The sequence below is a fragment of the Streptomyces roseochromogenus subsp. oscitans DS 12.976 genome, from assembly GCF_000497445.1.
Lineage (GTDB): Bacteria > Actinomycetota > Actinomycetes > Streptomycetales > Streptomycetaceae > Streptomyces > Streptomyces oscitans.
In genome coordinates this window covers 1,679,589-1,724,255 of the sequence record NZ_CM002285.1, presented here as the reverse complement: position 1 = coordinate 1,724,255, position 44,667 = coordinate 1,679,589, and the positions used below count along the sequence as shown (strand labels likewise).

The following is a 44,667-nucleotide window of genomic DNA, read 5'->3' as shown; positions in this document are numbered from 1 at the left end:
AGGGGTCACTGGACGAGCAGACGCTGCACGGGAAGGCGCCGGTGGGGGTGGCTTCCGCGGCTCGCTCCGCGGGAAGGACCGTGGTGGCGGTGTGCGGACGGCTCGCTCTGTCGCCGGAGGCGTTGCGGGGGGCGGGGATCTCACAGGCGTACCCGTTGACCTCGGTCGAGCCGGACGTGGCCAGGTGCATCGCGGATGCGGGGCCGATTCTGGAGCGGGTCGCCGTGCGCATCGCTGAGGACCACCTGGGCTGAGGTCCCTGGGGGCTCCGCCCCCAGACCCCCGGCCTGCCCACCACACCCACCCGACTCGGTCGGCTGAGTGGTGGGGCGACAAGACCACGTCCGCCCGGGACAGTGGCTCTCCAGCCGACCGAGACGGGTGGGCGGGTGGGAAACGGGGGTCTGGGGGCGGAGCCCCCCAGGTCGCCCGCACAAGCGAAGGGCCCCGGACCAGCGAACGGTCCGGGGCCCTCGGCATACGCGCCGCTACGGCAACTGCGCCGCCCGCGCCTCGCGCCGATTGTCGCGGAAGTTGTTCACCCGCCGAGCCGTGGCGAACAACGGAATCACCGCGCCCATGACCAGCTGCAGCGCACAGCCGGTCTGGAGCAGCAGCTGACCGCTCGGGGCGTCGAAGGCCCAGGCGGCCAGCAGGCCCATGGACAGCACGATCCAGGAGAGCATCGCGCCGGCGAGGCGGCCCCGCGGCTTCGGGTACTCCACCCGGCTCACCATCAGCCACGCCGTGCCCAGGATCGCCAGCAGGGTCGCCACGAAGGGCAGCTCCAGGAGGACGATGGAGACCACCGTGAGCGCGCCGAACGGCGAGGGCATGCCCTGGAACATGCCGTCCTTCATCGTCACGCACGAGAAGCGGGCCAGGCGTAGCACGACCGCCAGGAGCACCACGATCGCCCCCAGCGCCGCCATTCTCTGGTGCGCGTCGTCCGCGACCATGCCGTAGACCAGCACGAAGTACGCGGGCGCGAGACCGAAGCTGATCAGGTCGGAGAGGTTGTCCAGCTCCGCGCCCATGGGCGAGGAGCGCAGCTTCCGCGCGACCAGTCCGTCGAACAGGTCGAAGACGGCAGCGCAGAGCATCAGGATGACGGCCGTGGCGGCGCTGTGCCGCGCCATGCCCGCGGATTCGTCATTGCCTGTCAGGTGCGGGATCAGGATGCCGGTGGTGGTGAAGTACACCGCCATGAAGCCGCACGTCGCGTTGCCCAGAGTGAGGGTGTCCGCTATCGACAGACGGAGCGAGAGGGGCATCTCCTCCTCGTCGTCCACCTCGTCGGCCTCGGGCACCCAGCCCGCCTGGGTCTCCGGATCAATCACGGTCAATGCGAGTCACCCCAGCCACGGTCTTCTGTCCGACCTCGACCGCGACCTCCACGCCCTCGGGCAGGTAGAGATCGACACGCGAGCCGAAGCGGATCAGACCGATTCGGTCGCCCTGCTCGACCTTCGTGCCCCGAGGGATGTAGGGCACGATGCGGCGGGCCACCGCGCCGGCGATCTGGATCATCTCGATGTCGCCGAGTTCGGTGTCGAAATGCCAGACTACGCGCTCGTTGTTCTCGCTCTCCTTGTTGAAAGCCGGAACAAAGCCGCCGGGGATGTGCTCGACGGACGTCACCGTGCCCGCGAGGGGCGCGCGGTTGACGTGGACGTTCAGCGGGCTCATGAAGATCGCGACGCGGGTGCGTCCGTCCTTCCACGGCATGATGCTCTGCACCACGCCGTCGGCGGGTGAGATCACCCGGCCGGAGCCGATCTCGCGCTCGGGGTCGCGGAAGAACCACAGCATGCCCGCCGCGAGCGCGGTGGCGGGCACGGCCACGGCCTTCGCCGCGCCGGAGCGGCGGGCGCGGGCCAGGCTGAGGGCTGCGGTGGCGACGGTCGGGAGAAGCCACGGCGATGCTCCGCGCGCGAGGCGTACGCCGGCTCGGCTGTCGCGAGGTGCAGAGGTTTGGCTGTGGGGCATGGATGACCTTCGTAGCGGATGATGCCGCGCAAGACGGGGGACGGCGGCTTTCCGTGGGATCGTACCGGTCGCGGGCTGCAACTGGGCAAGCCAGGCAGCCGAGTCGGCGGCCGAAGGCCGTCTACGGGGTGTGATCTTCTTCTCGAAGAAAACACCCCGTATCCGGACATTCAGCCCTGGAATCGATACTCTTCGAGCAGCCTGCGCCCGATGATCATTTTCTGGATCTCGGCGGTACCTTCACCGATGAGCAGCATCGGGGCCTCGCGGTAGAGACGCTCGATCTCGTACTCCTTGGAGAAGCCGTAGCCGCCGTGGATGCGGAAGGAGTCCTCCACGACCTCCTTGCAGTACTCGGAGGCGAGGTACTTCGCCATCCCTGCCTCAAGGTCGTTTCGCTCCCCGGAGTCCTTTTTGCGAGCCGCGTTGACCATCATCGCATGCGCGGCCTCGACCTTGGTCGCCATCTCCGCCAGCTTGAACTGAATGGCCTGGTGCTGGGCGATCGGCTTGCCGAAGGTGTGCCGCTGCTGGGCGTACTGCACACCCAGTTCGAAGGCGCGCTGAGCGACGCCGCAGCCACGCGCCGCCACGTTGACGCGACCGACCTCGACACCGTCCATCATTTGGTAAAAACCTCGGCCGGTGACGCCGCCGAGCACCCGATCGGCGGGAAGCCGCAGACCGTCCATGATCAGCTCGGTCGTGTCGACGCCCTTGTAGCCCATCTTCTCGATCTTGCCGGGGATCGTGAGGCCGGGGCGGACCTCGCCGAAGCCGGGCTCCTTCTCGATCAGGAAGGTGGTCATCGACTTGTGGGGCGCCGTGCCCTCGGGGAGGCCCTCGTCACTGCGGACGAGCACGGCCACCAGGGACGACGTCCCGCCGTTCGTCAGCCACATCTTCTGGCCGTTCAGGACGTACTCGTCGCCGTCCCTGACCGCCTTCGAGGTGATCGCGGACACGTCGGAGCCCAGGCCCGGCTCCGACATCGAGAAGGCGCCCCGGATGTCGCCGGCCGCCATCCTGGGCAGGAAGTGGTCCTTCTGCTCCTGTGTGCCGTGCTGCTTGAGCATGTACGCGACGATGAAGTGGGTGTTGATGATGCCGGACACCGACATCCAGCCACGGGCGATCTCCTCCACGCACAGCGCGTAGGTGAGCAGCGACTCGCCCAGGCCCCCGTACTCCTCCGGGATCATCAGGCCGAAGAGCCCGAGCTCCTTCAGGCCGTCCACGATCTGCTGCGGGTACTCGTCGCGGTGTTCCAGCTCGGTCGCGACCGGAATGATCTCCTTGTCGACAAAGTCCCGGACGGTGGAGAGGATCTCCTGCTGGACGTCGGTGAGACCGGCGGTCTGGGCGAGGCGCGCCATTACTTCTCCGTGTTCTTGTCCGCAGGTGCGGTCAGCTCCGGGCGGCCCGGCTGCTCGCCGCCGCGCTCCTTGATGTACGTCTCGGTGGGCACCATGACCTTGCGGCGGAAGACGCACACCAGGGTGCCGTCCTGCTTGTAGCCCTTGGTCTCGACGTAGACGATGCCGCGGTCGTTCTTCGACTTCGACGGCCACTTGTCGAGCACGGTCGTCTCGCCGTAGATCGTGTCGCCGTGGAAGGTCGGCGCCACGTGCTTGAGCGACTCGATCTCCAGGTTGGCGATCGCCTTGCCGGAGATGTCCGGCACGCTCATGCCGAGCAGCAGGGAGTAGATGTAGTTCCCGACGACGACGTTCTTGCCGAAGTCCGTCGTCTTCTCCGCATAGTTGGTGTCCATGTGGAGCGGGTGGTGGTTCATGGTGAGGAGACAGAACAGGTGGTCGTCGTACTCCGTGACCGTCTTGCCCGGCCAGTGCTTGTACGTCGCGCCGACCTCGAACTCCTCGTAGGTGCGTCCGAACTGCATGACCGTCAGGCCTCCGGGATCTCGAACTTGCTGGTGCGCTGCATGCCGGCGGCGCGGCCCTTGCCGGAGATGACCAGGGCCATCTTGCGGCTGGCCTCGTCGATCATCTCGTCGCCGAGCATCGCGGAGCCCTTCTTGCCGCCCGCCTCGGACGTGTAGTAGTCGTACGCGTCCAGGATCAGCTCGGCGTGGTCGTAGTCCTCCTGGGACGGCGAGAAGATCTCGTTGGACGCCTCGACCTGGCCCGGGTGCAGCACCCACTTGCCGTCGAAGCCGAGGGCCGCGGCGCGCTGCGCGACCTCGCGGTAGCCCTCGATGTTGCGGATCTGCAGGTAGGGGCCGTCGATCGCCTGGAGGTTGTTGGCGCGGGCGGCCATCAGGATCTTCATCAGGATGTAGTGGTAGGCGTCCGCCGGGTAGCCGGGCGGCTGCTCGCCCACGACCAGCGACTTCATGTTGATGGAGGCCATGAAGTCGGCCGGGCCGAAGATGATCGTCTCGACGCGCGGGGAGGCTTGCGCGATCGCGTTGACGTTGTTCAGGCCCTGGGCGTTCTCGATCTGCGCCTCGATGCCGATCTTGCCGACCTCGAAGCCCATGGTCTTCTCGATCTGCGTCAGCAGCAGGTCCAGGGCGACGACCTGCTCGGCCGTCTGCACCTTCGGCAGCATGATGCAGTCCAGGTTCTGGCCCGCGCCCTCGACGACCGTGACGACATCGCGGTACGTCCACTCGGTCGTCCAGTCGTTGACGCGCACGACGCGCGTCTTGCCCGTCCAGTCACCCTCGTTGAGGAACTTGACGATGGTGTGCCGCGCCTCCGGCTTGGCGAGCGGCGCGCACGCGTCCTCCAGGTCCAGGAAGACCTGGTCGGCGGGGAGGCCCTGCGCCTTCTCCAGGAAGCGCGGGTTGCTGCCCGGTACGGCCAGGCAGGAGCGCCGCGGGCGAAGGCGGTTGACAGGGGTGGTCATGCGGGGACCTCCAGGGGGTCGAGCTTGTTCGCTTTCCGGATCTCGTCGACGATCGCGCCGATGATTCCGGTGATGTCGAAGTCCTTCGGGGTGAAGACGGCGGCCACTCCTGCGGACCTGAGCTGCTCGGCATCACCATTCGGGATGATGCCACCGGCGATCACCGGTATATCTGTGGCACCGGCCACACGCAGCCGCTGGAGCACGTCCGGCACCAGTTGGGCGTGCGAGCCGGACAGGATGGACAGGCCCACCGCGTGCACGTCCTCGGCGAGGGCCGCGTCCACGATCTGCTCGGGGGTGAGCCGGATGCCCTGGTAGACCACCTCGAAGCCGGCGTCACGGGCGCGTACGGCGATCTGCTCGGCGCCGTTGGAGTGCCCGTCCAGGCCCGGCTTGCCGACCAGGAAGCGCAGCTTGCCGACGCCGAGGTCGCGGGCGGTGGCGTCCACCTTGGCGCGGACCCCGGCGAGCGCGGAGCCCGGCTCGGCGGCGACCGCCACCGGCGCCGAGGACACCCCGGTGGGCGCCCGGTACTCGCCGAACACCTCGCGCAGAGCGGCCGCCCACTCCCCGGTGGTGACCCCGGCACGGGCGCACTCCAGCGTGGCCTCCATCAGGTTCTCGGTGCCCTTGGCGGCCTCCTTCAGCCGCTCCAGCGCCTTGCAGGGGCGCGGGTGGTTGAAGGGCGGCTGGTAGCGCGTGTCGCGCCAGTGCTGCAGCGAGGCGATGACTCGGGCCTCGACCGCCGGGTCGACCGTCATGATCGCGGTGTCCAGGTCGGCCGTGAGCGGGTTCGGCTCGGTGCCCTCGAAGGCGTTGACGCCGACGATCTTCTCCTGCCCGGACTCGATCCGGGCCCGGCGCTCGGCGTGCGAGGCGACCAGCTGCGACTTCAGGTAGCCGGACTCCACCGCGGCCATCGCGCCGCCCATCTCCTGGATGCGGTCGATCTCCGCGAGGGCGTCGGTGACCAGCTGGTCCACCTTCGCCTCGATCACCTTCGAGCCCTCGAAGATGTCCTCGTACTCCAGCAGGTCGCTCTCGTAGGCGAGCACCTGCTGGATGCGCAGTGACCACTGCTGGTCCCACGGACGGGGCAGGCCGAGGGCCTCGTTCCAGGCCGGCAGCTGTACGGCACGCGCGCGTGCGTCCTTCGACAGGGTCACGGCCAGCATCTCCAGCACGATCCGCTGGACGTTGTTCTCCGGCTGCGCCTCGGTCAGACCCAGCGAGTTGACCTGGACGCCGTAGCGGAAGCGGCGCTGCTTGGCGTTCTCGATGCCGTACCGCTCGCGCGTGACCTTGTCCCAGATGCGGCCGAACGCCCGCATCTTGCACATCTCCTCGATGAAGCGGACGCCCGCGTTCACGAAGAAGGAGATGCGGGCCACCACGTCGCCCATGCGCTCCTGCGGCACCTGGCCGGAGTCGCGCACGGCGTCCAGTACGGCGATCGCGGTGGACATCGCGTACGCGATCTCCTGCACCGGTGTGGCCCCGGCCTCCTGCAGGTGGTAGCTGCAGATGTTGATCGGGTTCCACTTCGGTATGCGGGAGACCGTGTACGCGATCATGTCTGTCGTCAGGCGGAGCGAGGGCCCCGGCGGGAAGACGTGGGTCCCGCGGGAGAGGTACTCCTTGACGATGTCGTTCTGGGTCGTGCCCTGGAGCTTGGTGATGTCCGCGCCCTGCTCCTCGGCGACGACCTGGTAGAGCGCCAGCAGCCACATGGCGGTGGCGTTGATCGTCATCGAGGTGTTCATCTGCTCCAGGGGGATGTCCTGGAACAGCCGACGCATGTCACCGAGGTGCGCGACGGGCACACCGACCCGGCCGACCTCGCCGCGGGCGAGGATGTGGTCGGGGTCGTAGCCGGTCTGTGTCGGCAGGTCGAACGCCACCGACAGACCCGTCTGGCCCTTGGCGAGGTTGCGCCGGTACAGCTCGTTGGACGCCTCGGCCGTCGAGTGGCCCGCGTACGTCCGCATGAGCCACGGACGGTCCTTCTGACGCTCTGTCATCTATGGCTCTCAGACGTTGCGGAAACGGTTGATGGCGTCGAGGTGCTCGGCCCGCATCTCCTCGTCGCGCACACCGAGGCCTTCCTCGGGCGCGAGACACAGCACGCCGACCTTGCCCTGGTGCAGATTGCGGTGGACGTCGTACGCAGCCTGGCCGGTGTCCTCGAGGGAGTAGACCTTCGACAGGGTCGGGTGGATCTTGCCCTTGGAGATGAGGCGGTTGGCCTCCCAGGCCTCGCGGTAGTTGGCGAAGTGCGAGCCGATGATCCGCTTCAGCGACATCCACAGGTAGCGGTTGTCGTACTCGTGGTGGTAGCCCGAGGTGGAGGCGCAGGTGACGATCGTGCCGCCCTTGCGGGTGACGTAGACCGAGGCGCCGAAGGTCTCGCGGCCGGGGTGCTCGAAGACGATGTCGACGTCCTCGCCGCCGGTCAGCTCACGGATGCGCTTGCCGAAGCGCTTCCACTCCCTGGGGTCCTGGGTGTGCTCGTCCTTCCAGAACTTGTAGCCCTCGGCGTTGCGGTCGATGATCAGCTCGGCGCCCATCCTCCGCGCGATCTCGGCCTTCTGGGGCGAGGAGACGACACAGATCGGGGTGGCGCCGCCGGCGAGGGCGAACTGGGTGGCGTACGAGCCGAGTCCGCCGCTCGCGCCCCAGATCAGGACGTTGTCGCCCTGCTTCATCTGGGCACCGTTGCGGGAGACCAGCTGGCGGTAGGCGGTGGAGTTGACCAGGCCGGGGGCCGCGGCCTCCTCCCACGACAGGTGGGCCGGCTTGGGCATCAGCTGATTGGACTTGACGAGCGCGACCTCGGCAAGGCCGCCGAAGTTGGTCTCGAAGCCCCAGATCCGCTGCTCGGGGTCGAGCATCGTGTCGTTGTGTCCGTCGGAGGACTCCAGCTCGACGGACAGACAGTGGGCGACGACCTCGTCACCGGGCTTCCAGGCGTTGACGCCCGGACCGGTGCGCAGGACGACGCCCGCGAGGTCGGAGCCGATGATGTGGTACGGCAGGTCATGTCGCTTGGTCAGCTCGCTGACCTTGCCGTAGCGCTCCAGGAAGCCGAACGTCGGCAGCGGCTCGAAGATCGAGGTCCACACCGAGTTGTAGTTGACCGAGGAGGCCATGACGGCCACCAGGGCCTCGCCCGGGCCGAGTTCGGGCACGGGCACCTCGTCGAGGTGGATCGACTTGCGCGGATCCTTGTCGCGGGTCTCCAGGCCCGCGAACATCTCCGTCTCGTCCTTGTGCACGGTGATCGCGCGGTACGACTCGGGGAGCGGCAGGGCGGCGAAGTCGGCGGACGTGGCGTCCTTCGACTGGATCGCGTCCAGGATGTCCTTCACGGTCACGGTGTTGCCTCCGGCGGTGAGCGCCCCTGAGGGAGGGGGCGCTGAGGGTTCGTCGGTGCTGCGATGAGTGCTGCTGAGGGTGTTGAGGTGTGCCGTCGGTTCGGCTCGGTGGTACTTCGGCAGCGCTTTGTGGCGCGGGAGGTTGCCTGTGACGCAGGCGTCCGGGCGCGCGGGCCGTGGGCCCTTGGGGACAGCCGGCGAGCGATCGGTCTCTGCTCGCCGGCCGCCCGGACATCTTCAACGTATGACACCGCGTGTCAGGCGGCAAGGCACTGAGTGCCAGAAGTTGGGCTCAGGTGAAATCTTTACGTAACAAATGAGCGATGATCGATCGAACGGGCCCTGAAAAGTGCGCGAAAAGGGGCCCTGACATGCCAAAACGGCCACCCGCCGCGGGTGGCCGTTGTCACAGGGAGGAGCGAGCCTCAGCGCTCCTTCAGCGCCTCCTCGATGGTCCGCATGACCTCGTCCAGCGGAGCGTCGGTGCGGGCGACCGTGACGAGCACCTCGCCGTGCGTGGACACCGTCGCCGGGGCGGTGCCGGCGGCCGGCCTGCCCGGCGCCGGACCGCGCCCGGCCCCGATCCCGGTGCCGAACGTCTTCCGCACGATCGCGAAGGCATGGTCCAGCTGCGCCTCGACATCGCCCTGGCCGCCCGCCCGCAGCCAGCGCCTGAGGACGTGGTTGTGGGCGGTGACGACGGCGGAGGCGGCCACCTCGGCCAGCAACGGGTCGTCGTTGGCGTCGTCGGCGTGCGCGTGCTCGTCGAAGTGGCCGAGGAGGTAGCGGGTGAAGAGGCGTTCGTAGCGGGCCACCGAGGCGATCTCGGCCTCCCGCAGGGTGGGCACCTCGCGGGTCAGCTTGTAGCGGGCGACCGAGATCTCCGGCGCGGCCGCGTACATCTTCATGACTTCCTTGATGCCGCGGCACACGGTGTCGAGCGGGTGCTCGTGCGCGGGGGCGGCGTTGAGGACCGCCTCGGCGCGGATCAGCGTGTCGTCGTGGTCGGGGAAGATCGCCTCTTCCTTGGAGCGGAAGTGGCGGAAGAAGGTGCGACGGGCGACCCCGGCGGCTGCCGCGATCTCGTCGACGGTGGTCGCCTCGTACCCCTTGGTCGCGAACAGCTCCATGGCTGCGGCCGCCAGTTCTCGGCGCATCTTGAGCCGCTGGGCGGCGGCGCGACTGCCTGCGGCACTTTCCGGCGCGTCGGGCGTAGCTGGTGTACGTGAGGACTTGGCGGGCTGGGACATGACCTGAACGTACTGCATGTGCGCAGCTCGATGCGCAGGTGTGCCGTTTCCCCCGCCCGCTGAGGGCGGGGGAGAGCCCGGCCGGCCGGGCGGGGCGAGGCCGCCCGGATCGAGCAGCCCGCCCCAGTCCGTGTCCGTGTGGGACCAGTCGCCGACGCCGTCAGCGGCGGGCATACTCGCGGAAGCCGCGGCCGGTCTTGCGGCCGAGGCAGCCCGCGGCCACCAGGTGCTCCAGCAGCGGGGCCGGGGCCAGACCGGGGTCGCGGAACTCGCGGTGCAGGACCTTCTCGATCGCCAGCGAGACGTCCAGGCCGACCACGTCCAGCAGCTCGAACGGGCCCATCGGATAGCCGCCGCCGAGCTTCATCGCGGCGTCGATGTCGTCCAGGGACGCGTAGTGCTCCTCGACCATCTTGATCGCGTTGTTCAGGTACGGGAACAGCAGCGCGTTCACGATGAAGCCGGCCCGGTCGCCGCAGTCCACCGCGTGCTTCTTGATCTTCGCGCAGACCTCGCGGACCGTCGCATGGACGTCGTCGGCCGTCAGCACGGTCCGCACGACCTCGACCAGCTTCATCGCTGGCGCCGGGTTGAAGAAGTGCATGCCGATGACGTCCTGCGGGCGCGAGGTGGCGCGGGCGCAGGCGACGACGGGCAGCGAGGAGGTGGTGGTGGCGAGGACCGCGCCGGGCTTGCAGACCTTGTCCAGCGTGGCGAACAGCTGCCGCTTGATCTCCAGGTCCTCGGCGATCGCCTCGACGGCCAGGTCGACCTCGGCGAAGGCGTCGTACGACCCGGCCGGGGCGATCCGGTCCAGGATCTGCGCGGCGGCCTCGGCGGTCAGCCGGCCCTTGTCGACAGAGCGCGAAAGCGACTTGCCGATACGGGCCTTGGCGGTCCGCGCCTTCTCCTCGCTCCGCGCGGCCAGCACGACGTCGTAGCCCGCCTTGGCGAACACCTCGGCGATGCCCGAGGCCATGGTGCCGGAGCCGGCGACGCCCACCGAGCGGACGCTGCGGCTGGTGGCCTTGGAGTCTGCCTCCGCCGGGGTCAGCGCGTCCGGCACGACCGTGGCGCTGCCCGGCGCCGCGTAGCTGTAGAAACCGCGCCCGGACTTGCGGCCGGTCAGGCCCGCCTCGCTGAGCTGCTTCAGGATCGGCGCCGGGGCGTGCAGCCGGTCGCGGGACTCGGCGTACATGGCCTCCAGGACCGTACGCGCGGTGTCGATGCCGATCAGGTCCAGCAGCGCGAGGGGGCCCATCGGCAGACCGCAGCCGAGCCGCATCGCCGCGTCGATGTCCTCGCGGGAGGCGTACCGCGCCTCGTACATCGCGGCGGCCTGGTTGAGATAGCCGAACAGCAGGCCGTCGGCGACGAAACCGGGGCGGTCGCCGATCGCGACCGGCTCCTTGCCCAGCTCGATCGCGAGGTCCGTGACAGCGGCGACGGCCTGCGGCGCGGTCAGCACCGAGGAGACCACCTCGACCAGCTTCATCGCCGGCGCCGGATTGAAGAAGTGCAGGCCGAGCACCCGCTCGGGGCGGGCCGAGTCGGCCGCTAGGCGGGTGACGGACAGGGCGTTGGTGCCGGTCGCGAGGATCGTCTCCGGGCGGACGATGCCGTCCAGCTCGCGGAAGATCTGCTGCTTGATCTCGTACGACTCCGGGGCCACCTCGATGACCAGGTCGGCGTCGGCCGCCGCGGCGAGGTCGGTGGCGGTGCGCACCCGGGCCAGTGCCCCGGCGCGCTCCTGCTCGGTGAGCCGGCCGCGCTCCACGCAGCGGGCGGTGGAGGCCTCCAGGGCGGAGAGGGACTTCGCGGCCTGGGCCTCGCTGATGTCGATGCCGATCACCTCGCGACCGGCCTTCGCGAGGACCTCGGTGATGCCGGTGCCCATGGTGCCGAGGCCGACGACGGCGATCGTCTTGAACGGGGACAGCGGGGTGCCGGACTGGGGGGACAGGGGAGTGGCCATCGCGGGACTCCAGGAATGAGGGTGACGACGAGGAACGCGCCGGGTGCGCCGAGGGGGCGCACCGCGGTGCGGAAGAGGAGTGCGGGTGTTGCCGGGCTGCTGGCGCACACGCCCGGTGCTGCCGGGTGCCACGGGCGATGCACACGCCCACGAGCGGCAAACGGCGGGGAATCCGACCGGCCCTGTCCCGGAGCCGGGTCGTACTGCGGTACACGTACACGTACCGAACCGACATCTCCCCACTGCCCCAAGGGCGTGGGAGCTGCCCCCGGCGACGGCCGCGTCACCAAACCGTCGCCAGTGGAAGTGCGAGTGGGTAACTCGCTCGTCTGAGCTTAACCGGCGAGTAACGAGCGCGCCAGCCCTGAGTCGCAGCCGACTTTGTGATGTAGCTCCCCCGGCCCCGGCAACACGCCTACGCTGGACTTCGTGGACGAAGAGTTGCGATCGCTCACGGAGCGCTTACGGCAGGAGTCGCGCGGCACGGCGGCGTTCGACCGGCTGCTGGCGACCGAGGACCACGACGAACTCGCGGAGGTGCTCAGCGCGCCCGGACAGCCGCTGTGGGCCAGGGAGCTGGCCGCGTTCCGGCTCGGTGTCGCCGGCGACCGGCGCGCCTTCGAGTCCCTGGTGCTCCTCCTCAACCACCGCGACCCCCCGCGCTGCGCCTCCGCTGCCCACGCCCTCGCCCGGCTCGGCGATCCGCGTACGGCGCGGGCTGCGGCGGCGCTGGCGACGAACGAGCTGCGGGTGGCCTACGCCCTGCACCCGGTACGGCTCCTGGTCGAACTCCGCGCTCCCGAGTCCGTGCCCGCGCTCATCACTACGCTGGAGCGCCGGTTGCGTCCCCGCGACCCCTACCGCCGCGTCGCCCTGGCGTGCGTCGAAGGGCTGGGTGCCCTCGCCGACCCCCGGGCCCGCCGCGTCCTGAAGGAGGCTCTCGCCCATCCGGAACTGGCGAGGGCTGCGATGCACGCGCTGGCGAGCATCCCGGAGGCGGAACAGGCCAGGTGACGGCCGGTCAGCCGCACGGCACGCTCTCACGGCGTGGGGGAGGGGGGCTCGTCGGGCGCGGCCGGGAGACGCTGTCAGAGTGCGCCGCCGTGATCGGGATATGAGCGAGCAGGACCCCGCCGGGCCGAAGGATCCAGGTGGGGCGGAGGATCCCGGCTCCGCCGAGGAGAAGCTCTTCCGCCGCCTGAGCGAAGAGCTGGACTGGTCCGCCGGGCCGGAGCGCGAGGTGCCGCTGGGGCTCGTCGCACGGCGGTGGTCGTTTCTGCTCGGCTTCGACCTCGTCGTGGTGGCGCCCGGCTCGCTCGTCGCCGTGACGGTGGGACGCCGGGTCGCGGTCGGCACCTGGGTCGCGTTCACCCTCCTCTACGTCTTCTGGCTCCGCCGGCGGATGCCGCGCTCGCCGGGGCACAAGGCGGCCGGCATCCTCGCCGGGGTCGGCTACGCGATCCTGATCCTCGGCGCGGGCGACGCCGCTCCCCGGATCTACCTCGACACCTGGGGCAAGGAGGGGACGGCAACCGTCGTCGGCCAGAACACCAGACGAACGCGCGACGGAGGCAAGGACTACACCTGTACGGTCACCCTGACCAACGGCGACTCACGGGAGTTGCAGGCATCGAGCGACACCTGCGAGTGCCTGGAGCCGCTCGTCGAGGACCAGGTGCCGGTGGTCTACGAGCCGGGACATGTGGTCCTGCCGGTGGCCGGGACGAAGGGGCAACTGGGGACGGCGAAGGGCGTACTGCCGTGCGGCATCGGGCTGTTGCTGGTGGTCACCGGCGCCGCCCACGCCGTCGGGCGCACGGCGGCGGTCCGGCGCGAGCGTCTTCGCTGGACACCGACTCCTTCACTGGACTCCGACTGCTTCGCCAGGCGCGAGCGCCTCGCCGGAGAGGGAACCCGAGGGTCACCGTACGCGCCTTGTTCGCCTTATTCGCCCACCACCGCCAGCGCCTCGATCTCCATCAGGAACTCCGGGGCCACCAGCGCCGTCACCTGGACCGCGGAGGACGCAGGGAGGCGGTCGTCGGGTATGTGGGCGGCGCGGGCCGCGCGGATGGCTGGGAGGTGGGCCGTGTCGGTGACGAAGTAGGTCAGCTTCACCACGTGTTCGAAGCCGGCGCCGGCCGCGGCCAGGCAGCGCTTCAGGTTCTCGAAGACCTGGCGGGCCTGGGCCGCGGGGTCGCCCGCCCCGACCAGTTCGCCGTCCTCGTCCAGGGCGAGCTGGCCGGAGACGGCGACGAAACGGCCGGTCGCCGAGACGACATGGCTGTACTGGGCGGCGGGGGCGACGCCGTCGGGGGCGGAGATCCGGGTCGGTTCACTCACGGCTCCGCGGGCTCCATGCTGATCGCTCATGGCTCCATGGTGGACCACCCCACTGACAACGCCCCCGACAGGCCGGGCGGTTGCTCAGCGGCGGTAGCCCAGCAGGTCGTGCAGGGTCGAGCCGCGGGAGGCGGTCGACGCGGCCTTCATGGCCCGCGGCTTCGGGTCCGGCGACTTCTTGCAGACCGCGTCGGCGACGCCCGCGCCATGCGGAACCGTACCGTCGTTCAGATACGCGGCCAGATAGGTGTCCAGGCAGGTGTTGTCGCTCAGCGTGATGCCGTGGTTGCCGCCGCCGTCCTCGACCACCAGGCTGGAGCGGGCGAGCAGCCGGTGGACCGTGACGCCGCCGGGGTACGGCGTGGCCGCGTCGTTCGTCGCCTGGAAGAGCAGCGCCGGCGGCAGCTGGGTGTTGGCGATGCTCACCGGCTCGCTCTTCGAGGTCGGCCAGAACGCGCACGGCGCGTTGTACCAGGCGTTGTTCCAGGCCATGAAGGGCGCCTTGCGGTACACCGCCCAGGTGTCCGTACGCCACCGCTTCCAGCTGGTGGGCCAGGAGGTGTCCCGGCACTGCACCGCCGCGTACACGCTGTAGCCGTTGTCGCCCGAGGCGTCCACGGCACCGAACTTCTCGTACGCCGCCATCAGCGGCTTGGTGTTCTTCTCGCGCACGTACGCCGCGAGCGCCTGGGCGAGATCGGGCCAGTAGCCGTCGTAGTAGCCGCCGGGGATGAAGGTGTCCTCCAACTCGGTGGCGCCCACCGCGCCGTCGGCCGGCTTCTTCGCCAGGGCCGCCCGCATCGCGTACCACGCGGCCTCGATCTTCGCGGGGTCCTTGCCGAGGTGGTACGTGGAGTCGTTGCGCGCGATCCACGCCATCAGGGCGCGGTGGCGGTTGTTGAAGGCGTAGTCCTGGCCCAGGTTGTCCTTGTACCAGACGCCGGTCGGGTCGACGATCGAGTCCAGCACCAGACGGCGGACCCGCTGCGGGTAGAGCTTCGCGTAGACCGCGCCGAGATAGGTGCCGTAGGAGTAGCCGAAGTAGCTGATGCGCGGCGCGCCGAGCGCCTGGCGGATGGCGTCCATGTCGCGTACGGCGCTGACGGTGTCCATGTACGGCAGCACGTCGGCGTACTTGCGGCCACAGGCGGTGGCGAAGGAGGCCGCGCGCGCGAGGTTGGTCTGCTCCAGCACGGCCGAGGCGGGCACGGAGTCCGGGCGCACCGTCTTGAAGTGGCCGGGCGCGCAGTCCAGGGCCGGGCTGCTCCGGCCGACTCCGCGCGGGTCGAAGCCGATGACGTCGTACTGCGCGGCGACGGGCTTCGGCAGGGCCGAGGCGACGTATCCGGCGAGCGTCAGGCCGCTGCCGCCGGGCCCACCTGGGTTGACGAGGAGGGGGCCCTGGGAGGTCTGCGCGGTGTGCGGGACGCGGGTGAGGGCGAGGGTGATCTGCCGGCCCGACGGGTGGGCGTGGTCCAGTGGCACCTTCAGGGACGCGCATTGGAGCGTCGGATAGGTGATGGAGCCACAGGCCTTCCAGACGAGCGGGGCGGCGGGAGCGGCCGGGGCCGCCTGGGCGGGCGGGGCCGTGACCGAGCCCGCCAGCACTGCGGCGGATGCGCACAGCACGGCTGCGCGTGTTCTCATTCGTCCTCCCGGGACGGAGGTTTCGGCGGACCGTGAAGGTCATGTCTTTCGCCGCATCGTCCCGGAATCGGCGTACTGAAGAACGTCTTATAGGCATAGTTGACCCGATTGGTCCGCCCGAAGCCCTCGAACGCCCCTCTCCCGAGGGAACGCCCCTGCCTTGAAGGAACGCTTCTTCAGTTGGGGGAACGCCGCTCGGCCGCGGGTGGGCGGCGCTCTCATATGAGGGTGAGCTGGGTCGGTTCGGCGACGGCGGGAGGTTCGGCCGGGCTGATCCGGCGGGCCAGGCCCGCGCGCGTGGGCCCGATGCCGTACTCCTCGGCCAGCTCGTGCACCTGACGGGTGATCCGGCGCTGGTACCACTTGGGCGCGTAGGCACCCTCCGCGTACAGCCGCTCGTAGCGCCGCACCAGGTGCGGATGGTGCCGGCCGAGCCAGGCCGTGAACCACTCCCGCGCGCCGGGCCGCAGATGCAGGGTGAGCGGGGTCACCGAGGTGGCCCCGGCCGCCGCGATCGCCCGTACCGTGGCCCGCAGTTGGGCCGGATGGTCGCTCAGGAACGGGATGACCGGCGCCATCAGCACCCCGCAGCCGAGGCCGTGCTCGCCGAGGGTGCGTACGACGTCCAGGCGGCGCTCGGGCGCGGGCGTGCCCGGCTCCACCGTGCGCCACAGCTCGGCGTCGAGGAAGCCGACGGAGACCGAGATGCCCACGTCCGTCACCTGGGCCGCCCGGACCAGCAGATCCAGGTCGCGCAGGATCAGGGTGCCCTTGGTGAGGATCGAGAACGGGTTGGCGTGCTCGGTGAGGGCGGCGATGATGCCCGGCATCAGCTGGTAGCGGCCCTCCGCGCGCTGATAGCAGTCGACGTTCGTGCCCATCGCCACGTGCTCGCCCTGCCAGCGGCGGGAGGCCAGCTGACGGCGCAGCACCTCGGGCGCGTTCACCTTGACCACGATCTGGGTGTCGAAGCCGAGGCCGGTGTCGAGGTCCAGATAGCTGTGCGTCTTCCGGGCGAAGCAGTACACGCACGCGTGCGTGCAGCCACGGTACGGATTCACGGTCCACTCGAACGGCATGCGCGAGGCGCCTGGCACCCGGTTGAGCACCGAGCGCGCCCGGACCTCGTGGAAGGTGATCCCGCGGAACTCGGGCGTGTCGAAGGTGCGCGTGGTCACGGAGTCCGCGCCGAACAGCGCCGCGTCGGCGGCCCGGCCGTGTTCGCCCTCGCCCGTGAGGTTCTCCCAGCGCATGACGCCTCCTCGGTAGCAGTGCGGCACACAATAGAACATCTGTTCCCATGATCGTGTGGGCCCTGGTGAGGACCCTTGACGGCGACCCCGGATTTGGTGGCCGGGCACCGGGGTGGTTGGCTTTCCCCAACCCCGAGAAACACGGTCCTGGAGGAACGCAATGGCGCAGGTCGAGGCCACTACGGAGCGGGTCGTCGCGGCGGACGCGGAGAAGGTGTTCGACGCCCTCGCCGACTACCGCGGCACACGGCAGAAGCTGCTGCCCGAGCACTTCAGCGAGTACGAGGTCCGCGAGGGCGGCGACGGCGAGGGAACCCTCGTGCACTGGAAGCTCCAGGCCACCAGCAAGCGGGTGCGCGACTGCCTGCTGGAGGTCAGCGAGCCCACCGACGGCGAGCTGGTCGAGAAGGACCGCAACTCCTCCATGGTCACCACCTGGCGCGTCACCCCCGCCGGCGAGGGGAGGTCCCGGGTCGTGGTCACCACCACCTGGCAGGGCGCCGGCGGCATCGGCGGCTTCTTCGAGAGGACCTTCGCGCCCAAGGGCCTCGGCCGGATCTACGACGCCGTGCTCGCCAACCTCGCCGCCCAGGTCGAGAAGTAGGCCCAAGCGCCCACCGGTGAAGGGGTGTTGCGCCCCTTCACCGGTTCGAGTGGATCTCCCCTTTCCGCCCCAACCCCGCCGTAACTCGCGGCAGTTGTTCGCAGTTGACGCCTTGTGCGCGACATGTGACAGGTGTGATGAGGGGAGCGGTACGTGGGCGGGTCGACTCTGGTGACACACGAGCCGGTCACCACACCGGCGGGGGAAGAGGACGCCCCCCGCGAGGACACCGCCGCGGCACCGCCCCCGTCCGCACCGGCCGCCCGACTCGGCGCGCGGCGCGTGCGGTGGGTGTTCTTCGGGCTGATGCTCGCCCTGCTGCTCGCGGCACTCGACCAGATGATCGTCGCGACCGCGCTGCCGAAGATCGTCGGCGAACTGCATGGCCTGGACCGGATGTCCTGGGCGATCACCGCCTATCTGCTCACCTCCACCATCGGTCTGCCCCTGTACGGCAAGCTCGGCGACCTCTTCGGCCGCAAGGGCGTCTTCCAGTTCGCCATCGCCGTCTTCGTCGTCGGCTCCGCGCTCGCCGGCCGGGCCCAGTCCATGGACCAGCTGATCGCCTTCCGCGCGCTCCAGGGCGTAGGCGCGGGCGGCCTCATGATCGGGGTGCAGGCGATCATCGCCGACGTCGTACCGCCCCGTGAACGCGGCCGCTACATGGGCCTGATCGGCGCCGCCTTCGGTCTCGCCTCCGTCGCCGGACCCCTGCTCGGCGGCTATTTCACCGACCACCTCTCCTGGCGCTGGTGCTTCTACATCAACGTCCCCTTCGGCCTGGTCACCCTCGCCGTCGTCACCCTCGTCCTGAAACTCCCCAAGCCCGCTGCCCGCGGCCGCCTCGACCTCCTCGGCGCGCTGCTGCTCGCCGCCGCCTCCACCTGTCTGGTGCTGCTGACCAGCTGGGGCGGCACCGAGTACGCCTGGGGCTCGCGGCAGATCAACGGCCTCGGCGCCGGCGCGTTCGCCGCCGTCGTCCTCTTCCTCGTCGCCGAGCGCTTCGCCGCCGAACCCCTCATCCCGCTCCGGCTGTTCCGCGACTCCGTCTTCAACGTCAGCGCACTGGTGGGCCTCGTGATCGGCGTCGCCCTGTTCGGCGCCGCCAGCTATCTGCCGACCTTCCTGCAGATGGTCGACGGGGCCAGCGCCACCGAGTCGGGGCTGCTGATGCTGCCCATGATGGCCGGGATCGTCGGCGCCTCCATCATCGGCGGGCAGCTCATCAGCCACACCGGGCGCTACAAGATCTACCCCGTGCTCGGCGGCGCCGTCTCCGCCGTCGGCATGTGGCTGCTGTCCCGCCTCGAAGCCGACACGCCCCGGCTGCACTACAGCATCTGGATGGCCGTCCTCGGCGCCGGCATCGGCATGGTGATGCCCGTCCTCGTCCTCGCCGTGCAGAACTCCGTACGCCCCGCCGACCTGGGCACCGCCACCAGCGCCAACAACTACTTCCGGCAGATCGGCGGCAGCGTCGGCGCCGCGGTCTTCGGCACCCTCTTCGCGAACCGGCTCACCGACGCCCTCCGCAGGGAACTGCCGCCGCGCGCCGGCGTCCGGCTGCCCGACCCCGAGTCCATCACCCCGCAGCTGGTCCACGCGCTGCCGCCGGCCCCGCGCGACGCCTACATCCGCGCCTACGCCGACGCGATGCCCCGGATCTTCCTCTACCTCGTCCCGGTGCTCGTCCTCGGCGTGCTCATCGCCTTTTTCCTCAAGGAGAAACCACTGGTGTCCCACCACACCACCGAAACCGAGCCCGAGCGCGAGGCCGTGAACGTGAACGCCCCGATCCCGCAGGCCCGTTCGCCGTACGGCGCCGGAATCCCCGTCTGCGGCACGGTGCAGCACCCTGACGGCACCGTGGTGCCGCGCGCCGCGCTCACCCTCATCGACATCGCCGGGGAGCAGATCGGGCGGGGCGCGAGCGGCGAGGACGGACGGTACGCGCTCAGCACGCCCGGCTCCGGGTCGTACGTGCTGATCGCCGCCGCCGGCGGCCACCAGCCGCAGGCCGTCTCCGTCACCGTCGGCGAACGGCCCGTCGAGCTCGACGTCGTCCTCGGCGGCGCCGGACGCCTCGCCGGCAGTGTGCTGACCGCCGACGGCAGCCCCGTGCGCGACGCCACCGTCACCCTCACCAATGTGCACGGCGAGGTCGTCGCCACCGCCCGCAGCGGCCGTGAGGGCGGCTACGCCATCACGGAACTGGTCGCGGGCGAGTACACCCTCGCCGCCAGCGCCCCCGCCTTCCGCCCGGCCGCCCTTCCGGTCACCGTGCAGGCCGCCCGCGAGAGCAGGCAGAACGTCGAACTCGCGGGCGGCGCCGTGCTGCGGGGCACCGTCCGGGCGAGCGGCGGACGGCCCGTGGAGGACGCGCGCGTGACGCTGCTCGACGCCGCCGGCAATGTCGTCGACACCCTCACCACGGGAGCGGACGGCAGCTTCCGGTTCGTCGACCTGTCCTCCGGCGAGTACACCGTCATCGCCGCCGGTTACCCGCCGGTCGCCACCGTGCTGCGGGTCGCGGGCGGCGGCCGTACCGAACGGGACCTGCAACTGGGCCACGAGGACTGAGAGAGCGCCGAGCGGTGGTGCGCGCGGGGCGCTGAGCTGCGCGCCGGTGCGATCCGGTGAAACCAATTCCAGGATTGCCACACATCGCGACCGGCCATCGCCGTACCGTAGTTGGCGGGCGGCACAGATCGTTTGCGTACAGCCGTGGGGAGAGAGGGCCTGGGCCATGGACCGTGGCAGCGAGCGGGACACACCTCCCGGGCGCGACGACGGCAGTGCGGCGGCCGGCCGGATTCCGCTGGCCGTGGTCGTCGTCGACCGCGACGGCCGGGTGTCCCACTGGAGCAGCGGCGCACGGCGCCTGTTCGGCGCGAGCCGGGAGGACGCCGTCGGGCGTGCCGCCGCCGATCTGCTGCCGGTCTCCGGCGCCCTGCCCGAGGACCCGCACGGTGATCCGATGCCGGACGCCTACGAGGTGTACGACGGACTCGGCCCCGACCTGGAAGCCTCGCTCGGCGGCCGCACCGCCTACGCCACCGCCGGCCGCGCCCGCCTCGTCCCGCACGGCCGGGAATCCGACGGCGAGCGGCTCGACGTGCTCTGGTGGGCCTACCCGCTGGTCGGTCCCGGCCCGTCCCGGCTCCTGGTGCTCGCCGCCGACGCCACCCGGCTGCGCGACGAACGCGGCTACGACGACGAGACCGCCGAACGCATCTCACCCGGCTTCGCCCGCCACACCGAGCTGCCCGCCTCCGACGAACTGGAACGGCGGCTGCCCGAGATCCTGCCCAACATGGGCCCCGGCCCGAGCGGCCGCATCGTCTCCCAAGTGCTCGAACTGGGCTACCCGGTCCTGGAGTTCAGCCAGTTCGACCGGGTACCCGTCACCCCGTACTGGGGCGTGCCCCGCCGCCCGGGCCGCAGGCCGGCCGAACCCGTCGTACCGCAGCAGCGCTCCGCACCGCCGCTCGTCCCGGTCGGTGCCGAGCAGGACCTGGAGTACGCCGCGGTGCGCGAGCGGCTGGAGTTCCTCAACGAGGTCAGCTCCGGCATCGGTTCCTCCCTCGACCTCGGTGCGACCATCCGCGAGGTCACCAGCGCCGCCGTACCCCGGTTCACGGACTTCGCCGGCACCCATCTGCGCGCCGCAGTCCTCGCCGGCGAGGGCTTCCCGGACGGACCGCCGGACGCCAGCACCGTGATGTTCCGGGTGTGGGTCGAGCACAACGACGAACCGGGCCGCTGGGACGACACCGTGCCCGTCGGCGAGGCCTTCGCGTTTCCCGAGCACACGCCGTTCTACAAGTGCATGGTCACCGGTGAGCCGGTGCTGATCCCGCGGGTCACCGAGGAGCTCAGCGAGCGCATCTCCGGCGAGTTCGAGAAGCGCGACCTCAGGCCGCTCATCGGCGGCCGCTCGCTGCTGATCGTCCCGCTCAAGGCCCGCAATGTCGTCCTCGGCTTCATGGTGCTGATGCGCCGCCCGGACCGCCCCGCCTTCGACGACATGGACCGCACCACCGGCGCCGAACTCGCCGCCCGCGCGGGCCTCGTGCTCGACAACGCCCGCATGTACACCTTCCAGGAGAACGTCGCCGACACCCTGCAGGACAGCATGCTCCCGCAGGTCACCCCGCGGATGGCCGGCTGCGACATCGCCACCCGCTATCTGCCGGGCACCCGGCTCGGCCGGATCGGCGGCGACTGGTTCGACTCCGTCAAACTGCCCGGCTCGCGCACCGCCCTCGTGGTCGGCGACGTCATGGGCCACGGCCTCAACTCAGCCGCGATGATGGGCCAGTTGCGCACAGCCGTACAGACCATGGCCACCATGGAGACCCCGCCCGCCCAGCTGCTGCGCAACCTCGACGACCTGGCGCGCCGGCTCGGCGACACCTACCTCGCCACCTGCCTTTACGCCGTCTACGACCCGATCCGCGGCGAACTGCACCTCGCCAACGCCGGACACATCCCGCCCGTCCTGGTCCGCGCCGAGGACGGCAGCAGCGAACTCCTGGAGCTTCCCACCGGCGCCCCCATCGGCGTCGGCGGCGTCCCGTTCGAGACCACCCGGATCAAGGTCGCGCCCGGCGACCGGCTGGTGCTGTGCACCGACGGCCTGGTCGAGGTGCGCGGCTCCGACATCGGCGAGGGACTCGCCGCGCTCTGCGAGTCCGCCGCACACCCCGCCGCCTCCATGGACGACGCCTGCGACACCATCATCCGCGCCCTGAACACCCACGGCGGCCGCAAGGACGACGTCGCCCTGCTCATGGCCCGCCTCAACGGCATCCCCGACGACCACGTCGCCGAATGGCGGCTCGACGCCGGCCCCCACGAGGTCGCCCGCGCCCGCCGCCTGGTCCGCGAGCGGCTCCTGCAGTGGGGTCTGCCGCAGGCCGTGGAGACCGCCGAACTGCTGGTCAGCGAGGTCGTCACCAACGCCGTACGGCACGCCGTGAGCGAACCGGTCGGGCTGCGCGTGGTCCGCACCGACGCGCTGCTGTTCGAGGTCACCGACGACGAACCCGGCCTGCCCGCCATGCTGAGCGCCGGCCCCTACGACGAGTCGGGCCGCGGCCTGCGCGTGGTCAGCCGGCTGGCCCGGGAATGGGGCGCAAGCGCCACCGGGCACCGCAAGACCGTCTGGTTCGAACAGGCCATCACCGGACGAGGATGACCCAAGGGGCGCACGGTCCGCCGGTGTACGCCCCCTGGGTTGACCGGCGTCCGTACATCCGGTGAAGGTGGCCTCCCGCCCCTTGCCTCGCCCGAGGCCCCCGCGATATCCCGATCACGGAACCGAACCGTGGGGAGAGCGCATGAACGTCTCGGACAAGTACCGCAGCAACTGGGAGAGTTACTGGAGCGAGACCTCCGAGCAGGAGGGTGAGGCGATCTGGGACTGCGATCCCGCTCTCTCCGCCGAACCGCACAGCGCCCTGCTCCTGCCCCACGCGGACCCGGCGCGCACCATCGTCGACCTCGGCTGCGGCAACGGCACCCAGACCCGCTACCTCGCCACCCGGTTCGCGCGCGCCGTCGGCGTCGACCTCTCGCACGCCGCCGTCGAGCACGCCCGCCGCGCCACGCCGGACGACACCGTGGAGTTCCAGCAGCTCGACCTCACCGACACGGACGCCGTACGGGCCCTGCACGAGCGGCTCGGCGACGCCAACGTCTATATGCGGGCCGTCATCCACCAGAGTGAACCCGAGGCGCGGCCCGCGGTCGCCGCCGCCGTCGCCGAGATCATCGGCAGCGAGGGCCGCGCCTTCGTCGTCGAACTCACCTCCGGCTCCCGGGAGGTGCTGCGGCGCGCCGCGTCCCAGCCGAGCGGCCCGGGGCCCAAGCTGCGGCGCGTCTTCCACCACGGGCTCAAGCCCGCCGACGCCGACGACGCGGAGATCCCGCGCGTGCTCGCCGAGTCCGGTCTGAAGATCATCGCCGATGGCGAAACGACCCTGCCGCAGACCGAGTTCCTCACCGACGGCACCCGTATCGACCTGCCGGCCCGCTGGTTCGTACTCACCGGCGAATAGGCCGGCCCGACAGGCCACCCGGGGTGGCACCGCTTCCCGGCGAGTACAAGCCGAGTACAAGCCGAGCACAAGCACTGTGAGGGCGCCGTCGGGGGCGCTCACCGGGAAGCGGCGGAGTCCTCGTCACCGCGGGGCGCGATGCGGAACCCGAAGGCGAGAGCGCCCGGATCCAGGGCCGTCGCACCGCCGTCCACGGTGAGTACCGCCCCGTTGACGTACGACGCCGCCGGGGACAGCAGCCAGCCGATCGCCTCCGCGATCTCGCGCGGCTCACCCGGCCGCCCCTGGGGCAGCGGCCGGGTCGCCTCCGCATAGGCGGCGTCCACGCCCCCGTCCCGCAGGTCCGCCTCCTCGGCGAAGCGTGCCATGCGCCGGTCGGCCATCTCGGTCCGCACCCAGCCGGGGCACACGATGTTGGCCCGCACCCCCTGCCGCCCGTAGTCGACGGCCACGGAGCGGCAGAGCTGGAGCAGGGCCGCCTTGGAGGTGGCGTACGGGGCGTTGCTGGTGCCGTTGCGCAGCGCGGACACCGAAGCGACGGCGACCACCGCCCCCTTGGAATCCAGCAGATGCGGGATCGCCGCGCGCAGCAGCAGAAGCGGGCCGGTGAGGTTGGTGCGCATCACCTCGTCCCAGTCCCGTAGCGTCAGGTCCCCGACGGCTCCGCCGCGCCCGATTCCGGCGTTCAGCACCACCCCGTCGACGCGGCCGTGCGCGCCCAGGGCCGCCTGGACGAGGCCGTCGGCCGCGTCGGGCTCCCCGACATCGGACGGATACGCCAGCGCTCCGGTCTCCCGCGCGAGGCGTCGCAGGGGTTCGGCCCTCCGGCCCGAGGCGACCACATGGTGGCCCCCTTCGCTCAGCAGCCGCGCCGTGGCCTCCCCGATACCCGAGCCCGCGCCGGTCACGATGACAACTCGCTTGTCCGCCACCACAGTCAAGCTTCCTTCGCCGAGTGCCTCCCCCGCCCACGACTCTAGAGCCGGGGGCTCCGCCACCGGCCACTTCCGGACAGGGCGACGCCGCGGTACAGGTCACCGCGTCACCTCGTCCGAGGGAGTCATGGAGGCATGCCTGCGTAGCAGGGTCGCCGCCCGCCTCTGCGACAGCGTGTACCCGCGGATCACCAGAGCCGAATGGGCCCGGTACTTCCCGGCGGTCGGCTGCCGCCCGTTATGTGTCGAGTTGTCCGGGTGCCGTCCTTGTAGGAAGTTTCCTCGCCGGCGCGTAACGTGAAGCACCATGAAGATCCTCATCAGTGCCGACATGGAGGGGGCCACGGGTGTCACCTGGCCGGCCGACGTACTGCCGGGGACGCCGCAGTGGGAGCGGTGCCGGGCGATGTTCACCTCGGACGTGAACGCCGCCGCGCAGGGCTTCTTCGACGGCGGCGCCGACCAGGTGCTGGTCAACGAGGCCCACTGGTCCATGCGCAACCTGCTGCTGGAGCGGCTCGACGACCGGGTCGAGATGCTCACCGGGCGGCACAAGACGCTGTCCATGGTGGAGGGCGTGCAGCACGGCGACGTGGACGGCATCGCCTTCGTCGGCTACCACGCGGGCGCCGGTATGGAGGGCGTCCTCGCCCACACCTACCTCGCCAACCAGATCACCGGCGTGTGGCTGAACGACGTCCGTGCCAGCGAGGGCCTGCTCAACGCGCATGTCGTCGCCGAGTACGGCGTACCCGTCGTCCTCGTCACCGGCGACGACGTGGCCTGCGAGGACGCGCTCGGCTACGCCCCGGAGGCGCTGAAGGTGGCCGTCAAGGACCACGTGTCGCGGTACGCGGCGGTGTGCCGGACCCCGAACCGCACCGCGGGCGACATCCGCGCCGCTGCCAAGGAGGCCGCCCGGCTGGCAGTGCGTCACCCAGCCGTCGAGGCCGGGCCGTTCACCGTCGCGGTCGAGTTCGACGCGGAACACCTGGCGATGGCCGCCACCGTGGTGCCCGGGGTCGCGCGGATCGGGGAGCGGAAGGTGGCGTACACCAGCGCCACCATGTACGAGGGGATCAGGACGTTCAAGGCGGTCACCACGATCGCCTCCGCCGCCGTGGAGGAGCAGTATGGCTGACCAGCAGGCCGATGAGCTCGCCCTGGACGAGGTCGTGGAGTTCACCTCCGGCCTGATCCGGATCGACACCACCAACCGGGGCGGCGGGGACTGCCGGGAGCGGCCGGCGGCGGAGTACGCGGCCGAGCGGCTGGCCGGCGCGGGCCTGGAACCGCTGCTGCTGGAGCGCGCCCCGGGCCGTACCAACGTCGTCGCCCGGATCGCGGGCACCGACCCGTCCGCCGACGCGCTGCTGGTCCACGGTCACCTCGACGTGGTGCCCGCGGAAGCCGCCGACTGGAGCGTGCACCCGTTCTCCGGCGAGGTCCGCGACGGGGTGGTGTGGGGGCGGGGAGCCGTCGACATGAAGAACATGGACGCGATGATCCTCGCGGTCGTCCGCGGCTGGGCCAGGCAGGGCGTACGGCCCCGCCGCGACCTCGTCATCGCGTTCACCGCCGACGAGGAGGCCTGCGGCGAGGACGGCTCCGGATTCCTCGCCGACCACCACCCGGAGCTGTTCGAGGGCTGCACCGAGGGCATCAGCGAGTGCGGTGCCTTCACCTTTCACGACGGCGCCGGACGGCAGATCTACCCCATCGCGGCCGGAGAGCGGGGCACCGGCTGGCTGAAGCTCACCGCGCGCGGCCGCGCCGGTCACGGCTCCAAGGTGAACAAGGAGAACGCGGTGACCCGGCTCGCCGCCGCCGTCACCCGCATCGGTGAGCACGAGTGGCCGCTGCGGCTCACTCCGACCGTCCAGGCCGCGCTCGCCGAACTCGCTGCCATCTACGGCATCGAGCCGGACTTCCGGGACGTGGACCGGCTGCTGGAGAAGCTCGGCCCGGCGGCCACGCTGGTGGAGGCGACCATCCGCAACAGCGCCAACCCGACCATGCTGAAGGCCGGTTACAAGCTGAACGTGATTCCCGGCGAGGCGGTCGCCTACGTCGACGGCCGCTGTCTGGCGGGCGCCGAGGAGGAGTTCGCCGCCACCCTCGACCAGCTGACGGGCCCGGACGTGAGCTGGGAGTTCGCGCACCGCGAGGTGGCCCTGCAGGCGCCGGTGGACGCGCCCGTCTTCGCGAAGATGCGGGCCGCCGTAGCGGAGTTCGCACCCGAAGGACACGTCGTGCCGTACTGCATGTCGGGCGGCACGGACGCCAAGCAGTTCTCCCGGCTCGGCATCACCGGCTATGGTTTCGCCCCGCTGAAGCTGCCCGAAGGCCTCGACTACCAGGCGCTGTTCCACGGCGTGGACGAGCGCGTGACCGTCGAGGCGCTGCACTTCGGCGTCCGGGTGCTCGACCGCTTCCTGCGGACGGCTTAGCGGATGGGGGACGAGGTGCGGACGTCGCCGTACGGATCGTGGCCGTCGCCGGTCGACGCGGCGCTGGCCGCCGCGCACGACGGGCAGCCGGAGTGGGTCGGCTTCGTCGGGGACGAGGTGTGGTGGACCGAGCCCCGCCCGGCCGAGGGCGGCCGCCGGACGCTGGTGCGGCGGACGGCCGAAGGCACCGAGGAGGTCGTACTGCCCGCGCCGTGGAACGTGCGCAACCGCGTGGTGGAGTACGGCGGCCGGCCCTGGACCGGGGCGGAGCGGGGCGGCACACCGCTCGTGGTGTTCACGCACTTCGCCGACCAGCGGCTGTACCGGTACGAGCCCGGCGTCGAGCCGCGTCCGCTGACCCCGGTCTCCGCGGTGGGCGGGGGGCTGCGCTGGGCGGACCCGCACCTGGACCTCGCGCGCGGCGAGGTGTGGTGCGTGCTGGAGGAGTTCACCGGGGACCACCCCTCGGACGTACGGCGGGTCCTGGCGGCCGTACCGCTGGACGGATCCGCCGCCGAGGACCGGTCCGCCGTACGCGAACTCACCGACGGCCGGCACCGGTTCGTCACCGGGCCCCGCGTCTCGCCCGACGGCCGCCGGGCGGCCTGGCTCGCCTGGGACCATCCGCGGATGCCGTGGGACGGGACGGAGCTGCGCGTCGGCGAGATCGGTGACGACGGCATACTGCATGCAGTTCACACCGTCGCCGGCGGGCCGCGGGAGGCGATCGCGCAGGCCGAATGGTCGGCGGACAACCGTCTTCTGTATGCGAGCGACCGCAGCGGCTGGTGGAACCTGTACCGGGACGGCACCCCGCTGTGCCCGCGCGAGGAGGAGTTCGCCGGCCCGCTGTGGAAGCCGGGCCTGCGCTGGTTCGCGCCGCTGGACAACGGTCTGATCGCGGTCGTACACGGTCGGGGGCGACCGTACTCGGGATATTGGATGCAGAATCCGGGGAGTCCGGGCAGATCGTCGACGCCGCCGGACCGTGGACCGAGTTCGGTGCCACCCTCGCCGTGCACGGCGGGCGCATCGTCGGCGTCGGCGCCAGCCCGCGCACCGGGTACGAAGTGGTCGAGCTGGACACCGCCACCGGCCGGGCCCGCGCCATCGGCGCCCGGCACCGGGACGCCGTCGACCCCGCGTACTACCCCGAGCCACGGATCCGCACCTTCACCGGCCCGGACGGCCGCGAGGTGCACGCCCACGTCTACCCGCCGCACCACCCCGAACGGGCCGCACCCGACGGCGCGGCGGCGCCGTACGTCATCTGGGCGCACGGCGGCCCGACCGGCCGGGCGCCGCTCGTGCTGGACCTGGCGATCGCCTACTTCACCTCGCGGGGCATCGGGATCGCCGAGGTGAACTACGGCGGCTCCACCGGATACGGACGGGCCTATCGGGAGCGGCTGCGCGAGCAGTGGGGCGTGGTCGACGTCGAGGACTGCGCGGCGGTCGCCCGCGCCCTCGCCGAGGAGGGCACCGCCGACCCGGACCGGCTCGCGATCCGCGGCGGCAGCGCGGGCGGTTGGACCACGGCCGCCTCCCTGACCACGACCGACGTCTATGCCTGCGGCACCATCGTCTACCCCGTCCTGGACCTGGCCACCTGGGGACCGGAGGAGACCCACGACTTCGAGTCCCGCTACCTGGAGTCGCTGATCGGTCCGCTCGCCGAGGTGCCGGCCCGGTACGCCGAGCGCTCGCCGACCACCCACGCCGACCGGCTCACCGTGCCGTTCCTGCTGCTGCAGGGACTGGACGACGTGATCTGCCCGCCCGCCCAGTGCGAGCGCTTCCTCGCCCGGATCGCGGGCCGGAGCCTGCCGCACGCCTATCTGACCTTCGAGGGCGAGGGGCACGGGTTCCGCCGGGCCGACACCATGGTGCGCGCCCTGGAGGCCGAACTCTCCCTGTACGCTCAGGTGTTCGGGCTGGATGTGCCCGACGTACCGAGGCTGGAGCTGCACACGTGAAGCACGTGAAGGAACTGACACGGCCGGAGCGGCTGGCCCCGGGCGCTCGGGTGGCCGTCGTCGCCACCAGCGGACCGGTGCCCGAGGAACGGCTCCAGGCGGGCCTCGATGTGCTGCGCGGCTGGGACCTCGACCCGGTGGTGGCTCCCCATGTGCTCGACGCGCACGGCGAGTTGGGATATCTCGCGGGCAGTGACGCCGATCGCGCGGCCGACCTGCAGCGGGCCTGGTGCGACCCGTCCGTGGCCGCGGTGCTGTGCGCCCGTGGCGGCTACGGCGCCCAGCGCATGGCCGACCTGCTCGACTGGGATGCGATGCGCGCGGCCGGACCCAAGGTGTTCGTCGGCTTCAGCGACGTCACCGTCCTGCACCAGGCGTTCGCCACCCGGCTCGGCCTGGTCAGCCTGTACGGACCTGTCGTCGCCGGGGCCGACTTCGTCAAGAGCGCCCGCGCGCAGGAGAGTCTGCGGGCGACTCTGTTCGCTCCGGAGACCGTGCGGACGCTCGCCTCGGCCGGAACCGCACTGGCGCCGGGGCGGGCCAGAGGGGTGACGCTCGGCGGCTATCTGAACGTGCTGGCCACCGACCTCGGCACCCCGTCCGGTCGGCCCGGCGCCCGGGGCGGGCTGCTGCTTCTGGAGGACGTCGGTGAAGTGCCGTACCGCGTCGACCGGTTGCTGACCCAGCTGCTGCGCTCCGGCTGGCTCGACGGGGTCGCCGGGATCGGGCTCGGATCCTGGCGCGACTGCGGCCCGTACGAGGAACTGCGCCCGGTCCTCGCCGACCGGCTGGGCGGACTCGGCGTGCCCGTCGTAGAGGAGCTGGGCTTCGGGCACTGCGATGACGCGATGACGGTCCCCTTCGGGACAGCCGCCGAACTGGACACCGATTCCGGCACATTGACACTGGACAAGCCGGCACTGCGCTGAGCCGACGCCTGCTGAATTCGCTGGGCGGGCGTCACTGGAGCGTTGGGCTGACCCTTGCTGGCTTTGGTGGGTGGGCGTCACGGGATGGCTGGGCTGAGGCTTGCTGGCTTTGGTGGGTGGGCGTCACGGGATGGCTGGGCTGAGGCTTGCTGGCTTTGGTGGGCGGGCGTCACGGGATGGCTGGGCTGAGGCTTGCTGTCTTCGCTCGGCGGGCGTCACTGGGTCGCTGAGCCGACGTCCGATGACTTAGCTGAGCGGGCGTCATCGAGTCGCCGAGCCGATGCCTGCCGACCTCGCTGGTGGCCGCCGTTGGATCGCTGGGTGGCCGTCGCTGATTCGCTGAGTGACCGCCACTGAATCGCCGAGCGGGCCACTGATTCGCTGAGTGACCGTAACTTAATCACTGCGCACGGCGTTCACCAGGTGCCTGGCCCGCCCACCCGTCCACTGAATCTTCGTCAAGAAACCACGTGCAGTCAGATTGACCCGTGCCTGACACGTGTCACAGCATGCTCCTCGGCCAGACCTACTGGCCGGTTTTCGTGTGCCTCAGTGTGGAGGTCCCGTGCCCCGACGTGTGCCCCGACCGGCACCCCGCCGTGTGTCCCGATCCCATGCCGCCCTAGCCGCCCTCCTCGGCGCGGCGCTCACCGCACCCCTCGCGTTCACCGCCGGCCCGGCCCACGCGGGCGGCCAGTACACCGTCACCCCGCTGAAGTTCACCGTGCGGGCCGGCGGCCGCGGTTGCGCGGTCGACGCCGACCTGTACCGTCCCGCCGGAGTGGACCGCGCCCACCCCGCGCCCGCCGTGCTCGCCACCAACGGCTTCGGCGGCAGCAAGTCGGACGGCACCACCGACGCCATCGGCAAGGCCTTCGCCGAGCGCGGCTACGTCTCCCTCGTCTACTCCGGCCTCGGCTTCGGGCACAGCGGCTGCCTGATCTCCCTCGACGACCCCCGCATCGACGGTGAGACCGCCTCCCGACTGGTCGACTTCCTCGGCGGCAAGCGCTCCGCCGACGACGGCACCCACGCCGACTTCGTCACTCTCGACGCCCCCGGCGACCCGCGCGTCGGCATGATCGGCGGCTCCTACGGCGGCGCGATCCAGCTGGCCACCGCCTCCGTCGACCACCGCGTCGACGCCCTCGTCCCGCTCGTCACCTGGAACGACCTCGTCTACTCCCTCGACCCGAACAACGTCGTCGGCGCCCGCGACGTGCCCGGCGCCTTCAAATGGCAGTGGACCAACGGCTTTTATCTGAGCGGCGAGAGCCAGCCGCTGACCACCCCGAGCCTCGACCCGTCCCGGATCAACTCGCTGGCCTGTCTGCACTTCGTCTCCGACGCCTGTGCCACCGTGCGCACCCTCGACTCCGGCAGCTACCCGGCCGACCGCACCGCCCGGCTGCTCGCCTACGCCCGCAGCATCTCCCCGATGACCTATCTCCCCCGCGTCCAGGCGCCCACCCTGCTCGTCCAGGGCCAGGCCGACTCCCTGTTCAACCTCAATGAGGCGACGGCCAGTTACCGCACACTCAAGGCCCAGGGCACGCCGACCGCCCTCATCTGGCAGTCCTGGGGCCACAGCGGCGGCATCACCGACCCCGCCGCCGGTGAACTCAACCTGGTCCAGGGGAACCTGGAGACCAGTTACGTCGGCCGCCGCATCCTCGCCTGGTTCGACCGCTACCTGAAGAACCACAACCACACCGGCACCGGCCCCGCCTTCGCCTACTACCGCGACTGGATCACCGATCCCGCCCACACCTACGCCACCGCCGACCGCGTCCCCGCCCTCAGCCAGACCCTCTATCTCTCCGGGGACGGCAAACTGGTCGACAACCGCGCCAAAGTGGCTCGAGGCAGCCGCAGTTACTCCAACTGGCTCGTCCCGACGAGCCATTCGGAAAGCTCCCTGGCCGGCACCATCGGCCTGCCCGACCCGGCGCCGTACGACACCCCGGGAACCTACCTCGCCTGGACCGGCGCCACCCTCACCAGGGACCTCGATGTCGTCGGCGCCCCGCAGATCACCCTCAAGGTCGTCTCCCCGAAGGCCGAACGCACCCAGAACTCCGGCGACGCCGCCGACAAACTGGTGCTGTTCGCCAAGCTGTACGACGTCGCGCCCGACGGCACCCAGACCCTCGTCCACCGGCTGGTCGCGCCGGTCCGGGTACCCGATGTGACCAGGAGCTTCACCGTCACCCTGCCGGGCATCGTGCACCGGTACCCGGCCGGGCACCGGCTGCGTCTCGTGGTCGCGGCCAGCGACGACGCCTACTTCGGCAACCGGGGGATCAAGCCGGTGACCGTGGTCAGCGCGCCCGGGGACACCGGGGTGCTGCGGCTGCCGGTCACCGGCGGCTGAGCCGCACCGGGGGCGCCGCCCGCCGTGCCGCGCGCGGTGCCCCGACCGGCCCTGTCCGACGCCCCGGGGCGTCGGACATCCGCGAGACGCGACCGGTGAAGGCGCCGTAAGCTGGCCGGATGCCGCACACCGCGCCTCACTACCTCGCCGCGGGCCCCCGCGTGGCCATCCGTCACTTCACCCTCGACGACGGTCCCGAGTTCACCGCACGGGCCCGCGAGAGCAAGGACCTGCACCGGCCCTGGCTGTTCCCGCCGGACACGGACGAGGCCTACGCCACCTATACGCGTCGGCTGATCGAGGACGAGACCAAGGCGGGCTTCCTGGTGTGCGACAAGGACAGCGGGGACATCGCCGGGTTCATCAACATCAACAACATCGTGCGCGGCGCCTTCCAGTGCGGTGCCCTCGGGTACGGGGCCTTCGCCCACGCCGCCGGGCGCGGCCTGATGCGCGAGGGTCTCGACCTGGTCATCGGATACGCCTTCGGCCCGCTGGGGCTGCACCGGCTGGAGATCAACGTGCAGCCGGAGAACGCCGCCTCGGTAGCCCTGGCGCGGGGCGCCGGCTTCCGCCTGGAGGGCTTCTCCCCGGCCATGCTCTACATCGACGGCGCCTGGCGCGACCATGAACGCTGGGCCCTCACCACCGAGATGCGCGCCCGCGACTGACTCTTCGTCCTACGGGGAGAGCTTTCATGCGGACGCTCTTCGTGCTCGACGCCCCGGCCAGCCTGGGCTTGCGCCCACCCGCCCCCGGTACGGTGCCCGGCTGCCACAAGGTAGCCGGAGCCCTGTGGGACCAGGGACATCCGGGAGCGGGGCGCCGCAGACCGCGCCCGCGCCACCGCCGAGACCTTCGAGATCCCGCAGCTGGACGGATTCCGCCTGCACCTGGACGCCGACGTCGTCGATCCGTCGGTCACGCCCGCCGTGGACAGCCCCGACCCCGACGGCCTGCGGCCCGAGGAACTGCCCGCGCTGCCACGCCCGTTGCTCGCCTCCCCGCGCTGCACCGGACTCGGCATCACCATCTACGACCCCGGCCTCGACCCGTACGGCACGGCGGGCGTGCTCCTGACCGACCTGGTCGCGGACGCCTTTGCGTAATCCTGACCGGTACCTCCCCTGGCCGACTCCCCGTGCGCCGGGTTCCATGGTGATCGTGACGAGGATCCGACGTGAGGTACTGACGCTGCCCGCCGCGCAGTTGGGCCAGGACAACCCCCTGCCCCCGCTGCGTCCGCTCGACGAGGCCCACCGCACAGAGGACCGCGACCGGGACGGCATGCCCGCGGACATGGCCCGCCAGCTCGGCCAGGACCCGCTGCGCAGCCTGCTCCCGGTGCGCGTCCGCGACGGCTACGACAGAGCCCGCGAGCCCCGCGCCCTCGACGCCCTCGTGATGGAGAACGACCGGCTGCGCGCCACGATCCTGCCCGGCCTCGGCGGCCGCGTCGCCTCCCTGCTCCACCTGCCCAGCGGAAGCGAACTCCTCTACCGCAACCCGGTGTTCCAGCCCGCCAACTTCGCCCTCAACGGCGCCTGGTACTCCGGCGGCATCGAATGGAACATCGGCGCCACCGGCCACACCACCCTCTCCTGCGCACCCCTGCACGCCGCCCGCGTCCCCGCACCCGACGGCGGCGAGATGCTGCGCCTGTGGGAGTGGGAGCGGCTGCGCGACCTGCCCTTCCAGGTCGACCTGTGGCTGCCCGACGGCTCCGACTTCCTCTACGCCGGCGTCCGCATCCGCAACCCGCACGAACGCCCGGTGCCGACGTACTGGTGGTCCAACATCGCGGTGCCCGAGGAGCGCCGGGTCCTCGCCCCCGCCGAAGAGGCCTGGCACTTCGGCTACCAACGCCGGCTGCGCCGCGTACCCGTCCCGTCGTACGACGGCGTCGACCGGAGCCACCCCCTCAACAGCCCGTACGCCGCTGACTACTTCTACGACGTGCCGGAGCGCCGCCGCCGCTGGATCGCCGCGCTGGACGCCGACGGGCACGGGCTGGTGCAGACCTCCACCGACACCCTGCGCGGCCGCAAACTCTTCGTATGGGGCCACCGGCCCGGCGGCCGCCGCTGGCAGGAGTGGCTCACCGAACCCGGCACCGGCGGCTACTGCGAGATCCAGGCCGGCCTCGCCCGCACCCAGCTGGAACACGTCCGCCTGGACGCGGAGAGCGAGGTGTCCTGGCTGGAGGCGTACGGCCCGCTGGACGCACCGCCCGAGGGGGAGTGGACCGGGGCCGTCCGGGGCGCCGAGGAGCGCTTGGAGTCGGCCCTGCCCCGCGCCCACGTCGAGCAGGCGTACACGACCTGGAAACCGTACGCCGACACCGAACCCACCGAGATCCTGGCCGCCGGATCCGGCTGGGGCGCCCTCGAAGTGCTGCGGGCCGACTGGAAGCTGCCCGGCACCCCATTCTCCGAGGCCATGCTCGGCGACGCCCAGGCGCCCTGGCGCGAACTGCTGCGCACCGGGTCCCTGCCCGAACCGCGCCGGGTACGGCCACCCGGCGAGACCCTCGTCGCCCCACACTGGCGGGACATGCTGGAGACCGCGCCCGCCACTCCGCACACCGAGTACCACCTCGGTGTCGCCCAGTGGCACGCCGGCGACCGCGCCCAGGCCGTCCGCAGCTGGGAGCGCGCCCTCCCACTCGCCCCCTCCCTCTGGCCGCTGCTTCGCTGTCTGGCCGTCGCCGACCAGGAGTCCGGCCACCACGAGCGGGCCGCCGAACGGTACGCGGACGCCTTCGACGACCTGTGCCGCGAACGGCGCGACGACGGCGCGGCATGGACCGCCGCCATGGCCGCGCTCGGCCGGGAAACCCTGCAGGCGCTGCTCCGGGTCCGGCGGACGGCGGATGCCCGGACCGTCTGGAACCGGCTGCTGCCCGCCGTCCGCCGGCGCGGCCGGTTCCGGCTCCTGGAGGCAGAACTGCTGCTCGCCGAGGGACGCCCCGCCGGGGCGCGGGCCGCCTTCGACGCGGGGCTGGAGGTCGCCGACCTGCGGGAGGGCGAGGAGGTCCTCGGCCGGCTGTGGTCCCGGCTCACCGACGAGCCCCTGCCCGCCCGCCATGACTTCCGGATGCGGCCCGATCCGGCCTGAGCGGCTCAGCCCCGCTGGTCCACGTACTCGAACACCGACCCGTCCGGATGCATCGCCAGCAGATTCCGGCCCACCGGCGTCGGCACCGGCCCCGCGAGGATCCGGGCGCCGAGGTCCGTCAGCAGCCGGTGGGCCTCGTCGACGTCCTGCACGGCGATGGTCGCCGCCACCTTCCGTAGAATCTCCAGCTCCTCTTCCGGCCCGCTCATCAGGAGAAAGGACCCGATCGCGGCCACCTGCACCCCACCCCGCTCAAACCGCAGGGCTCTGCCACCCGACAGCCGCTCGTAGAACGGGACGGCGGCTTCGAGGTCATCGACGCAGATACGCAGCGAGGCGCCCAGAATTTCCATACACCGGAGCCTAGTTGGGACGACGGTGGGGCGGCCAACCTGAGGGGCGCGGGGCTGCGTCGATGTGCGGCTCCGCCGCGATGGGGGTCCCCCCGGGTTCGAGCGAAGCCGAGAACTCGGGGGAGCGATCAGCCCCCCGCCACCCCGGAGCCATCCGGGTGACCGGCAGAGTGTTTGCGTGCCCCCGGAGGGGCTACGCGGAATGCCTCGAACGAGCCGTACCGCCGGAGGCGCCCCGTGAGCCGACCTCACGTCGTGATCGTCGGCGCCGGTTTCGCCGGGTACCGGGCTGCCCGCACGCTGGCCCGGCTGACCCGGAACCGGGCCGACATCACCCTGCTGAACCCGACCGACTACTTCCTGTACCTGCCACTGCTGCCCCAGGTCGCCGCCGGCATCCTGGAGGCCCGCAGGGTCACCGTGTCGCTGCCGGGCACCCTGCGAGGGGTGCGGCTGGTGCTCGGCGAGGCGGACCATGTCGATCTCGACGGGTGCAGCGTCCACTACAGCGACCCCGAGGGCGGCATCGGCACCCTCGGGTACGACCGGCTGGTGCTGTGCGTCGGCAGCGTCAACAAGCTGCTGCCCATCCCCGGGGTCGCCGAACACGCGCACGGCTTCCGCGGTCTGCCCGAGGCGCTGTACCTGCGCGACCACGTGACCCGTCAGGTGGAGCTCGCCGCCGCGGACGACGACCCGAAGAGCCGCGCCGCCCGGTGCACCTTCGTCGTGGTCGGCGCCGGCTACACCGGCACCGAGGTGGCCGCGCACATGCAGCTGCTCACCGACCGGCTGGCCCGCCGCAACCCGCTGCCCGGCGTCCGGCCCCGCTGGCTGTTGCTGGACGTCGCGGACCGCGTGCTGCCCGAGCTGGACGAACGACTCTCCCGCACCGCCGACCGGGTGCTGCGGGCACGGGGCGTGGACGTGCGCATGGGCACGTCGGTGAAGGAGGCCACCCATGACGGGGTGCTGCTCACCGACGGGGAGTTCGTCGCCTCCCGGACCCTGGTGTGGTGCGTGGGCGTACGCCCGGATCCGCTGATGGAGGCCGTAGGGCAGCCGCTGGAGCGGGGCCGGCTGATCGTCGACCCCCAGCTGCGGGTACCGGGCCGGCCTGGGGTGTTCGGCTGCGGGGACGCGGCCGCCGTACCGGACCTGGACCGTCCAGGGGCCTTTGCGCCGATGACGGCCCAGCACGCGTGGCGGCAGGGCAAGGTCGCTGGGGAGAACGTGGCCGCCTCGCTCGGCCTCGGGCGGCGCCGGCGGGCGTACCGCCATCGCGACCTGGGTTTCGCGGTCGACCTCGGCGGGGTCCAAGCCGCCGCGAACCCGTTCGGCATCCCGCTGTCCGGCCCGGCGGCCGGCGCGGTCACCCGCGGCTACCACCTGGCCGCGCTGCCCGCGGGCCGCGTCCGGGTGGCCGCCGACTGGCTGCTGGACGCCGTACTGCCGCGCCAGGGCGTCCAGTTGGGCCTCGTCCGGTCCTGGGCGGTCCCCCTGGACACGGCCTCCCCGGAGCTGCCACGGGTACCGCGCCGACCGGAAGAGGCGGGCGGACCGGGAAAGACGGGCGGACCGGAACGGACGGGCGGACCGGAGCAGGCCGGCTCCACCGGCGGCCCGGACCACCCCGCTCCCGGCCCCGTCCGGCACACCGACCCCCCGGACCCCGCCCACGAGTGACCCCGCGGGCCGTGGCCTCACTCGACACCCGACTCTGTGCAAGGAGACTCATGAACACCGCCGAACTCGCCGAACTGGGACAGCAGTTGCGCGTGGACAGTGTGCGGGCGTCCGATGCCGCGGGGTCCGGGCACCCCACGTCCTCGATGTCCGCCGCCGATCTGCTGGCCGTCCTGCTCGCCCACCATCTGCGCTACGACTTCGAGCGCCCCGAACACCCGGCCAACGACCGCTTCGTGCTGTCCAAGGGACACGCCTCGCCCCTGCTGTACGCCGCGTACAAGGCCGCCGGTGTGATCGAGGACGGCGAACTGCTCACCTTCCGCAGGATCGGCAGCCGGCTCGAGGGACATCCGACGCCCCGGCGGCTGCCCTGGGTGGAGACCGCCACCGGATCCCTCGGCCAGGGCCTGCCGGTCGGCGTCGGCATCGCCCTCGCCGGCAAGCACCTGGACCGCACCGGCTACCGGGTGTGGGTGCTGTGCGGCGACAGCGAGCTGGCCGAGGGCTCGGTGTGGGAGGCCGCCGAACACGCCGGGTACGAGGGCCTCGACAACCTGATCGCGATCGTGGACGTCAACCGGCTCGGCCAGCGCGGCCCCACCCGGCACGGCCACGACCTGGACGCCTACGCCCGCCGCTTCGAGGCCTTCGGCTGGCGCACCCTCGAGGTCGACGGCCATGACGTCGACGCGATCGACCGGGCCTACGGCGAGGCGCTGGCCACGGACGGGCAGCCCGTCGTGGTGCTCGCCCGCACCCTCAAGGGCAAGGGCGTCGCCGCTGTCGAAGACCGCGAGGGGCACCACGGAAAGCCGCTGCCGGACGCCGAGCAGGCCATCGCCGAGCTCGGCGGACCGCGCGACCTGCACGTCCGGGTCAACGAGCCGCCGGCCGCCGCGGCGCTGCGCGACCTGACCACCGAGGTGCTCCGGCTCCCGCGCTACGGCAAGGGCGACGAGGTCGCGACCCGGGACGCCTTCGGCGCTGCCCTCGCCGCGCTCGGCACCGCCCGCCGCGACGTGGTCGCCCTGGACGGCGAAGTCGGCGACTCCACCCGCACCGAGGAGTTCGCCAAGGCGCACCCCGAGCGGTTCTTCGAGTGCTACATCGCCGAGCAGCAGCTGGTCGCCGCGGCCGTCGGCATGGCCGCGCGGGGCTGGCTGCCGTACGCCTCCACGTTCGCCGCGTTCTTCACCCGGGCCTACGATTTCGTGCGCATGGCGTCCATCAGCGGCTCCGGCATCAACCTGGTCGGCTCGCACGCCGGGGTCGCGATCGGGCAGGACGGGCCCTCGCAGATGGGCCTGGAGGATCTGGCCATGTTCCGCGCCGTGTACGGCTCGACCGTGCTGTATCCGTGCGACGCCAACCAGACCGCCCGGCTGGTCGCGGCGATGTCCGGGCTGGACGGCATCCGCTATCTGCGTACCTCGCGCGGGAAGACGCCGGTGATCTACGGCCCCGAGGAGGAGTTCCCGGTCGGCGGCAGCAAGACGCTCCGGTCGAGCGAGGAGGACCGGCTGACGGTCGTCGCGGCCGGGGTCACCGTACCGGAGGCGCTGGCCGCGGCCGACCGGCTCGCCGAGGACGGCGTCCGGGTGCGGGTGATCGACCTGTACTCCGTCAAGCCCGTCGACACGGACACGCTGCGCCGGGCCGCCGAGGAGACCGGCTGTCTGCTCACCGTGGAGGACCACCATGCCGAGGGCGGCCTCGGCGACGCCGTCGCGGGGGCCTTCGCCGACGGCCGGCCCGTGCCCCGGCTGGTCCGGCTCGCGGTACGGGCCATGCCGGGCTCGGCCGCGCCCGACGAGCAGCTGCACGCGGCCGGTATCGACGCCCTCGGTATCGCGGCGGCCGCCAAGCTGCTGGTGGAGGAGGCGATCGTGCGATGACCGCCGTATCCGCCACGGCGGTCGGCGGACCGGCGACCTGTGGCGTGCGCCGGGCCGCCGGGCCAGGCTGGAGCTGACGAACCTCGCCCGTTTCCTCACCCTGAAGGGAGCCGGCAAGGAACCGGGCCGCGCCCGAAGGAGACACCATGACCGGACCGCGTTACGTCTACGCCGTCTGCCGCCCCTTCGGGACGCCCCTGCAGGCCGAGCTCAAAGGCGTCGGGGGCGCCCCGCCGGCGCTGCTGCGCCACCACGACCTGGTCGCGGTCGTCAGTACGGTCCCGGCGGCGGACTGCTGCGAGGACGCCCTGAAGGCGCACCTGGACGACCCGGACTGGCTGGACGCGACCGCCCGCGCGCACCAGGGCGTGATCGACGCACTCACCACGGTCACGACCCCGCTGCCGCTCCGGCCCGGGATCGTCTTCCAGGACGACTGGTCGGTGCGCATGATGATCGAGGCCCGTGAGGACGAATTCCGGCGCACTCTCGACCGGCTGGAGGGCCGGGTGGAGTGGGGTGTGACGCTGTCCCTGGAGCCCGAGCCCGCCGAACCCGCTCCCGCGCGGGCCGAGGCGTTCGCCCGCTCGCTGCACGAGCTCCTCTCCCGGCACGCCGAGGATTCACGGCTGCACACCCCCGAGATCTCCGGGCTGTCCACCGTGCCCGGCCGGAACGTCCTCGCCGCGGCCTATCTGGTGCCCCGCGCGCAGTCCGAGGAATTCGTGGAACTGGTGGATCGCGCGCGGGACGAGGCACCCGGAATCCGTGTGGAACTCACCGGCCCCTGGGCCGCCTATTCCTTCACGGGGGAGGCGGTGCCGTAACTGTCTCCGGGAATCAGGAATCAGGAATCCGGACTGTCTTCCCGGATCAGGCTTCCTTGCGGCACAGAATCTCTCCGTGCAGGACCGCGAACCAGCCGTCCTCCCGCCGGCCCCACTCCCGCCATGCCTCGGACACGGCCCGCAGCCCTTCCTCGGTGGCGTGGCCGCCCCGCGTGGCCCGTTCGGCGTAGGCGGAGGCCAGGGTGCGGTCGGCCCACAGACCGCTCCACCAGGCCCGCTCCTCGGGCGTGGCGAATGTCCAGGTGCTGGAGGTGACGGTGATGTCGGTCAGCCCGGCGGCCAGCGCCCACGCCTTCAGCCGGCGCCCGGCGTCGGGCTCACCGCCGTTGGCGCGGGCCACCCGCTCGTACAGGTCCAGCCAGTCGTCCAGGCCCGGCACCGCCGGATACCAGGTCATCGCCGCGTAGTCCCCGTCGCGTACGGCGATGAACCCACCCGGTCTGGTCACCCGGCGCATCTCGCGCAGCGCCTGCACCGGGTCGCCGACGTGCTGCAGCACCTGGTGGGCGTGGACCACACAGAAGGTGTCGTCGGGATAGTCCAGCGCGTGCACGTCGGCGACCGCGAAGTCCACGTTCGCCAGACCGCGCCCGGCCGCGGTGGCCCGGGCCTGGTCCAGGATGCCCGGCGCGTGGTCGACGCCGGTGACCTGGCCGTCCGGGACCAGTTCCGCCAGGTCGGCGGTGATGGTGCCCGGACCGCAGCCGATGTCCAGGATCTTCATGTGCGGCTTCAGGGAGCCGAGCAGATAGGCCGCGGAGTTGGCGGCGGTCCGCCAGGTGTGCGAACGCAGCACCGACTCGTGGTGCCCGTGCGTGTAGACGGCGGTCTCCCGCGCTTTCGGCATGGTTGTTCCCCTTCACCCTCGTCTCCGCTGGTACGCATCAGCGTACGCGCGCATGCCGAATAATGAGACCAGAGTCTCGCAATGTGGACCAACGGAGAGGAGATGGAGAGGATCGGAGCTGTTCGGCGGCCGGTTACGCTGAAGTGCCCGTTTCTTGTGCCTGTCTGCGCCGGGCGCCCGGCCGGCGCGTAAGGAGACCCCCGGATGCACCTCCTCCTCGTCCGCCACGGTGAGACCCCGTCCAACCTGGACCACCTGCTGGACACCGCCGTGCCCGGTCCCGGGCTGACCCCGCTCGGCGAGGCACAGGCCGCCGCACTGCCCGAGGCGCTCGCCGGGGAGGACATCGAGGCCCTCTACGTCTCCACGATGCGGCGCACCCAGCTCACCGCCGCCCCGCTGGCCGCAGCCCGGGGCCTTGGGACGATCGTCCGCGACGGCGTGCGCGAGGTGTCCGCCGGCGACCTGGAGATGCTGCCCGGGGAGTCCCCCGAGGGCCGGGAGTACATGCGCACGGTGTTCGCGTGGGCGGCCGGCGACACCGGGCAGCGCATCCCCGGCGGAGAGAGCGGCGAGGAGGCCCTCGCCCGGTACGACGCCGTGATCGCGGAGGCCGCCGCGAGCGGCGCCGGCACCGTGGCCGTGGTCAGCCACGGCGCCGCGATCCGCCTGTGGACCGCTGCCCGCGCCCACAACGTCGACGTTGCCTACGCCGCCGCCCGCCCCCTGAGGAACACCGGCGTGATTGTCCTGGAGGGCTCCCCGTCCGACGGCTGGAAGGTCCTGTCCTGGGACAGCGCCGTGGTGGAACCGGCCGGGGAGAGCGGCCCGACGGGGGAGCCGGTGGAGACGGCGCAGTAGCCGGTGGGCGCGGCGGCGGGGTAGTCGGTGGGGATGGCGGCCGGGGGGAGGCCGTGGAGGCGCGGGGCAGCGGCGCGCCGCGCTGGCGCGGACTGCCGGCCGTGCACGCGGAATGTTCACGGAGCCGGCGGACAGCCGGCGGATAAGCGTTTGCCCCGGTACCGGCCGTCCCCGGAGAATGCCTGCCCATGGGACATCTGGAAGCCGCGCACCTCGAGTACCACCTCCCCGACGGGAGGACCCTGCTCGGGGACGTGTCCTTCCGGGTCGGCGAAGGCGCCGCCGTCGCCCTCGTCGGCCCGAACGGCGCCGGCAAGACGACCCTGCTGCGACTGATCTCCGGCGAGCTGAAGCCGCACGGCGGCACCGTCACCGTCAGCGGCGGGCTCGGCGTGATGCGTCAGTTCGTGGGCTCCGTACGCGACGAGACGACCGTACGGGACCTGCTCGTGTCCGTCGCCCCGCCCCGCATCCGCGAGGCCGCACAGGCGGTCGACGAGGCCGAGCACGCCATCATGACGGTCGACGACGAGGCCGCCCAGCTGGCCTACGCCCAGGCCCTCGCCGACTGGGCCGAGGCGCGCGGCTACGAGGCCGAGACCCTGTGGGACATGTGCACCACCGCCGCCCTCGGCATGCCGTACGAGCGCGCCCAGTGGCGCCAGGTGCGCACCCTCTCCGGCGGCGAGCAGAAACGCCTCGTGCTGGAGGCGCTGCTGCGCGGCACCGACGAGGTGCTGCTGCTGGACGAGCCGGACAACTACCTCGACGTGCCGGGCAAACGGTGGCTGGAGGAGCAGCTGCGGGAGACCCGCAAGACGGTCCTGTTCGTCTCGCACGACCGTGAACTGCTCGCCCGTGCCGCCGAGAAGATCGTCTCCGTGGAGCCCGGGCCGGCCGGTGCCGACGCCTGGGTGCACGGCGGCGGCTTCGCCACCTATCACGAGGCCCGCCGCGAACGCTTCGCCCGCTTCGAGGAGTTGCGCCGCCGCTGGGACGAGAAGCACGCCCAGCTCAAGAAGCTGGTGCTGAGCCTGCGTCAGGCAGCCTCCGTCTCCCACGAGCTGGCCTCCCGGTACGCGGCCGCCCAGACCCGGCTGCGCAAGTTCGAGGAGGCCGGACCGCCCCCAGAGCCGCCGCGCGAGCAGGACATCACCATGCGCCTGAAGGGCGGCCGCACCGGCGTAAGGGCGGTCACCTGCAAGGGACTTGAGCTGACCGGCCTGATGCAGCCGTTCGACCTGGAGGTCTTCTACGGCGAACGGGTCGCTGTCCTCGGCTCCAACGGCTCCGGCAAGTCGCACTTCCTGCGGCTGCTCGCGGGCGACGACGTCGCGCACACGGGGGAGTGGAAGCTCGGCGCACGCGTCGTACCCGGCCACTTCGCACAGACCCACGCGCACCCCGAACTCCAGGGCCGCACCCTGCTCGACATCCTGTGGAAGGAGCACTCCCAGGACCGCGGCGCGGCCATGTCGAGGCTGCGCCGCTACGAGCTGACCCAGCAGGCCGAGCAGTCCTTCGACCGGCTCTCCGGCGGCCAGCAGGCCCGCTTCCAGATCCTGCTGCTGGAACTGGAGGGCGTCACCGCCCTGCTGCTGGACGAGCCCACCGACAACCTCGACCTGGAGTCCGCCGAGGCCCTCCAGGAGGGCCTGGAGGCCTTCGAGGGCACGGTCCTCGCGGTCACCCACGACCGCTGGTTCGCCCGCTCCTTCGACCGCTACCTGGTCTTCGGCAGCGACGGCCGCGTCCGCGAGACCCCGGAACCCGTCTGGGACGAACGCCGCGTGGCACGGGCTCGCTAGGACCCGTGCCCGGCCGGGACGGTTGCATGCGGAGGCCCGGGAACCCGGATGTTCGTACAGTGGTCTCAGGAACACGGACACGACGAGCGGGGCACCACATGACCGGAGTCGACCCCAGCCGACTGGACGACCAGCAGCTCATGAAGGAGCTGGAGACGATCCACCGCACGCGCCACGACACCCTCCTGTACGGCTCGAACGACGCGCTGCGGACCCACAACGAGCGCATGGCACAGCTGGAGGGCGAGTATCTGCGCCGCAACCCGCGCCGTCTGGTCAGCGCGGGCCGCACCCGCGAGGGCGCCCGGGAACGGCGGTGCGGCGAGGCGGCGACTCCGGAGGCGTCCGGCACCTGAATTCACGCCGTCCCGGCCGCTCGGCCCCGGCTCAGCGGCCGCCCGCCAGCGCCTCGGCCAGCTGCTGCACATTCTCGTAGCGCGCCGAGTGCGGCAGTCGCGCCACCCCGTCGGCCAGCGTGCCCGGCGCGTTCCGCCGGCGCAGCATGCGGGCCAGGTCACGCGCGGTCGCCGGGAAGCAGCCGCGGCTCAGGGTCCGGGCCAGCTCCGCCCGCGTCCGCTCCAGCGACGCCGGCGAACCCAGGCCGCCCACGGGCCCGCTCCACACCTCCGGGTCGTCGTCGGCGGCCGGCTCCGGATCGTGCCACTCCTCCACGCGCGTCGGATGCCGGGACCTCAGCAGGTCCTTCAGCTCGTGTTTCATCTCGTCGTCCCGGTGAACGCTCAGCCGGTCACTGCCTCGCTGCATGTCTGCCTCCACAGGGGACTCGTCCTTGCCCGGTCCTTGTCCGGCAGGAACTCCTGCACCTTCGCCGACACGGCCGTCGCCTCCCGGTCGGCACCTACCGAGTCACCTGCTCAGGGGACGGAAAACCTCGGAAGCCGCCCTGTGGTGCGGTAGCCGGTGTGTCACCCGGCCGGCCGCTCGTGTCCCGCGAATGGGGTCCGGCCGCGCGCGCCGTGGCGCCGTGGGGGCTGTGATGGCAGCGAGGGCACGCCCCGTGCCCCGTACCCGTGACGCCGTCCGGCAGTGCCGCGCTCACCCTGGCCGGGCCCGACGCACCGCCGTAGCGGCGTCCGGCGTACCACCGCCGCCGACCGTTCCGCCGTGCCCGCCGAGGAGCCCGCCCCATGCGCCGCACCGTCCGTGCCCTGTCCGTCGCCCTCGTCGCCGGTGCCGCGCTCGCCCTGGCC

General features: G+C 71.6%; 33 protein-coding genes and 3 pseudogenes. 20 read left to right on the top strand and 16 right to left on the bottom strand.

What is annotated here, in order from left to right; all coding sequences use genetic code 11:
- Positions 1–254 (top strand): glycerate kinase (locus M878_RS57595; protein WP_023545601.1); only part of this gene is annotated, 254 nt, incomplete at its 5' end.
- A gap of 234 nt (positions 255–488) precedes the next feature.
- On the opposite strand, the gene pssA is transcribed toward M878_RS57595, so the two are convergent.
- The 9 genes from pssA to M878_RS57550 all read right to left on the bottom strand — a co-directional run bounded on the left by pssA (position 489) and on the right by M878_RS57550 (position 11,465).
- Positions 489–1,310, bottom strand: coding sequence for a CDP-diacylglycerol--serine O-phosphatidyltransferase (gene pssA / locus M878_RS57590; protein WP_031224460.1), 822 nt, complete (start codon positions 1,308–1,310; stop codon positions 489–491).
- A gap of 22 nt (positions 1,311–1,332) precedes the next feature.
- Positions 1,333–1,989 (bottom strand): phosphatidylserine decarboxylase, encoded by a 657-nt coding sequence (locus tag M878_RS57585; RefSeq protein WP_063750615.1) that lies wholly within the window; start codon positions 1,987–1,989, stop codon positions 1,333–1,335.
- A 170-nt stretch (positions 1,990–2,159) separates the two neighbouring features.
- Positions 2,160–3,365 (bottom strand): acyl-CoA dehydrogenase family protein, encoded by a 1,206-nt coding sequence (locus M878_RS57580; protein WP_023545598.1) that lies wholly within the window; start codon positions 3,363–3,365, stop codon positions 2,160–2,162.
- A complete protein-coding gene (locus M878_RS57575; protein ID WP_023545597.1) occupies positions 3,365–3,892 on the bottom strand; it encodes a MaoC family dehydratase in 528 nt (175 codons plus the stop codon). The genes M878_RS57580 and M878_RS57575 overlap by 1 nt, the downstream gene beginning before the upstream one ends.
- A gap of 5 nt (positions 3,893–3,897) precedes the next feature.
- Positions 3,898–4,863: an HpcH/HpaI aldolase/citrate lyase family protein gene (locus tag M878_RS57570; RefSeq protein WP_023545596.1), complete on the bottom strand. Its 966-nt coding sequence runs from the start codon at positions 4,861–4,863 to the stop codon at positions 3,898–3,900.
- Complete coding sequence (locus tag M878_RS57565; protein ID WP_031224458.1) at positions 4,860–6,887, bottom strand: protein meaA; 2,028 nt, start codon at positions 6,885–6,887, stop codon at positions 4,860–4,862. The genes M878_RS57570 and M878_RS57565 overlap by 4 nt, the downstream gene beginning before the upstream one ends.
- Positions 6,888–6,896: 9 nt before the next feature.
- Positions 6,897–8,234: a crotonyl-CoA carboxylase/reductase gene (gene ccrA / locus M878_RS57560; RefSeq protein ID WP_031224457.1), complete on the bottom strand. Its 1,338-nt coding sequence runs from the start codon at positions 8,232–8,234 to the stop codon at positions 6,897–6,899.
- Between the two features lie 431 nt (positions 8,235–8,665).
- Entirely contained in the window at positions 8,666–9,508 is an 843-nt protein-coding gene (locus M878_RS57555) for a TetR family transcriptional regulator (protein WP_209445503.1), read from the bottom strand.
- Positions 9,509–9,650: 142 nt separating this feature from the next.
- Positions 9,651–11,465 (bottom strand): 3-hydroxyacyl-CoA dehydrogenase family protein, encoded by a 1,815-nt coding sequence (locus M878_RS57550; RefSeq protein WP_023545592.1) that lies wholly within the window; start codon positions 11,463–11,465, stop codon positions 9,651–9,653.
- A gap of 429 nt (positions 11,466–11,894) precedes the next feature.
- Here M878_RS57550 and M878_RS57545 point away from each other — a divergent pair, with 429 nt between their 5' ends.
- Positions 11,895–12,479, top strand: a complete 585-nt coding sequence (locus tag M878_RS57545; protein ID WP_023545591.1) for an adenylosuccinate lyase — start codon at positions 11,895–11,897, stop codon at positions 12,477–12,479.
- A 930-nt stretch (positions 12,480–13,409) separates the two neighbouring features.
- On the opposite strand, the gene M878_RS93835 is transcribed toward M878_RS57545, so the two are convergent.
- The 3 genes from M878_RS93835 to M878_RS57530 form a co-directional block, all read right to left on the bottom strand.
- Complete coding sequence (locus M878_RS93835; protein ID WP_078630216.1) at positions 13,410–13,808, bottom strand: RidA family protein; 399 nt, start codon at positions 13,806–13,808, stop codon at positions 13,410–13,412.
- Positions 13,809–13,892: 84 nt separating this feature from the next.
- Positions 13,893–15,455 carry an alpha/beta hydrolase gene (locus tag M878_RS57535; RefSeq protein WP_031224454.1) on the bottom strand — a complete coding sequence of 521 codons (1,563 nt, stop codon included), beginning with the start codon at positions 15,453–15,455 and terminating at the stop codon, positions 13,893–13,895.
- A 218-nt stretch (positions 15,456–15,673) separates the two neighbouring features.
- Positions 15,674–16,708 (bottom strand): Rv2578c family radical SAM protein, encoded by a 1,035-nt coding sequence (locus tag M878_RS57530; protein ID WP_023545588.1) that lies wholly within the window; start codon positions 16,706–16,708, stop codon positions 15,674–15,676.
- Positions 16,709–16,868: 160 nt separating this feature from the next.
- Here M878_RS57530 and M878_RS57525 point away from each other — a divergent pair, with 160 nt between their 5' ends.
- From M878_RS57525 to M878_RS57510, 4 genes are all read left to right on the top strand, one after another.
- The gene (locus tag M878_RS57525) at positions 16,869–17,312 is read left to right on the top strand and encodes an SRPBCC family protein (RefSeq protein WP_023545587.1); all 444 of its coding nucleotides are present in this window, start codon (positions 16,869–16,871) and stop codon (positions 17,310–17,312) included.
- A gap of 153 nt (positions 17,313–17,465) precedes the next feature.
- Complete coding sequence (locus tag M878_RS57520) at positions 17,466–19,892, top strand: MFS transporter (protein WP_023545586.1); 2,427 nt, start codon at positions 17,466–17,468, stop codon at positions 19,890–19,892.
- A 166-nt stretch (positions 19,893–20,058) separates the two neighbouring features.
- Positions 20,059–22,512 carry an ATP-binding SpoIIE family protein phosphatase gene (locus M878_RS57515; protein ID WP_023545585.1) on the top strand — a complete coding sequence of 818 codons (2,454 nt, stop codon included), beginning with the start codon at positions 20,059–20,061 and terminating at the stop codon, positions 22,510–22,512.
- Positions 22,513–22,654: 142 nt separating this feature from the next.
- Positions 22,655–23,374 (top strand): class I SAM-dependent methyltransferase, encoded by a 720-nt coding sequence (locus M878_RS57510; RefSeq protein WP_023545584.1) that lies wholly within the window; start codon positions 22,655–22,657, stop codon positions 23,372–23,374.
- Positions 23,375–23,472: 98 nt separating this feature from the next.
- On the opposite strand, the gene M878_RS57505 is transcribed toward M878_RS57510, so the two are convergent.
- Positions 23,473–24,306: an SDR family NAD(P)-dependent oxidoreductase gene (locus M878_RS57505; RefSeq protein WP_023545583.1), complete on the bottom strand. Its 834-nt coding sequence runs from the start codon at positions 24,304–24,306 to the stop codon at positions 23,473–23,475.
- A 310-nt stretch (positions 24,307–24,616) separates the two neighbouring features.
- On the opposite strand from M878_RS57505, the gene M878_RS57500 reads away from it, so the two are divergent.
- From M878_RS57500 to M878_RS57465, 8 genes and pseudogenes are all read left to right on the top strand, one after another.
- Positions 24,617–25,450, top strand: coding sequence for a M55 family metallopeptidase (locus M878_RS57500; RefSeq protein ID WP_023545582.1), 834 nt, complete (start codon positions 24,617–24,619; stop codon positions 25,448–25,450).
- Complete coding sequence (locus M878_RS57495; protein WP_023545581.1) at positions 25,443–26,759, top strand: M20/M25/M40 family metallo-hydrolase; 1,317 nt, start codon at positions 25,443–25,445, stop codon at positions 26,757–26,759. Before M878_RS57500 ends, M878_RS57495 begins: the two co-directional genes overlap by 8 nt.
- A 3-nt stretch (positions 26,760–26,762) precedes the next feature.
- Positions 26,763–28,735, top strand: a pseudogene (locus M878_RS57490) (prolyl oligopeptidase family serine peptidase).
- Positions 28,736–28,740: 5 nt separating this feature from the next.
- Positions 28,741–29,664, top strand: a complete 924-nt coding sequence (locus M878_RS57485) for a S66 peptidase family protein (protein ID WP_031224452.1) — start codon at positions 28,741–28,743, stop codon at positions 29,662–29,664.
- 601 nt (positions 29,665–30,265) lie between these two features.
- The gene (locus tag M878_RS57480; RefSeq protein ID WP_023545577.1) at positions 30,266–32,038 is read left to right on the top strand and encodes a CocE/NonD family hydrolase; all 1,773 of its coding nucleotides are present in this window, start codon (positions 30,266–30,268) and stop codon (positions 32,036–32,038) included.
- A 119-nt stretch (positions 32,039–32,157) separates the two neighbouring features.
- The gene (locus M878_RS57475) at positions 32,158–32,709 is read left to right on the top strand and encodes a GNAT family N-acetyltransferase (RefSeq protein WP_023545576.1); all 552 of its coding nucleotides are present in this window, start codon (positions 32,158–32,160) and stop codon (positions 32,707–32,709) included.
- Positions 32,710–32,847: 138 nt separating this feature from the next.
- Positions 32,848–33,147: pseudogene (locus tag M878_RS57470) on the top strand (arginase family protein); the annotation flags it as partial.
- 46 nt (positions 33,148–33,193) lie between these two features.
- Positions 33,194–35,155 carry a DUF5107 domain-containing protein gene (locus M878_RS57465; protein WP_023545574.1) on the top strand — a complete coding sequence of 654 codons (1,962 nt, stop codon included), beginning with the start codon at positions 33,194–33,196 and terminating at the stop codon, positions 35,153–35,155.
- A 5-nt stretch (positions 35,156–35,160) separates the two neighbouring features.
- Here the strand turns inward: M878_RS57465 and M878_RS57460 are convergent, their stop codons facing one another.
- Positions 35,161–35,508: a VOC family protein gene (locus M878_RS57460; protein ID WP_023545573.1), complete on the bottom strand. Its 348-nt coding sequence runs from the start codon at positions 35,506–35,508 to the stop codon at positions 35,161–35,163.
- Positions 35,509–35,745: 237 nt separating this feature from the next.
- Between M878_RS57460 and M878_RS57455 the strand changes: the two genes are divergently transcribed.
- From M878_RS57455 to M878_RS57445, 3 genes are all read left to right on the top strand, one after another.
- Positions 35,746–37,194, top strand: coding sequence for an NAD(P)/FAD-dependent oxidoreductase (locus M878_RS57455; protein ID WP_106962679.1), 1,449 nt, complete (start codon positions 35,746–35,748; stop codon positions 37,192–37,194).
- Between the two features lie 50 nt (positions 37,195–37,244).
- Positions 37,245–39,092, top strand: a complete 1,848-nt coding sequence (locus tag M878_RS57450; protein WP_023545571.1) for a transketolase — start codon at positions 37,245–37,247, stop codon at positions 39,090–39,092.
- 146 nt (positions 39,093–39,238) lie between these two features.
- The gene (locus tag M878_RS57445; RefSeq protein WP_023545570.1) at positions 39,239–39,919 is read left to right on the top strand and encodes a GvpL/GvpF family gas vesicle protein; all 681 of its coding nucleotides are present in this window, start codon (positions 39,239–39,241) and stop codon (positions 39,917–39,919) included.
- Positions 39,920–39,965: 46 nt separating this feature from the next.
- Here M878_RS57445 and M878_RS57440 read toward each other — a convergent pair whose 3' ends face one another.
- On the bottom strand, positions 39,966–40,787 hold the full coding sequence (locus tag M878_RS57440; protein WP_023545569.1) for a class I SAM-dependent methyltransferase: 822 nt from the start codon (positions 40,785–40,787) through the stop codon (positions 39,966–39,968).
- A 204-nt stretch (positions 40,788–40,991) separates the two neighbouring features.
- On the opposite strand from M878_RS57440, the gene M878_RS57435 reads away from it, so the two are divergent.
- From M878_RS57435 to M878_RS57425, 3 genes and pseudogenes are all read left to right on the top strand, one after another.
- Positions 40,992–41,648, top strand: a complete 657-nt coding sequence (locus tag M878_RS57435; RefSeq protein WP_023545568.1) for a histidine phosphatase family protein — start codon at positions 40,992–40,994, stop codon at positions 41,646–41,648.
- Positions 41,649–41,836: 188 nt separating this feature from the next.
- Positions 41,837–43,456 carry an ABC-F family ATP-binding cassette domain-containing protein gene (locus M878_RS57430; protein ID WP_023545567.1) on the top strand — a complete coding sequence of 540 codons (1,620 nt, stop codon included), beginning with the start codon at positions 41,837–41,839 and terminating at the stop codon, positions 43,454–43,456.
- A gap of 48 nt (positions 43,457–43,504) precedes the next feature.
- Positions 43,505–43,812, top strand: a pseudogene (locus M878_RS57425) (DUF6158 family protein).
- Positions 43,813–43,843: 31 nt separating this feature from the next.
- On the opposite strand, the gene M878_RS57420 reads toward M878_RS57425, so the two are convergent.
- Positions 43,844–44,221, bottom strand: a complete 378-nt coding sequence (locus M878_RS57420; protein WP_031224450.1) for a DUF2795 domain-containing protein — start codon at positions 44,219–44,221, stop codon at positions 43,844–43,846.
- Between the last annotated feature and the right edge of the window lie 446 nt (positions 44,222–44,667).

Coding starts and splice junctions, on each gene's coding strand:
- M878_RS57555 (WP_209445503.1), bottom strand. CDS start 9,508: ATGCAGTACGTTCAGGTCATGTCCCAGCCCGCCAAGTCCTCACGTACA.
- M878_RS57495 (WP_023545581.1), top strand. CDS start 25,443: ATGGCTGACCAGCAGGCCGATGAGCTCGCCCTGGACGAGGTCGTGGAG.
- M878_RS57450 (WP_023545571.1), top strand. CDS start 37,245: ATGAACACCGCCGAACTCGCCGAACTGGGACAGCAGTTGCGCGTGGAC.
- M878_RS57460 (WP_023545573.1), bottom strand. CDS start 35,508: ATGGAAATTCTGGGCGCCTCGCTGCGTATCTGCGTCGATGACCTCGAA.
- M878_RS57535 (WP_031224454.1), bottom strand. CDS start 15,455: ATGAGAACACGCGCAGCCGTGCTGTGCGCATCCGCCGCAGTGCTGGCG.
- M878_RS57430 (WP_023545567.1), top strand. CDS start 41,837: ATGGGACATCTGGAAGCCGCGCACCTCGAGTACCACCTCCCCGACGGG.
- M878_RS57510 (WP_023545584.1), top strand. CDS start 22,655: ATGAACGTCTCGGACAAGTACCGCAGCAACTGGGAGAGTTACTGGAGC.
- M878_RS57525 (WP_023545587.1), top strand. CDS start 16,869: ATGGCGCAGGTCGAGGCCACTACGGAGCGGGTCGTCGCGGCGGACGCG.
- M878_RS57475 (WP_023545576.1), top strand. CDS start 32,158: ATGCCGCACACCGCGCCTCACTACCTCGCCGCGGGCCCCCGCGTGGCC.
- M878_RS57440 (WP_023545569.1), bottom strand. CDS start 40,787: ATGCCGAAAGCGCGGGAGACCGCCGTCTACACGCACGGGCACCACGAG.
- M878_RS57465 (WP_023545574.1), top strand. CDS start 33,194: ATGGTGATCGTGACGAGGATCCGACGTGAGGTACTGACGCTGCCCGCC.
- M878_RS57445 (WP_023545570.1), top strand. CDS start 39,239: ATGACCGGACCGCGTTACGTCTACGCCGTCTGCCGCCCCTTCGGGACG.
- M878_RS57435 (WP_023545568.1), top strand. CDS start 40,992: ATGCACCTCCTCCTCGTCCGCCACGGTGAGACCCCGTCCAACCTGGAC.
- M878_RS57500 (WP_023545582.1), top strand. CDS start 24,617: ATGAAGATCCTCATCAGTGCCGACATGGAGGGGGCCACGGGTGTCACC.
- M878_RS57575 (WP_023545597.1), bottom strand. CDS start 3,892: ATGCAGTTCGGACGCACCTACGAGGAGTTCGAGGTCGGCGCGACGTAC.
- M878_RS57530 (WP_023545588.1), bottom strand. CDS start 16,708: ATGCGCTGGGAGAACCTCACGGGCGAGGGCGAACACGGCCGGGCCGCC.
- M878_RS57580 (WP_023545598.1), bottom strand. CDS start 3,365: ATGGCGCGCCTCGCCCAGACCGCCGGTCTCACCGACGTCCAGCAGGAG.
- M878_RS57565 (WP_031224458.1), bottom strand. CDS start 6,887: ATGACAGAGCGTCAGAAGGACCGTCCGTGGCTCATGCGGACGTACGCG.
- M878_RS57420 (WP_031224450.1), bottom strand. CDS start 44,221: ATGCAGCGAGGCAGTGACCGGCTGAGCGTTCACCGGGACGACGAGATG.
- M878_RS57570 (WP_023545596.1), bottom strand. CDS start 4,863: ATGACCACCCCTGTCAACCGCCTTCGCCCGCGGCGCTCCTGCCTGGCC.
- M878_RS57515 (WP_023545585.1), top strand. CDS start 20,059: ATGGACCGTGGCAGCGAGCGGGACACACCTCCCGGGCGCGACGACGGC.
- M878_RS57550 (WP_023545592.1), bottom strand. CDS start 11,465: ATGGCCACTCCCCTGTCCCCCCAGTCCGGCACCCCGCTGTCCCCGTTC.
- M878_RS57585 (WP_063750615.1), bottom strand. CDS start 1,989: ATGCCCCACAGCCAAACCTCTGCACCTCGCGACAGCCGAGCCGGCGTA.